This window comes from Anaerobiospirillum sp. NML120511 (genome assembly GCF_023050955.1).
GTDB lineage: Bacteria > Pseudomonadota > Gammaproteobacteria > Enterobacterales > Succinivibrionaceae > Anaerobiospirillum.
Genome location: NZ_JALKIK010000011.1, coordinates 57672 through 115342 on the forward strand (window position 1 = coordinate 57672; position 57671 = coordinate 115342).

27 protein-coding genes and 1 pseudogene (2 of these 28 cut by a window edge) are annotated in these 57671 nt (G+C 54.1%); 11 read left to right on the top strand and 17 right to left on the bottom strand.

What is annotated here, in order from left to right:
- From MXE39_RS04870 to MXE39_RS04885, 4 genes are all read left to right on the top strand, one after another.
- Window positions 1-1571, top strand: the final stretch of a protein-coding gene (locus tag MXE39_RS04870) for a hypothetical protein (RefSeq protein WP_246978332.1). The gene continues 2167 nt to the left of window position 1, outside the view; only the last 1571 of its 3738 coding nucleotides appear in the window; the start codon falls outside the window, past its left edge; its stop codon occupies window positions 1569-1571.
- An 806-nt stretch (window positions 1572-2377) separates the two neighbouring features.
- Window positions 2378-4132 carry a hypothetical protein gene (locus MXE39_RS04875; RefSeq protein ID WP_246978333.1) on the top strand — a complete coding sequence of 585 codons (1755 nt, stop codon included), beginning with the start codon at window positions 2378-2380 and terminating at the stop codon, window positions 4130-4132.
- Between the two features lie 325 nt (window positions 4133-4457).
- Window positions 4458-5207, top strand: a complete 750-nt coding sequence (locus tag MXE39_RS04880; protein ID WP_246978334.1) for an SMI1/KNR4 family protein — start codon at window positions 4458-4460, stop codon at window positions 5205-5207.
- 303 nt (window positions 5208-5510) lie between these two features.
- The gene (locus tag MXE39_RS04885; RefSeq protein WP_246978335.1) at window positions 5511-6083 is read left to right on the top strand and encodes a helix-turn-helix domain-containing protein; all 573 of its coding nucleotides are present in this window, start codon (window positions 5511-5513) and stop codon (window positions 6081-6083) included.
- Between the two features lie 420 nt (window positions 6084-6503).
- Here MXE39_RS04885 and MXE39_RS04890 read toward each other — a convergent pair whose 3' ends face one another.
- The 4 genes from MXE39_RS04890 to MXE39_RS04905 form a co-directional block, all read right to left on the bottom strand.
- Window positions 6504-12233 carry an ATP-dependent DNA helicase gene (locus tag MXE39_RS04890; protein ID WP_246978359.1) on the bottom strand — a complete coding sequence of 1910 codons (5730 nt, stop codon included), beginning with the start codon at window positions 12231-12233 and terminating at the stop codon, window positions 6504-6506.
- A gap of 267 nt (window positions 12234-12500) precedes the next feature.
- The gene (locus MXE39_RS04895; RefSeq protein ID WP_246978336.1) at window positions 12501-14018 is read right to left on the bottom strand and encodes a hypothetical protein; all 1518 of its coding nucleotides are present in this window, start codon (window positions 14016-14018) and stop codon (window positions 12501-12503) included.
- A gap of 113 nt (window positions 14019-14131) precedes the next feature.
- Window positions 14132-14686 carry an SUKH-3 domain-containing protein gene (locus MXE39_RS04900; protein ID WP_246978337.1) on the bottom strand — a complete coding sequence of 185 codons (555 nt, stop codon included), beginning with the start codon at window positions 14684-14686 and terminating at the stop codon, window positions 14132-14134.
- A gap of 185 nt (window positions 14687-14871) precedes the next feature.
- Complete coding sequence (locus MXE39_RS04905) at window positions 14872-20181, bottom strand: hypothetical protein (protein WP_246978338.1); 5310 nt, start codon at window positions 20179-20181, stop codon at window positions 14872-14874.
- Between the two features lie 1053 nt (window positions 20182-21234).
- Between MXE39_RS04905 and MXE39_RS04910 the strand changes: the two genes are divergently transcribed.
- Window positions 21235-21378: a hypothetical protein gene (locus tag MXE39_RS04910; protein WP_246978339.1), complete on the top strand. Its 144-nt coding sequence runs from the start codon at window positions 21235-21237 to the stop codon at window positions 21376-21378.
- Window positions 21379-21870: 492 nt separating this feature from the next.
- On the opposite strand, the gene rpsA is transcribed toward MXE39_RS04910, so the two are convergent.
- The 3 genes from rpsA to cmk all read right to left on the bottom strand — a co-directional run bounded on the left by rpsA (window position 21871) and on the right by cmk (window position 27325).
- On the bottom strand, window positions 21871-23544 hold the full coding sequence (rpsA, locus tag MXE39_RS04915; RefSeq protein ID WP_246978340.1) for a 30S ribosomal protein S1: 1674 nt from the start codon (window positions 23542-23544) through the stop codon (window positions 21871-21873).
- 582 nt (window positions 23545-24126) lie between these two features.
- Window positions 24127-25377 (bottom strand): hypothetical protein, encoded by a 1251-nt coding sequence (locus MXE39_RS04920; protein ID WP_247073826.1) that lies wholly within the window; start codon window positions 25375-25377, stop codon window positions 24127-24129.
- Between the two features lie 1270 nt (window positions 25378-26647).
- Entirely contained in the window at window positions 26648-27325 is a 678-nt protein-coding gene (gene cmk / locus MXE39_RS04925; RefSeq protein WP_246978342.1) for a (d)CMP kinase, read from the bottom strand.
- Window positions 27326-28607: 1282 nt separating this feature from the next.
- Between cmk and ribA the strand changes: the two genes are divergently transcribed.
- Window positions 28608-29174, top strand: a complete 567-nt coding sequence (gene ribA / locus MXE39_RS04930; protein WP_246978358.1) for a GTP cyclohydrolase II — start codon at window positions 28608-28610, stop codon at window positions 29172-29174.
- 300 nt (window positions 29175-29474) lie between these two features.
- Window positions 29475-29801, top strand: coding sequence for a TusE/DsrC/DsvC family sulfur relay protein (locus MXE39_RS04935; RefSeq protein WP_246978343.1), 327 nt, complete (start codon window positions 29475-29477; stop codon window positions 29799-29801).
- 458 nt (window positions 29802-30259) lie between these two features.
- Here the strand turns inward: MXE39_RS04935 and pgsA are convergent.
- Window positions 30260-30805 (bottom strand): annotated as a pseudogene (pgsA, locus tag MXE39_RS04940) (CDP-diacylglycerol--glycerol-3-phosphate 3-phosphatidyltransferase); the annotation flags it as partial.
- 795 nt (window positions 30806-31600) lie between these two features.
- Here pgsA and MXE39_RS04945 point away from each other — a divergent pair.
- On the top strand, window positions 31601-32860 hold the full coding sequence (locus MXE39_RS04945; protein ID WP_246978344.1) for a glycosyl hydrolase family 28-related protein: 1260 nt from the start codon (window positions 31601-31603) through the stop codon (window positions 32858-32860).
- A gap of 417 nt (window positions 32861-33277) precedes the next feature.
- Here the strand turns inward: MXE39_RS04945 and MXE39_RS04950 are convergent, their stop codons facing one another.
- The 4 genes from MXE39_RS04950 to MXE39_RS04965 all read right to left on the bottom strand — a co-directional run bounded on the left by MXE39_RS04950 (window position 33278) and on the right by MXE39_RS04965 (window position 40386).
- A complete protein-coding gene (locus tag MXE39_RS04950; protein WP_246978345.1) occupies window positions 33278-35578 on the bottom strand; it encodes a hypothetical protein in 2301 nt (766 codons plus the stop codon).
- 842 nt (window positions 35579-36420) lie between these two features.
- Window positions 36421-37044: an L-threonylcarbamoyladenylate synthase gene (locus MXE39_RS04955; protein WP_246978346.1), complete on the bottom strand. Its 624-nt coding sequence runs from the start codon at window positions 37042-37044 to the stop codon at window positions 36421-36423.
- A 419-nt stretch (window positions 37045-37463) separates the two neighbouring features.
- Window positions 37464-38111 carry a nitroreductase family protein gene (locus MXE39_RS04960; RefSeq protein WP_246978347.1) on the bottom strand — a complete coding sequence of 216 codons (648 nt, stop codon included), beginning with the start codon at window positions 38109-38111 and terminating at the stop codon, window positions 37464-37466.
- A gap of 1831 nt (window positions 38112-39942) precedes the next feature.
- Window positions 39943-40386, bottom strand: a complete 444-nt coding sequence (locus tag MXE39_RS04965) for a hypothetical protein (protein WP_246978348.1) — start codon at window positions 40384-40386, stop codon at window positions 39943-39945.
- A 73-nt stretch (window positions 40387-40459) separates the two neighbouring features.
- On the opposite strand from MXE39_RS04965, the gene MXE39_RS04970 reads away from it, so the two are divergent.
- Window positions 40460-40774, top strand: coding sequence for a hypothetical protein (locus MXE39_RS04970; RefSeq protein WP_246978349.1), 315 nt, complete (start codon window positions 40460-40462; stop codon window positions 40772-40774).
- 1433 nt (window positions 40775-42207) lie between these two features.
- On the opposite strand, the gene MXE39_RS04975 is transcribed toward MXE39_RS04970, so the two are convergent.
- Complete coding sequence (locus MXE39_RS04975; protein ID WP_246978350.1) at window positions 42208-43860, bottom strand: glycosyltransferase; 1653 nt, start codon at window positions 43858-43860, stop codon at window positions 42208-42210.
- Between the two features lie 556 nt (window positions 43861-44416).
- Window positions 44417-45778 (bottom strand): metallophosphoesterase, encoded by a 1362-nt coding sequence (locus MXE39_RS04980; RefSeq protein ID WP_246978351.1) that lies wholly within the window; start codon window positions 45776-45778, stop codon window positions 44417-44419.
- Window positions 45779-47617: 1839 nt separating this feature from the next.
- Between MXE39_RS04980 and MXE39_RS04985 the strand changes: the two genes are divergently transcribed.
- Window positions 47618-48022 carry a hypothetical protein gene (locus tag MXE39_RS04985; protein WP_246978352.1) on the top strand — a complete coding sequence of 135 codons (405 nt, stop codon included), beginning with the start codon at window positions 47618-47620 and terminating at the stop codon, window positions 48020-48022.
- 597 nt (window positions 48023-48619) lie between these two features.
- On the opposite strand, the gene MXE39_RS04990 is transcribed toward MXE39_RS04985, so the two are convergent.
- Window positions 48620-49021, bottom strand: a complete 402-nt coding sequence (locus tag MXE39_RS04990; RefSeq protein ID WP_246978353.1) for a hypothetical protein — start codon at window positions 49019-49021, stop codon at window positions 48620-48622.
- Window positions 49022-50080: 1059 nt separating this feature from the next.
- On the opposite strand from MXE39_RS04990, the gene MXE39_RS04995 reads away from it, so the two are divergent.
- Window positions 50081-51880, top strand: coding sequence for a hypothetical protein (locus MXE39_RS04995; protein ID WP_247073828.1), 1800 nt, complete (start codon window positions 50081-50083; stop codon window positions 51878-51880).
- A 363-nt stretch (window positions 51881-52243) separates the two neighbouring features.
- On the opposite strand, the gene MXE39_RS05000 is transcribed toward MXE39_RS04995, so the two are convergent.
- Window positions 52244-54505 (bottom strand): hypothetical protein, encoded by a 2262-nt coding sequence (locus MXE39_RS05000; protein ID WP_247073830.1) that lies wholly within the window; start codon window positions 54503-54505, stop codon window positions 52244-52246.
- A 956-nt stretch (window positions 54506-55461) separates the two neighbouring features.
- Window positions 55462-57671, bottom strand: partial view of a type ISP restriction/modification enzyme gene (locus MXE39_RS05005; RefSeq protein WP_246978356.1) — the 3' portion only. Its footprint extends 2023 nt past the window's final position; the window shows 2210 of its 4233 coding nt (coding positions 2024-4233); its start codon lies beyond the right edge, outside the window — the gene reads right to left on this strand; its stop codon occupies window positions 55462-55464.

Genomic DNA, 57671 nt, shown 5'->3' on the forward strand with positions numbered 1-57671 from the left:
TTGATAAAGACGAACTGTACAGTGAGATTGACCGCCTTACCTGTGCTGACCTTGAGCCATATTATGACGCCAGTTGCAGCGCCCACGACAATAATAGCCCTGATGCCAGTCATGACAGTAACTGCAGTGGTCAGGGTAATGCAGATAACAGCATTGACCTTGAGAGCCTGATTGCAACCATTGTGAACCTTAGCGGACCAGCACAGCCCCAGGTCCCCGCTGACTCTGATGCTCTCAAGACCAACAACAGCCAGAGCGCAGATCCCCTGCCCGCCGCAGCAGGCTCCACAAACCAAAGCACAGCCTCTCCCATGGCAAGTGAAGACAATGCTTATGCTGATGCCGTTACTGCTGAGACCTATGCTGCTGATGCTGTTACTGCTGAAACCTATGCTGCTGATGCTGATGCTGCCGTTACTGCTGAGACCGATGCTGATGATGATGTTACTGCGGATACTGATACTTCTTATGAGACTGACAAAAATACAGGCCTCCTTGCTGTTGACACTGAGCCAGCCCACGAGCCACCGTCCCAGTCCAGTCAGCAGCACGGGACTGATGACTGGCCAGCTGAGCAAAAGCCTGCTGAACACATGAGCTGTGCCGCAGACGGAGCCAATGGCACTGCCCCTGTCCATGAGCGCTCTACCGGAGGTGACACAGGCGTGCGTAAAGACGGCGGCACTGGCCCTGTCCATGAGCGCACTGTCGGAGCTGACATAAGCGCTCGTAAAGACGGAGGCGCGGGCCCTGTCCATGAGCGCTCTGCCGAAGCTGACATAAGCGCTCGTAAAGACGGAGGCGCGGGCACTGTCCATGAGCGCTCTGCCGAAGCTGACATAAGCGCTCGTAAAGACGGAGGCGCGGGCACTGTCCATGAGCGCTCCTGCAGGCCAGGTACCCTTGCCATGTGGGACCATCCTTATGGAAGGATTCAAACTGTGGTGGCTCAGGGTGCCGCAGGTCATGACTGGGCTTACGCCAATGAGCACAGCATGGAGCACGCAGCCGCATCCGAAAAACTGGAGAGAGGCAGTCCCTGTACATTTGTGACCGTCGATCAGCGCAGCTTCAGCTACCGCATTCATGGCTTTGAAACAGGTGTTATGGGACTGCCGATACCTCCTTTTAATGAACAGACGGTCAGAGAAATTCCCGCAGACTCTGCTGCTGCCAGCTGCCGGTCTGCTGTCTCAAAGAAAAAGTCTTATGAACCCCGCTTTAACCCTGACGGCACTCCTGTGGTCAAAAGAGGTCGCGGCCGCCCGCGCAAGCATCCACCCAGAACAGCCGATAGCCCAGGTGCAGCAAAGGCTCATGGTCAGGCCATGTCAGCCAGCCACGGATCTGCTGACAGTGAGGCTGCCCGCAGGGCAGCCCGGGAACACTTTGCCTTAAAGGACAGTACCCCTGACCCTCATGAGCAGCAGCTGGCCAGCCTGTATAAAAGTACTTTTACCAGCCTGCACGCTGCCGGACAGCAGGAGCTTGAGCTGCGTGACAGACTCTATCGTATGAAAACCATGCGCTCGCATGTACTGCGCCCCTTTGAACCAGACCTGAACGAATGAGACCCGATCTGACCGCCTGTCTGCAAATATCCTGTACCCACGTCTGAATCCATACCGGCTGTGGCATGCCTGTGCATGCTGCAGCTGCTGCTGCCATACCAGCTGCCGCTACGAGCACTTCAAGGGATCCGGCCTGTGGATTAGCCTGGGCCCCATGCTACACAGCATGGCTACTGCCGCATTGCCGTGCCCGTCCTCATGCTACGCAGCAGGCAACAGCCTGATTGTCGCTCCCTGTTCCATGCCCAACAGCAGGCCACAGCCATGTTGCCTGCTACCTGTCTCTTGCCCCATGACCTGGGGCATGGATCAGGCTGTGTATGGAGCGTTGCGCGCTTTTCCACTAAAATGCACAGATAATCACGCTTACAAGCATGTGTGCAGCAGCTGCCCGGCATTGAGCACAGCTCCATAATTCAGCCAGCAACACCTGCACACCGGCTTATGGCCATAGGCTGCGCCAGGCAGTCCCTGTCGAGTACCTGGAAAGGTCATGTGCCATGCTCCGGAATGTGCTTTGCCAGGTCATGTGCTTTGTCAGACCATGGACAGAGCGCCGCTATGAGCGTGGCCTGTTCATGGCCAGAGCCCGGCTGTGAGCCTGAGCATGGCCATGCAATGGTCAGTGTCGGCCATGGCCTGCTGCTGCCAGGTATTACCTGGTCATGCTCTGCCAGGACATGGACGGCAGGAGCGGCAGCGGACAGGCCGGAAGCAATGGTTAGTGCCGGTACGCCCAGCTTTGTGGCGGTACGGCCTGGTGCGGAGCCTGGTAATACTTGTGTTTTCAGATAAGGAAGTGCGTTATGGCAAGAACAGGTGCTAAAAACAGATCGTCGGGACGCTCGAGTGCTCCTGACAGTCTGCTTTCACAGACTGTGGAGCTCTCCAGTGAGCTGTACCACCGCCTTGTCTGTGAGATTATTCTCAATGAGCAGCATCGCGAGATCTGCCTGCCTCTGCTGCAAAGTCTGCTCAGTGAACACCGTGCTGTCTTCAGTGCTGATTACGGCAATTTCTTTCGCCTCATGTCCGGGGCTGCCCCTAGGGTGCTCTTTTACATGATGCAGATTCAGGAGTTCCGTGAGATTTACCTGTGCGATGACCAGCTGGCTCTGACCTACCATCTGTATGATCGCCTGATTAAGACTTCAGATCGCTACAACAATATGGTCCGCGAGTACCGCAATGTTCTCAATGACAGCAATGAATCGGTACAGGCCATGCGATCCCTGGTTAACCGCAATGAGCAGCGGCGCAATCAGGCTCCGGAGGATCGCCAGTTTGATGCCTTTGATGAGCTGGTTGAAAGTGATGCCCGCACCATAAGCGGCATTGGTGACCCCACAGAAGAAATCAATTACTTCAACACCAGAGAGCGTACCCGTATTGACGGACGCACCACTCAGGGCCGCGAACTGAAAAATGCTTTACAAAGCCAGATGGGTAACTTTGCCTGGGATGATCTGCCCAAACCGGTACGCCGCCGTAAAGGCAAAATGGCCTCAACTGATGACAAAGAGATCTTTGCCGGCGGTGCCATAGGTCGTCGCCTGAGCGCTCTTGCGGCCTCAAAGGCTGCCCCTGAGGTTATGCCGGCATTCAGCCATGAAAGCAATGAAGTGCTTTCAGCACGTATGCTGCTGGGCGCTAAGGGCCGCAGCGACGCCCCTGAAGTTGAGCTTGAAAGTAATGATGCTCCGTCGCCCGAGGCCACCGCAGCTGCAGCTGCCCTTTTTGGCCTTAAAACTGATCATGAGCGTGTGGTGCTTACGGCATCTGACTGCAGTGAGTATGTTCTGGGCGAGGTGGACAGCACTGCTCCTGACTATATTCAGGCTCTCAGTCCCTCAGGGGGCATTTATGCCTCTGCAGGCTTTAACAGCCATGCCTTTGCCATCATGGACATGCTAAGCCGCCGCCGCACCTTTGGCGCCCTTGAAAACCGCCGTGAAAACAAAAGCCTCGCCGGTCTTGAGGGCATGGACAATGATGAAAATCTGCCTCTGACCTTTAATGTGCGTGCCAGCATCAGCGCCATTGCTGATTACATGCAAAAGGAGCGCAACCGCTTCAGCTCCATCATGATGCGCTTTACCTCAAGCAATCGTAACCTCAGTGCCCTTTTTGGCCAGCATATTCAGATTATCACCGTTGATGCCACACAAATCAGCCCGGGTGGCATCACCCTTGAAGATCAAAGCGTGCCCTGCTTTATCATCAGAATGGGACGGGGACTTAATATCCGTCCTGACAGCATTGCCGACAGCGATGACAGTGTCCGTCCGTGGCTGACCAGCGCCCTCAACAACCGCTTTCTGGTCACCAGCGGCCTGCAGCTGCGCTCGGCGGCCCCTTCACTTGAGGGCAGCGAATTTGCCCATATGGTAAATGAGGCCTCCTCACGCAACGCCCCTTACAATCAGTGGAAGCTCTCCCTTGCTCATAACTGCATTTATGAGGGCGTCTATCAGGTAAAATTCAAAAGAGACAACCAGCTGCCCCTGACCTTCGACGATCAGAGCTCCGGCCCTTTTGACCTCGTATACATACGCCTGTAAGCCACAGCCCGGCCCGCCTGACGGCCGCACAGCGGCCAGGCTGCCTGGCTGTATGTCCGTCATGCACTGACTGCCTGTTCGCCTCGCTGTCATGCCAGGCCATGCCATGCCATGCCGTAGCCGCGCTGGCGATGATCTGGCCAGGCCAGGCCCTCACTGACCTCATGGCCCGAAAGGCTGACACTGGCGCAGCCATACAGGTGCTGCGCTGCCGGAGAGCACAAATGCGCCGCTGCAACAGCTTATATCGCGCGCATCAGCATTGCAGCGATTGCCTTTGCACCAGTGAACAGTGAGCTCTTACAACCTCAGAGGTAAACGGGAAGTGGAAAAAGATGAACTGACAGCACGACTTGCAGATCTGGCTCAGGGAAAGGACACTCCGGAGAGCTGGCAGCAGTGGTGGGATGAACATAAAGAACAGACAGCCTCACTGTTAAGCCCGGGAGAGTTTTTGCAGCTCAGACCGCGCCAGCACGGCTTTAAATGGGTACCACTAATTGCGAGCCAGAAGGTTGCAGTTGCCATACTGCAAAGTGCAGGTATAAGTGTTGAGGCAAGCCCTGTATACCATGAGCGCTATCTTGAGGAGCTGGATAATTTCTCCCGTGAGCAAAAACGTTTGCAAAAGGAAAAGCAAAGCACCTTCAAAACAAACTTTCCGCAGCTGTGTACCCGTTATCCACGCTTTTGCAGAGCTCTGGCAAAGGTGCTTGAGGTAACAGATGAAATACGAATGCCGGCGGCGCCTGAACTTATTACTGAGCAGGAGCATCTTCTTGAATTCACCTTTCCTGATGCAGTGCGTGAGTTCTTTACACTCACAGCCGGCATCAGACTGAGCAGCGGTATCACAGTAGATCTCAGCAGCACCTTTATTCTTGAGATGGATGCCCACAGGTACTGCGTGCTGGGCGAGTATTTTAAAGAGGCCGATGGCGATCTGCTGTTGCTCACTGCAGGCGAACAGACCATACTGTACTACGCTCATGAGCGCAACCAGGTCACAAAGCTGTGCAATGATATGAACGAGCTGCTGGAACTTAAGCTCTCAAGATATCTCAACAGCCAGTAAGAACCACACCTGCCCGGCCATGCCCGCATCAGCCCGGCAATGCCAACACCTGCCCGGCCATGCCCGCATCAGTCCGGTAATGCCCGCATCAAGCCTGTCTTGCTGCAGCAAGATGCGCCGCAGTGCCCGACACAGTACCAGTTACCACTGCAGAAATATGCCACGGGCAGTACAATTGCGCTCAGTGTCTGAATGACGCTTAAGCGCTTCTCTTTACAAAATATTTTACAACGACAAAAGATAAGGGCATATGACTGATGGCCTGACCACAATATGCCTCCCACTTTTTTAAGGTAGACCAGTATGCCACGTTATCTCGACAAAGATACCCGCGACAGGATCATAGAGCTGTTCAAAGAAGGAAAGAGTTTCAATGCTATTGGCAAAGAACTGGGCATAGCTGCCAGTACGGCCTCCAACATAGTAAAAAAAGAGCTTCCTATGGAGGAGCGCATGCCTGAGCTGCCTGCAACCTTTGACAGCGTTGAGCTGGCATACTCTGTCTGCACGGCCTGCAAATCAGCTGGATATGACTCACCGATAACTGCAATGATGTGCAACCAGTTCAATGTCGATGTTAAAAAGATCAGGGAGCTTGCCAACTGGTTTGCCAACAACTGCTCAGTTAATACTCACGAGACTGTCAATGAACTCAGGTCAGAGGTGGAAACCCGCGACCGGCTGATAGAGGGGCTCAGTGCTGACCGGGTAGAGAGTGAAGAGGCACTGGAGTACCTTGCACAGGCTCACCTCAAAAAGGAGCTTAAGAACACCACAAAGAAACTGCAAAAACGCCTTGAGCAGGAGAAGAACAAGGTTCGCTTCCTGGAAAAGGTTCATGAAATCATGAACGATCGCTCCGGCCAGCCAAAGTAAAAGAGCTCAAAGCCCCTGCACAACTCAAAGCCCTGAAAAGTCCGCACCCACAGCACAGTGCAGTGCACTGCACTGAACTGCACAATGCATCAGGCACTCTGTGCAGTGCCACGCTCCAGCTGCTCTGTGCCCGCCGTGCTGTACCTGAGGCACAAAGGCAAAAGCCCCGCAATGCGGGGCTTTGTCATTATGGGCAATCATGGTGATGACCGTACTTCCCTGTGGCCGTCCCCAGTCATGGCCCGACCCTGTAAGGCATCAAAGATGGTGACTGGCGGCTCTGGCTGCGGCCGGGCGTCCATGCCCGAGGCCATGGCCGTGGCGGAGGCTGGCCGTCCAGACCAGGGGCGTGGTGTTTAGCAGCCGTGGCGGTGGCGGTGGCTGGCAGCATGGAAAGCCGCCCGGGCGGCCGGGTGGGCGTCAGTTAAAAAAGCGCAGGGCTTCATCCACTGTGCTGACACGGGTCATCTCAGGCAGGGAATTGATAACTCTGCCTGCGTAGCCTGACTTTGCGGCACGTGGGTCGAGCAGTACCAGTACGCCCGTGTCGCTTTCATTACGGATCAGGCGGCCGGCGCCCTGACGCAGGGTAATAATGGTCTCAGGCACCTGGACATCGCTGAAGAAGTTACCTCCGGTGCGCAGCTCCATGCGGTAGCGGCGGGCCTGGAGCACAGGATCGGCTACCTGCTTGAATGGCAGCTTGTCGATAATAACCAGAGTAAGGGCATTGCCCGGTACGTCCACTCCTTCCCAGAAGGATGAGGTGCCGATAAGAATGGCATGGCCGTCCTCTCTGAACTGCTTCATTAATGTGCCTATATTGCCATCACCCTGTTTTAACACCTTGCGGCTGCGGCCATAGCGTGAGTTTACCCACTCCCAGGCTTCCTTGATGGCATAATTGCTGGTGGTCAGGATAAAGACACCGCCAGGTGAGGCTTTGATAAGCCTGTCAATCATTTCAAGGCCATCACTGATACGGTTTCTGGCATTGATGGCCGGGAAGTCAGCCGAGCGCAGAATGCAGGAATTGCTGGCATAGTCAAAAGGAGACTGCACAATCTTGCAGGCTACTTCATCAAGCCCCAGACCAATGTCGTAACAGAACTTGTTAAAGGTCTTTTCCACAGTAATGGTAGCTGAGGTAAAGATCACAGTGGTGCCCAGATCACGCAGTTTGCGCAGGGCAGCGCCCAGATAGGAACCAATCTCCACCGGACAGACCACGAGGGAGCGGCGGTCACCCTCACATTCAACCCAGCCGGCATTGTCCCAGGTAACAGCACCGCTCTTGTCGCGATCGGTGGTCATGAAGTCAGCAATGAACTGCTCCATTTCCTCACACTGCTCAATCAGCGGTTCGATCTCAGACTCATTGACTTCCTTGAATTTATCGAACTTGCTTCTGCACTCACGGGTCAATATGAGCATATCAATCATCAGGGCGCGGAAGTAAGGATCAATTTCCGGACGTCCCCTGGCATCAAAGATTACATCCTTAAGCTCATCTACGGCATTTTCATAGTCCATAGAGTCCTTGCTGCTGGTATGTAATCCTGTCATGCGATTCCAGTCAGCACGACGCTTTTCATAAAGAACACCCAGTTTTACAGCAAACTGCTTTTCAGTGCGTGTGCCCAGCTTGTCCATATTCAGGCTGTCATCAATGAGCTCCTCGCTCTGGGCATCAATACCCTCTCCTGCGGCACTGCCCCGGGCACGGGCCTCTTTGACCATTTTGACAAAGGCAGAATCCTCAGGCAGCACTGATAAGGTCAGAGGAGCACAGAGGTCAGCACCGAGCAGCTGGAAAGGAGATGGATAGAGGCGGTGATGGTATTTGATGCGGGTAACAGAGTTACGGCCCTCAGGCATGAGCATCAGGGCATTGTTAATGATATTGGACAGATAGGCAAGACGGGTCAGAGCTGTACCAAGATCACTTGATCCTATGGTAGTACTGGTATTTTCAAAGGCCTTATGAGCCTTTTCCACCAGGTTAATAATGCCCTCATGGGAAATGCTGCGACTGAAGAACTCACGGCCCACCTCTGCAAGAGTATGAGCCTCGTCAAAGACCAGTACATCAGGCAGAGGCAGACTTGAGCCCAGCTCACCAAAGCCGGCCGGATTTTGCAGAGCCGCAAAGAACAGCGAGTGGTTGATTACGGCCACATCGCGCTTGCGGGCCTCCTGACGGGCGGCAAAGGAAAAACAGTGTGATCCGTCAATATCAGGCAGGGATTTGATATCGATATTCTTAAGAGAAATCTTGCTCTCTTCATCATCTGAGCTGTTGCCATAAGCACTGTGCTCATAATGTGCAGCCTCAGAGAGCTGATTTAAAAATTCGCGGCGGTTGGAGGCATAAGGGCAGGTAGCGGACATCTCACGGCACTGACGGTAATCACAGGCCATGAAAGGACGGTCACGATCCTTAACCGCAAAGTTAATCTCACCAAACTTTGCATTACGAGGTGATCTGTCCATGGAGTCAGTGCATTCGTCCACATATGAGGAAATACGCTCATAATCACGGCTGTTAATATAGTTGCGGCCGTGGCCGTCAAGCAGATAGCGGCAGATGTAATTGCTCTGGCCCTTGAGACTGATGGCATGGAGATGATCCTTGCCCAGCATGTCAAAAAGGGCCGGGATATCCTTGGAAATGAGCTGATCCTGCAGGGCCTTGGTGCGGGTTGAAACCATGACCTTAAGACCGCCCAGAATTGGCGGCACCAGATAGGAGAAGGTCTTGCCCGTTCCTGTTCCGGCCTCAACTACCAGAAAGCCGTTGCGGCTTTGCATGCTGGTTACTGCGGTGGCAAAGTCAATCTGACCCTGGCGGGGATTGTAATTGTCTATATAGCTGGACAGCAGACCGCCTTCCTTGAAGAAGGCCATGACATTGATGGAAATGAGCTGGAAGCGGGTCAGAGGATCAAGACCTGACTTGTGCATGAGCTGACAGTAGGCTGAATAGACAGTGTCATCAGTAATCATGCCCAGATCTTTGATAATTTCTATGGAGCGGAAAGTACGCTGCTTTAAGACATCATTGCCTGCAGCCTCCATGCCCCTGGTAATATTGACCCCATCCACCTGCTTATCTCCTGTACTCATATCATTCATGCTCTCAAGGGCCTGCCGGACAGCATCCCTGATATAGCCCCGGCTCCGCCCGGCTCCGGCCTCAGCCGCAGCCATGGCGGGAGCCTGGGCTGTGGCAGGGGCCATAGCGTCAGCCATGCTTCCTGCCCCATCCTGATCTCCATGGTCATAACCGCCATCAAGGTCAGGATTGCCCGCGCCGTCAGCTGCGCTGCCCGGCGCCCTGGCAAACGGGTCGTCCAGAGCTTCAACATGGGCATCGGCCTCATCAAACCAGCCCATGGCGCTCTGAGCCCAGCCCGTGCCCCTGCGGGCACGCAGCCATGGCAGCCCCGCAGCCTCTGCCTCAGCGGCAGCGGCAGCTGCAGCTGCAGCTGCAGCATCAGCCGAAGCATCAGGCTCAGCTCCGGCGCCATAGCCGCCCGCCCCGCCACCAGCATCATCAGCGGCAGCTGCACCTGTGCCCCACTGATCCTGACAGTGACTGACAGCCACATTGGCCAGCTCAGACGCATTAGCCTGCTCAGCGGCATTGAAACTGTCACACAGCTGCGTGGCCGTCTGCATGACAGCAGCGCCTCTGTCATCTGAGGCTGCCCCAAAGGACATGGTCTGGCTGGACAATGTGTCCACAGCATTAAGGGCCTTAGCGCCCTCATCAACGCATGCCCTGTCAGGCACAAAGTTACATGGCTGCACCGTACCGACGTCGGGACCGGCATATGCACCGGAGTCGACGTCGACACTGGCGTCGGCACATACACCGTCATTGCCATAGGCACCGGCGTAGGCCTCATAAGCCCCCTGAGCCGCTCTGGCTGCTCCGGCCGGGCCGGCAGTGGCGGCTGCACCGTCAGCGCCTCCCATGCCTGCAGCCATATCAGGATGATTGAACGATGATGTGTCCGCGCCATTGTGGACCTGATCTCTGATGCCCGGAACCATGGCTGTATCAGGCCGGGCCCCATAGTATACCTGTTCTGCAGCCCCGGCGCCCGCATCAAAGGCATCAGCCCCGGCGCCCGCCCCTGCAGCTATACTCTGAGCGGCAATACCAAAAGTACGGGCGGTCACAGTACTGGCATAGCCATCAAGATAAAGCGCTCCGCCCTGATCCTGGCCGTCAGACTGGCCGTCAGACTGGCCTCCCACAGCATGCGCGCCTGCCTCAGGAAAGGCAGACGGCCCCTGAGCTGGCTCAAGATACTGGCCACCTCCCTGAAGATGGGCATATGAAGGAAAGGACGAAGATGACGCAGCTTGCGCAGGTGAAAGCAAAGAAGTGTGCGCAGCTGCCCTGCCCGGCACAGCCGAATGTACGTGCTCCTGAGACTGGGTCTGGGGCTGAGCCTGATACTCAAGCCGCGCCTGAGTATGATACTCAAGCCCCGCCTGATCCTGATACTGACCACTGCCATGAAGCTGAGCATATGATGGGGCTGACGATGGTGGCACAGCTGTCGAAGCCCAGGCTGGCTGGGCAGCTGGCCTGACCGGCACAGCAAACTGTCCCTGAGCCGGGTCTACTGCAGGGACCTGAGAGGACATGCCATTTTGAGCGGCAGCCAGCCGGGCCGCCAGGGCCTGAGCAGTTTGAACCTGAGCAGCCTGAGTATCCGGCTCCCCTGCCATGCTTTTGAACATGGCAGCTCCGGCCTCATTACCGAAGTTGCCGGCAGCTGCGCCATAGTGGGTACAGGCTGCAGCTGCAGCAGCTGCAGCGGCTGCCGCAGCCCCATGCCCCGTCATGGCTGACTGAGCAGCATGGTCGGCAGGTCCTTGCTGCATGCCTGCAGCACTCTGACCAGGAGCATAGTAATTGATCTGTCCGTCGGTCATGCTCAAGCCAGCGATCTGCTGATCTTGCAGATCAGGCAGCGGCAGACCTGCCATGACTGGATAATCGCTGTCAGTATCACTGACTGTAATGGCCGGCTCAGGGGCACTTAATGCCCCGGCATGACCAGGCGCCACAGCACCGGCCCCACCAGCCCTACGGGCTGCGGAGGATGCAGCCGCAGCCGCGTCAGCTGCGCTTAATGCCCCGGCATGACCAGGCGCCACAGCACCGGCCCCACCAGCCCTACGGGCGACGGCGGCTGCAGCCGTCGCAGCATCAGCTGCGCCAGCATTAGCACCACTGCCAGCACTGTGCCGCTCAGGTATGGTGTTTATCCAGGAGTTATGGTGCTGGCTCTGATTTAAGAACTCATCCATGCTCATGGAGCGGGGCGGCTGCGAGGATGGCATGGAAAGCCTCATGGCCTCACGGTTGTGGTTCCGGCTGACACGATATGCACCGGCAGCATCAGCAGCTGCCGCCATGACAGCCACCTGCTCAGCCTGAGCTGCCAGTGCCGCACGGTCCATACCCTCAGACTCATCACTAATAAGACAGCCCTGACCTGGCATCACTGATGGAGCGGCACTGCCCCATGGGTTTGCTCCACCGCCGGCACTGGCCGCGCCTGCGGCAGCTGCTGCGGCAGCGGCCGCTGCAGTTGCCATGCCCGGAACTCCACTGTGAGTATGTGCCCCCTGCATGCCAGGTTGCAGACTGTTATCAGGGGCCCATGGCTGAGCACCCGGATCAGCCTGCGGAGGCTGGATCGACTGTGGCGGCACCATGGCGTGCCGGCCAGATGCACAGCCATAGTGCCCGTGACTGTGCCCGGCCTGCTGATCCATTATCTGCCCGGACTCAAACACCTGCCTGCCTTGCTGCTCCTGCATCTGAAAGTCTGTCAGGGCCTGAGGCTTCTGGTTCGGCAGCTGGCAGAGCTGCTGATCTGCTGCATACAGGCCCTGAGGGGCGGCCGGGGCAGGAGCAGCTGCGGCGGCCGGAACTGAAGCGGCAGCAGATGCAGCTGCAGCACCAGGTCTGTAAAGGCTGCCAGCGCCGTCACCTGCGGTGGAAGCAAAGCCATAGCCCAGGGGATTTTCCCTGAAAATATCATTCATGCGGGAGTCAAAAGATGCCTGGTCAAAGTCCTTAAGACTGGCGGCTGTCTTTCTGTTTCTGTTTTCCTGGACCATGATGACTCTCTGTTGCTTGTCCGGGCCATGCTCCACCTGTTACAGCGGGCAACCTGAGAAAAATCTCACAAGGTACAATAACTGAGGCGCGCCCCAGTGGCAATATCAATTTGTTCAATCCCTGAGCGCACTCTCACGTCCTGCCCCACAGCGCTCTTCCAGCGCCATCAAAAGGCAGCCCGGCTATCCGGGCAAGGCCTTTGGCCCTACTGAGGCCGAGGCTGAGGCCTGTTCGGGGCCGGGGCCATGTAAGGGGGACGGGGACGGTTAAAAGTCGCGCAGCTGCTCAAAGTGCTCAAGCAGGGCATCGCGGTCAAAGCCGCCCTGAGCCATGCTGTTGAGTATTTCCTTAAGAGCCATATAGACCTCTTCGCGCTGTTCAGTTTCAATAAAATCCATTCTGTTGAAAGTTTCAGTATAGGCGCTGACAGCTGCAAGGGCCTTATCAGTAAGCTCCCTGATTTGCTCGTGCTCATCATCTGCGCCCCGGGCAGCTGCAGCACTGGCGGCAAGTTTGATGAGCTCTGACCTGGTTTTGCGGTACTGCCGGGCCGCTTTTTGGGCTGCTCTGGCCGGGATATGCTCGCAGCCGTCCCAGCTGCGCAGAGGATTATCAAGGTTCTGCGCCAGCCACTCCTCCTTACGTGGCTGAGTGATTTTCAGGTCGACATCGCTGCGTCCTTTCCACAGCTTTTTGACCTCACGGGCCGCCTCGGCGGGCAGACTGGTCATCCACAGCCAGTTAAGCTCAGTGCAGCTGTCAGGACGGGGCACATCATCAGCTTCAAAACCAAAGAGATCATAAGTGGAAAATCTCTGCAGAGCTTTTAACCTGTGCAGACTGTCCATGCCGCGCAGGCGCCCCGGGGCGCCCCACAGTCTGAGTTCTTTAAGTTCAGGATAGACCTCAGGCAGGGCCGCAATATCAAAATCATCAATATGGCTGCCATGCAGGCTCTGCAGCGCCAACAGCTCAGGATGAGGGCGGCAGCGCGCAATAAAGCTCAGCTGCAGCCTGGCACCACTGTCGTGAGCATGAACAGTACAGTGGTCTTCCTCTTTTTGCTGGAACTGCAGCTCCTCAGTACGCTCGCCTGTCCACAGCTGCTCAAGTCCGTTCATGTCCAGCATCAGGCTGGTAATAGCCGTACCACGCAGATCAAGAGTTCTCTGGCCATGATTTATCAGCGTAAGTTGAGTGATAAAAGGATTGCTCTGCAAAAACTCAATCAGATCAGGGTGCCAGCGGTGACACTCAAGTGAGTACACACAGGGCAGAGCCCTGAGCTCCAGAGCCGAGTCAAATGACTCAACCTCATCGTTGACGCGCCTGGTGGCAGCCTGGACCTGGCGGCCATTGAGCTCAATAACACCTGTATCTGACATGGCTGCCTTAAAGGACTTACGCTGCTCATCAGGTATCTGACGCCATAAATGCTGACGACAGGCATAGTAACCCCGGTCCCAGAAGCCGTAACTCTTGCAGCGCTCATGCTCCAGAGGCTTTACCTGACCGACCAGAATATAATCGCCCGGTACCTGCACAGGAACATTGAGCAGACAGAGCTCCCCTTTCCAGTAATAAAAGTCATAGTAAAGCGCCTGCAGCTTATCAATCTGCCCTGGCTCAAGGCCCCTGTCCCCCACCCAGTCATAAGTCAGAACCACAGCCTGATCATCAGAACTCAGGTGGTCAGCCGGCACTACGGCCGTAATCTGACAGGCCGTCCAGACACCATACTTTTCGTTATAGACAGTATAAACATCACCGGCTCTTGCCAGCATAAACATCTCCTTACAGCCTGATGGTAAGCCCGCTGCACTGGCCGCCGCCCCGCCCGCTGCGCGGTCAGCCCGGCCTGCGCAGCGCTTACGGCACAGTCGCGCCTGACAGGCACTTATGACCTGGCGTCGAATGCCCTGAGGCTTTTCATGGCTGCCGAGTCAAATTTGCAGGTACGCAGCTCACGCTCAATCAAATCAAAGACAGAATCAAAAATCTCTGTCTCATCCTGATACTCCCAGCGTGCCAGCAGTTTGCCGTGCTCGCTTATCCATACCTCAGCCGGATAGTAATAGCCTATATGGCCTACAGGCTGGCATGGCATACCGGCACAGGACTCGATTATCCTGAGGTCCTCACCTGCCATACTGGCAAACATTTCATCCTGAAAACTGTCCTTTATGGAGTCGACCATATAAGGAAAGAGTGCAAACCAGAAATCGGCCGCATGAGTGGTCTTCCTGACCTCAAGGTACCATTGCGGGCACAGCCCAAAGTATCGACGATAGAATCTGGCTGTGCTCTTCATCATGGGCATGCCCCGCCGGGCGTAATACTGCTCAGCAGCAGAAATATCAACCCTGCGGTCCTCGTGCCAGCCGGCATATTTCATCAGGGTCTGCACTTTATCCTTAAGCTCACCTGTAATGGGGATACGTTCCTTAATCATCTGCCACCTCCATGTCGGCAGGCTCTTTCATGATGGTGATCATGTCGCCACGCAAATATCGCAGCAGCCGCACAGCTGCCCGCAGCGCACAGCAGCACGGCTGCGCGCAGCGTGCGGCGTCCTGAGCGGCGCTGCACAGGCAGGACCGCGCCGGTATGCTGTTGCTTCAGCCGGCGCCCGAAGTATTAGCCTGCCAGAAAGCTCCTTACTTCAGCAAAACAGCCGGTGACAGTCCAGTCCTGCCTGAGGGCAGCGCTTATCTGCTGGCCCATGGCACCATTGTGAATGGCCGGATCTGCAATAATCAGAGCTGTATGCTCATGACCTGAGCGCATCAGGCTGTTAAGCGCACAATGCACAGCACGGCGGGCAAAAGGCAGAGCCACCTGCTGCTCCCACAGACCTGACTGCCTGAGGTTTAGATGATGATAAAGGGCATCATAGTAAGGATCAGAGAGATCAGGTAGAGCAAGCCCGGCCATAAGCACCAGAGATGGCGCCCATTTATGACCGTCATGCCAGCAGGTGCCGACACCTGCCTTATGCAGCAGCTGGCGCAGCGAGCTGTCACTGATGAGCACAGCATTGCTGTCGTCCTTAAGGCGCTGTGCAATTTCAGCATAAGGCGCCTCACTCTGGACAATGACGGATCTGGAGCCCTTAAAGAGCTCATTGAACCAGGCAGCACAGCGTTTCATATGAAGCGGGTCATTAAGCACCACCTCAATGCCACCGGCACTGGACTCAAAAAGCTCACGCAAACGCCCCAGCTCCCCGGCAAGCACCTCCCAGCTCAGATAAGCCTGACTGCCCCCACCAGGTCCCTCAGCCACAACAGCTCCAGCCTCGGAGCCAGCCCATGCACCGGCACCAGACGCAGCCCGCTCCTGTGCAGCTGCCGGTACTGCGCCCTCAGACGCTGCACCGGCACCATACGCTGTAGCGGCATCAGCGGCATCAGGGGCTGAACCCTGGCAGTCTGACAGATATACCATAGCGCGCTGGCGCAGCTCCATGCTGTCGCTGAGCATGACCAGCTCGATATTGTCAGGGGCAAGGCCCAAATCTTTCAGAGCCTCATGGGTCTCCTCAGGGGAGCTCAGGCTGTCAGTTTTGAGCACCACTGAGGTACCGGCTGAGGTTATGGCCTCAAAAAGTCCGTTGAGCTCGTTGCTGATATCAAAAGGAGTCAGAGCAAGCACGGCCGTGCTGCCACGCGGTGTTACCGTGGCTGCAGCGTTCCACACAGCCTCTCCTTTGACATTGAAGTCAGCGTTCATGATGTCGGCAATGGTGGTCAGAGCTTCAGGCAGACCATCGCTGACAGCCCTGACGGCCTTTAAGGCATCACTCAGGGCCGTAGCAAGCTCAAGGCGCTCAATGTCATGAGTGCCCTGAAGGCCGGTAATATGCCTCTCAAGATGCTCAAGAATGCGCATACCCTCGCGTAAATTGCGGTACAAATCACTCATCAGGGCTCTGAAAATCGGATCGACCAGAGCCTGGCCCTGCTCATTGCACATCACATCTGCCATGGCATCGTAACGGGCAATTTCAGGACGGCCCTCATACAGGCTCACACCCAGCTGCTGACAGTGCTGTGCCAGGGTCTGCTGATAATGAGCGCTCAGGTTCTCAAACCAGATGTTTCTCTGGCCATAGGAAGTAAAGCCTGGCACCTTGAGCCTTAGCTCAGGACTGGCTGCGCGCATCTTTTCGACCATGAGCCTGAACTGGCTGTCAGGCGGCAGTATGCCCAGAGAGTACTCGCTGAGCAGCTCATGGCCCATGAGCTGGTATGGTGACTGCCACAGACGGTGCTGGTACTTGAAAGCATGCAGCGGCCATGGCCCTGCCCCCATGACACGGGCAAAGGTTCTTATGAGCCAGACACAGTGATTGGCTGTCTTAAAGCAGTTTTCAATACGCTGATACTGAGTTGTATCTGCAATGAGCTGCTCGACCTGAGGTGCCTTGCGGGCCTTTTTCAGGGCAGTAAGAATTTTCGGTACCAGGCGGGCCAGCTCTCCAAAATGATTGGATTTTATTTCCTGACGCAGTGATTTTCTGATGCTCTCGATAATGATGTCAGCCTCTTCAATGAGCAGCACATCAGGCAGTGGCAGCTCACCATCAGGATGGCCCGGAGGGCTGGCCTGTCTGCAGGCATCAAAGAACATATAGTGACTGACACCCACGGCATCAGCCTGCTTTGCAAAATCACGGGCAGCATAGACAAAGCAGCCGCTGAGATCGCATACCTTTCCAGAGACACGCATGAGCTGATGCCATCTGCTCTCATACTCACGGCTGCCGACACCATACTGCTTTTCAAATTCACCAAGGGCATACCTTACCTGCTCTACAGTACTGGCGGCAGCCTCACTGCGGGCAGCACGATACTGGCAGTGGCAGCTGCGACACTCTGTGATGTAAGAGGTGGACCAGTCAGCAATGCGATCATTGAGCTCACAGTTGTACTCACCAAAACCGCCATCGCGCAGATCGCCGTCACGACTGCCGGCCTCGGCGGCAAATCTCCTGATCTCGTGATACAGGTGCAGTAAGGCAGGTGCCATTTTGAAAGCTGAAGGCAGGGAGCCTTTGACAAACTTTGGATACCTGGTATCAATCATGTGACGGCACAGATATCTTGAGTGAGTCTGCAGACTGATAGTTTTCCATTGGTTAAGACCGCAGCGGCCCAGCACAAAAGGCAGGAACTGTCTGACAATCATGTTCTGCAGCTCGACTGAGGCCGATGCAATCATGACATTTCTGCCGGCCAGCATCACAGGCAGCATCAGCTCCAGGTCATCACTGCCTGTATATGCCCCCTGCACCAGCACCACTGCGCCCCTGCGCTCATAAGCAAGTGCAGCCATTTTCTGAGCCAGCTCATACTGCTGCTCAGAGCAGCTGTAGCCCTCAATACAGCGACTGAGCAGGCCCTCAGGGGCAAAGACAGCATGCACCCAGGCACGAATCAGCTCAGCCTCCGAAAAAGGGGCAAGTCCCTTGCTGCGCATATGCTCGCAATAGGCACCATAGCTGTACTCAGACCACTGCCCGGCCACAGCAAGGCAGGCCACAGTCTCAGCCACGCGCCTGCCCACCTCATCGTCCCCACCAGCCACAGCCTCCAGTGACCCACTGTCTGTCAAAGCGGAATCTGCAACAGCGGTCGGTACGGCGGCTTCACCTTCTGCAGCGTCATCTGCAACACTCACAGCATCGGATTCGCCCGAGGCTGCGTCTGCCTCACATGAGGCAGCTTCCACCAGTCCTGAATCTGGCAAAACGGAGTCTGCAACAGCGGACGGTTCAACGGCATCACCTTCGGCTGCAGTGTCTGCAACACTCACCGCATCAGATTCGCCCGAGGCTGCGCCTGCCTCACATGAGGCAGCCTCTACCAGGCTCGAGTCAGGATTAGTGGAGTATGCAACAGCGGACGGTGCGGCGGCTTCGCATGCGACGGCGGTATCTGCAGTGCTCATGGAACAGGCGTTGCCAGAGGAGTCACCACCTTCGACAGCAGCAGCTTCCACCAGGCTCGAGTCAGGCTGAGTGGAGTCTGCAACAGCGGACGGTGCGGCTGCTTCACCTTCTGCAGCGTCATCTGCAACACTCACAGCATCAGATTCGCCCGAGGCCGCGCCAGCCTCACATGAAGCAGCTTCTACCAGGATCGAGTCAGGCTGAGTGTAGTCTGCAACAGTGGACGGTGCGACTGCTTCGCATGCGGCGGCGGTGTCTGCAACAATCACAGCATCAGATTCGCCCGAGGCTGCGCCTGCATCGCCTGCGGCAGCTTCTACCAGGCTCGATTCAGGCTGAGCTGAGTCTGAAACAGCGGACGGTTCAACGGCATCACTTTCGGCTGCAGTGTCTGCAACAATCACAGCATCAGATTCTCCCGAGGCTGCGCCTGCATCACATGAGGCAGCGTCTACCAGGCTCGAGTCAGGCTGAGTGTAGTCTGCAACAGTCGACGGTGCGGTGGCTTCACCACCGGCAGCAGCGTCACTCTTACTACAAGCTTCATCTGTTACCAGCGCATCGGGATGTACTACCTGTACATCAGCAGCATTGTCAGCCTCACTGGCTTCCTCCATGGCGACTGAGACAGGCTGTGCGATTCTATCTGCACAGGACTGTACAGCTGTATCAGCTGCACCGGACACATCCGCTTCTTTCGATACAATAGAATCGCCAGAAGCATAAGCTGTCTCGTCTGCAGCTGCCTCGACGGCGACTGATTCTGGCTTTGTGGCATCAGCTGCAATAGCCTCTGCCTGTGTATCAGCTATGGCGGAGCTGCCACTGGAAGACGCCAGGTCCCTCACTGCGATTTCTGTCAGAACCTGGGCAAACAGGAGCTCATGCAGGGCACGGCGCTCATCATCGTTAAGAACACATGGTCCCTGCAGATAGGATTTAACATGTGGAACCTGCACCTGGCTGTTACGCAGAATTTCAATGCGCTGCTGAGTTGTCGTGGTCAGAGGCTGCAGTATGCGCTTGACCTCATCGCGGCTTAAAACAGTTCCGCTTTCGGCAGCTTCTTCCTCTCCAGCCCATGCCTGATCCTCAACGGCGCCCTGAGCATAGCCATAACCCCCGTTCTGACCTGCAAGAGCGTCGGCATGAGCCTGTGTGGCTATGACAGCAGGCCCAGCTGCAGCCGGTGCCTGACTATGACCCCAGGCAGGAACTGCAGTCTGCAGTTGGGGCTGAGGTTGTTGATAAGGCCTTGCCTGTGGTGGCATCTGCTGTGGAGGCTGCTGACCAAAGTTGCCCTGTCCGTAGCCCTGTCCATTGGAAGCGGCTCTGTCAGGGGCATTACGTGCCCACTGAGGCTGATACTGTCCCTGAGGATACTGTCCCTGTGTATTACGGCTCAGACTGTCTGGTCCCTGAGCGAACTGAGACTGGTACTGAGCTGCGCCCTGTTGCCCCTGTGAGTACGGCATCTGAGGCTGTCGTGGTGGCTGCTGCCATCCGCCCTGAGGCTGACCCTGATTGAACTGAGGCTGTTGCTGCGGGCTGTTAAAGCCCGGCCCCTGCCCGTGAGTATTGCCATAAGGCTGTGAACAGGCTGCCGGTGGCTGACCATACTGGCCAGACTGCTGAGCTGCCGGTGGCTGACCGTACGGCCCTGGCTGCCGGGCATACTGAGGCTGTCCTGCATTTAACTGAGGCTGCTGAGGACGGCTAAAACCCTGTCTGTTGCTCTGCGCATTGCCGTAAGGATGAGCATAGCCGCCCTGTGGCTGGGTGTACTGATCATATTGAGGGCCAGACTGTGGCTGGGCATACTGCGGCTGCACGGCCTGGTTCTGGCCCGGTCCCTGGCCCTGCCAGACCTGATACTCCCATGGCATACGGGCGGCCGGTGTCTGGGACTGGGCCGATGGAGCACTGCCCTGCCTTCCAGGCTGGTCAAAATTTGCGCTGTTATTGCTGTGATCTTCAGACTGATATGAGGTCATGGCTGGGCCCTATTTGTGTGGCTTGATGGTGCTCTGAATTGCAGAGCGCAGTCTCCGGCAGCTGCAGCTGACAGCCAGCCCCCGGGATGAACATAAAATAACTGAGGCAGGTCCTTTATGACAGACCTGATTTGTCAATGTGTGAGCCAGGTAGCCCCTGTCAGAAATAACAGTGGCAAGGCCACACGGCTACGCCTGGCAGCTCAGTTGAGCTTCTTTTGGCGATCAGCAGCAACTGCCAGGCTCTATGAGGCTTACAGGCCAGACAATGGCCGGTTCATGCGTCAAAAAAATCTAAGCCCATTTGTACTATAAAATTTGTCAAAACGACAGTTGAATCGTAATTTTCCGCCTTCCCCGGCCTCCCTTTAAGGCGCACCCTGTTTGAGCTGATAACAACAGTTAACCATTATGACATATGCTGTGCGGCACACCACAGCTGTGAGCGCGCCCCGGGTCAGCACCTGTCAGTACTGAAAATCAGTACTTTGCACTGTACAGCCAGAAAAAATCACACACCAGCTTCCTTCCGCAAAATCAAAAAACTCTCCCCCTTACCCAAAAGTATAACGGCCAACACCCAGGGCTACGCTATAAAGAACACTCTATAAAACCTTTTACAGTGAGAATATCATAACCATCATAATGATATTCACAGGCACATCCATCAGCCAAAAGCGCAATGCAGCTGTATGGTCAGTCAACACTCGTACCCCATATAATAGTCTGAAAAATATTTTGTAGAGTATGTCATACAGAAAGCATATCCATCTGCACATAACTGCAGTTGAGCTACATGACCTGCTATAAGACGCTCAGTCTCGATCTTATCAGCCAAAAGCATGAGCCTGTGCATGAGCTCGTGCTGCAAGAAAACGATTGCACAGGGGACTGGTTAGGGGGCTGCCATGATGCTCGACTTGCTGTCAGTACAGCATGTATATGGGGCGTTGCGTATGCACTATCAGTCGTAAGTAAGATATTACTGACTTTAGGAAGTGCAGGATTTTATAGAGCACGATGCAGGCAGAGTTAGCTCAGAGAAGCATCAGCATGAGCAATCAGAGCAATGCACCCAATCAGCATACGCTGCTGCTGCAGGCCGACAAACAGGCTGGCAGGCAGGCATGCGGCTTCTCCACCGTTACCAACAGGCCGGTCTACCAGCCACCAACGCTGCTCAGCTTAGGCATGTAGACCAGCTGAACAAAATTAGTGGCGAGGATAGACAGAGTCAATAAGTGTGAGCTAAAGGATGAGTGATTGAATGAGTGACTTACTGACTGACTGACTGACTACGTAAGTGTTTGAGTGAGTTTATGAATTTGTGCCTGATGGAGTTGGCAGGAAGTCTATGAAGATATGATTTATAAATCGCTATGGAGAGTAAAAAGTGGCGAGGGATAAAGACAGGAGGACGGATCTGGGCTGTTGTTCATTAACGCTTTATAAAATAATTTATCAGTAACTTTTTTTGAGTATGGATGGCCGGGCCTTTTAGTGTAGGGGATATTTGTTAAAGGCTGGTTTTTGGGGAAATTTGGGCCGTTGCGGCCCTGTGAAAATATTGTAGAGGGAAAGGGGCAAAATAAAACCCGGACAGGGTTATCCCCATCCGGGTTTTGGAAACGGTTAAGTTTCGCAGTTTAACAGGCGGTCAGAAAAACTGACTGACTGCTAACAGTGAGCTTATTCACCACGAGCGGCGGCAAAAGCGGCAGCCATAGCGTTAGGAGCGGCTTCCTGCTGCTGCTTGTCGTTCAGGGTGTCTAAAGCTTCCTTCTCCTCGGCCTCATCCTTGGCACGGATGGAGAGGCTTAACTGACGGGTCTTGCGGTCGAGGGTCATGAACTTGGCCTCAACGGAGTCGCCTACCTTTAATACGGTGGAGGCGTCTTCGACGCGGTCACGGGAGATATCGGCAACACGGATGTAGCCGGTTACGCCCTCAGCCAGACGTACGGTAGCGCCACGGGCGTCAACCTCTTCAACGGTACCGGTGACGAGGGAACCCTTGTGGTGCTGAGCCAGGTAGTCAGCAAACGGATCTTCAGCGATCTGCTTTAAGCCCAGGGAGATACGCTCACGATCAGGATCTACCTGGAGAACAATAGCGGTGATCTCGTCGCCCTTCTTGAAGTCGCGAACAGCTTCTTCACCGGACTGCTGCCAGGAGATGTCAGATAAGTGAACGAGGCCGTCAATGCCGCCGTCCAGACCGATGAAGATACCGAAGTCAGTGATGGACTTGATCTTACCGGTTACACGGTCACCCTTGGAGTGAGCCTCAGCGAACTCCATCCATGGGTTTGGCTTGCACTGCTTTAAGCCCAGAGAAATACGACGACGCTCCTCGTCGATCTCGAGAACCTTAACGGTTACGTTGTCACCAACGGAAACAACCTTGGATGGGTGAATGTTCTTGTTGGTCCAATCCATCTCGGATACGTGAACCAGACCCTCAACACCTTCCTGGATCTCTACGAAGCAGCCGTAGTCGGTTAAGTTGGTAACCTTACCCTCGAGGTTGGAACCAACTGGGAAGCGGCCTGCGATGTTGGCCCATGGGTCTTCGCCTAACTGCTTGAGACCTAAGGAAACACGCTGACGCTCGCGGTCAAACTTAAGAACCTTAACCTCAATCTCATCACCGACATTAACGATCTCGGATGGGTGCTTAACACGCTTCCAGGCCATATCGGTAATGTGTAATAAGCCGTCAACGCCACCGAGGTCAACGAATGCACCGTAGTCGGTCAGGTTCTTAACGATACCCTTAACCTCCTGGCCTTCCTGCAGGTTGGCTAATACATTCTCACGCTCGGAAGAGTTCTCAGACTCAATAACAGCACGACGAGAAACAACTACGTTGTTGCGCTTCTGGTCAAGCTTGATAACCTTGAACTGAAGCTCCTTGCCCTCTAAGTGAGCAGTCTCACGTACTGGACGAACATCAACTAAAGAGCCTGGTAAGAAAGCACGGATACCGCCTAACTGTACGGTGAAGCCGCCCTTTACCTTACCGTCGATCAGACCGGTAACAGCTTCGCTGTTCTTGTAGGCCTCATCGAGCTTGTTCCAGGCTTCATTGCGCTTGGCCTTCTCACGGGACAGGATGGTCTCGCCGTCGCCGGATTCGATGGACTCAAGAACAACTGGAACGGTATCGCCAACAGCAACCTCAATCTCGCCCTGGGCGTTCTTGAACTGCTCAACTGGAATGTTAGACTCGGACTTTAAACCGGCGTCTAAAACTACGAAGTCGGCGTTGATGGCAACAACGTGAGCGTTGATGGTATTACCTGGACGGGATTCGTTCTGGCTAAAAGACTCTTCGAGGAGTTCGGCAAAACTAATAGACATTAAGGATTGATTCCACAGGCACCCTAAAGCTTCTTGCTTCAAGGAGGTAGTTAAAATTTAGTATCATCCATGACACTGTAAACAAGTGATCGCGGATTATAACAATGATCAAGTATCCGATCAAGGTTTTCACCACCCTGTACAGGGCCATTAGATGCAAATTATTTCCATATAGGAGTAAGCTCAAATAAAGGCCATAAATAAGCCCGAGCCTGGCCGGTATCTTACCTGCTAATTGCCCCACTTACACCATGCCCTCTCAAAAGTACCGTTTATTCCCCATAACAGACCACAAAACGTCATAAACATGCCCTTTTTCAGGGCATCACTCACTCCTTCCCTACCAGCGCACTGGATCATACCTGCCAGGCCGCACAGCCATGGTCCCGAAGGAAGCCTTCAGCCAGCCAGAGCATGCCCTGAACTGCGGCCTTTGCCAGTCTCCCCGATCACAGCTTATAGCATTATTTACCATCAGCTAAAGCACAGGGCAGAGCCCGTTGAGGCTCTGCCCTGTGCTGTACTGCTCTTTGGTTGACTGACGGCCGCTATCTGCTCGCACGGCACTGCCAGTAATACTCGTCAGAAAGGCAGTTCTGAGCTCCTGTTTCCTCTTGTTAAGGGTGGTTGCATGTCAAGGAGCTTAATGAGTTGCTGGTGCTCGTCTGCAAGGACCTTGCTGTCAGGATATGAGCCAATCTTCAGCAGTCTCTTGAGCTGCCTGAATCCAACATAGCGGGGAATTACTCCCAGTCCGACCGCATCCAGCACAGTCTGAGCGCCGCTGCTAATCTGCCTCTTGCCCTGCTCATAACCACTTGAAATCTCTTCGCCGTGATCTGCGGTTTCCAGCATGGATAAGGGCTCGCCAGTCCCCGAATTTCCCGCCACCGGCGCATAATCGCCTGAGCGACTCATGACATTAAAGAAGTTTATTTCGCTATTGCTTACCGATGCAGGTATCACCCGGGCATCTGCCAGTGCCTGACATATGCCAGATAAAGACATACGGTGGCCTTTCTGAAGCAACTGTTTCTGGACAATACGAAGCATCATCAGGGCAAGCACGCTCAGGCAGCAGTGAGCTTCGATTCTCTGGATAAGCTTTTCGTCTGGAGAATCCGGGAACAATGACACTGTCATGAGCTTAAAGCTGTCCTTAAGACCGGCAAGCCTGTAGCAGGAATCAAGCACTTCGGTATCACTGAGCGGCTGGTGTTTGCTTCTGACTGAGTGGCCTAATACTAAAGCCGCATAGCCCGCAACTTTCTCTTTGGCTTTAATCCGCTCGTCATTTAGCCCCTTTGCCGCGACTGCACTTTGCTTGAGCGCATTGAGCAAGGCAAGATCCCTGGCCCTTCTTTGAGGGCAGAATGTATAAACAATCCTGCATGGAACTTCAGCCGCACCAGCCAGCTCACTGCCATATTGCCGGCATGGTTCAGCAGCAGACCTGACTTTCATAACGTAGTCACAAACCTTGAATCTGGGGGCATTTTCCTGAATCCTGCTGTCATTGGATTCCAGGACAAAGGTGCCGTCATCACCAGGAATGAAGTTTTTGTAACCTGACAGATCCAGCATTTGCCTGCGGTCTTCGTCACTTTGCTTGGACAGATGGAACGGCACCACAAATCCCATATCGTTGTGGCGGGCCATGCGTACCACTTGAGCTTCGTTGCTGAGGCTCTCTGCAATCAGGCAGTAATTGCTGATACCGTATTGATCTTTGAGCGCCTGAACCGCCTCTGGCAGCAGGTCCAGGTCGTTCGGAGTTCCCAGCGAAATGCGGCAATCAAGGGGAAAGCCCTCCTCGTCAGCTGCAATAGCCACTGAAATAACAGGCAGTCCCTCACAGCTGTCCGGGCCGCAATCAGCATAAGCATCAGCAAGGAAGGCGCCATGGCTCATCATTTCCCGGTCACTGCTGTCGTGCAGGCTGCAGCCAAACAGTGCGTTGCCATGAGTGGCTGCCTCCAACCAGATGTTAAAACAGCTGATAAAGGCTGTTTTGACTGGTTTTTCCCGGGGCTTTGCATGTGTTTTAACTGCATATTTGAGCAGCTGACTGCCGTGCTCATAAAGGAAATCCTGTGCATGGTCAAAACCGCTCTGACTGACAGAGCTCCATGGGCAGTAGATAAAGTCACTTATGATGTTGCTTGCCTGCAAGTAGGACTGTGGTCTGACAATTTTGACTGACGCCAGGTAGAACAGCAGATCATTGAGGCTCAACGCTTCTATTTCGGTATAAGCCTGCTGAAGATAACTGATCTTGTACTTCAGTCCCAGTTCCATCTCCCATACTGGCTTCAGCGCAAGATGGCCGTAGTGAAGCTCGAAAGCCCCGTTTAACCTGGGGGTATCGTCACACTCCAGGCCATCATCATCAACCTTAGCAACATCAGCCGCCTCTACCGCTGCCTCTGCTGCCATGGTCAGCCGTGCATTCAGACAGTCACGTTCCAGTTCAGCAGTGAGCTGCTTGCGAGCTCGTTCGTCCTCGAATGCTCTTCTTACCTCCTCAGGTAAGTTCTCGTACCTGCCATAGCTCTTCACCACCCTTTTGACGCACTTGCCTGTTTCAGGATCATGAACCGACTCCATCATAAGCAGGTACTTCCTGCCACGATTGGTCTTCAACCTCAGGTACATAAGTTCCCCCAAATATCCATACCTAATGATAGAGCCCAATTCTATCATGCTGCCCCCTGAATCCCCCAGAAGCATAAAAATTATTTGCAGACAAAATAAAAGCCAACTCCTATACATATAAGGGTTGGCTAAGAGAATCTGGCAATATGGCTGCTAAACACAGGTCAGTCTACCACTGCCTGCCCCTGCACCCCACACAAGCACAAAAGAACACCTGTACTGACAAACGCAAGTCACCTGGTGATGCGCTGCAGCATGCAGCCCCCTGCCATAAAACCTGACATCATTCTTCTGAGCTCAAAAAAAGCACAGGGCAGAGCCTGTTGAGGCTCTGCCCTGTGCTGTGCTGTGCTTTGCTTTGCCCCTTGCCTGCCTTGCGGCTGTCCCGCATCGTTTGTGTGGGAGCCCAGGGAGGTCAGGACAATAATGCTTAATAACCAGGTGAGGCTCAGGCCTGCTGCTTTGACCTGATGTAGTCCATGGCAGCGTTGAATACCTCTTCAATGCTCATGTTGGTGGAGTCGAGTACCAGAGCATCTTCAGCTGCCTTAAGCGGGGCTACTGGACGGTTGCGGTCGCGCTCATCACGCTCGGTGATTTCCTTGAGGATAAGATCGTAATCGGCTTCCTTACCAGCCTGCTCAAGCTGCAGCTTGCGGCGCTGAGCACGGACCTCAGGGGAGGCATCGAGGAAGATCTTGACCTGAGCATCAGGGAAGACAACAGTGCCCATATCACGGCCGTCAGCAACAAGACCTGGCTCCTTGCGGAAGTCGCGCTGGCGCTGCAGCAGGGCCTGACGTACCAGTGGGTGTGGGGCTACCTTGCTGGCATTGAGACCGCACTCTTCGGTACGGATAGCACGGGAGACATCCTCATCGCCCAGGAATACGTGCACACCATCGTCCTGAACCTCAAAGCTTAATGAGAGTACCTGAGCTTCCTGAACCAGAGACTCCTCATCAAACATGGCCAGACCGGCCTTGCGGGCAGCATAGGCTAATACGCGGTAAATAGCGCCAGAATCGAGCAGATCATAGCCTAAAGTTTTAGCAAGACGACGGGTGAGCTCACCCTTGCCAGCACCGCCTGGACCGTCTACAGCAACAACAAATGCCTTTTCCAAAGTTAACTTCCTTTAGCGCCCTGTTCAGTGCCGGCAACGTAAACATTGCACCGGCTCAGGCGTATCTTGCAGTACCAGGCAGACCTCAGATGCTCACAGACATAAATGGACGGGTATTTAAACCCATGCCCCAAATGCCCGCCTCAAGCAGGTCAGGACCTTGCCTGTCCGTCCCGGAGAACAGATCAGGTACTGATATAAATCCATAAACAAAGATTCTCAGGCGGCAGCCGCCCTCCTGAGATGCTCCTCAGCTCCATGGCAAACAGCCTCAACTGAAAAAGCTTGTCAATTTTAGCAACATTCACCATGCATGGCAAAAATGCAGACCACGTATTCCCGGCGGTAAATGGCCATTTAACGCCCTTTGCCCGCCACCGTAAAATCTCCGAGGCCAAAGCTGATCGCCTGGCACCTGGCGCCACCCGGCCATACCGCGCGTACCGCCCATAATCGTGCATCGGACCGTACCTGCACTGCCCATCCCGGCAACAAGCATGTCACCTGACCATCTTCGGAACGCCCGGCATCGCCGGATCCTGCCAGCAGTTACCCTGGATTGCATCCCGGCAGCAGCCAGGTATGCATTTATATATACATGTAAGCATGCCTGCTGCCTGGTGACAGCCTGACCTGTATGACAGTATGAGTGGCCAGAATTTGTGCCGGGCTTGCGCTGAGCTTGTCGTACCAGCAGCACTGGTACTGTTATTGAGCATCACTCCCGACGTGCATCTGGTTTACAGGATATTGATACCTGGCTCTGCCCTGCAGGCCATGAAGTCAGTCCTGCCGGGAGGGCAAATCATGGTACTGACTGGTGGGCTGATAAGGGAATTGCCAGGTTGCCCCACTGGGCGCAGATACGTCACTGGGCGCGTGCACTGGCCAGTCCTGATTATGGCGGCATGCCATGACAGGCAGGCTTTTCCGATGGATGGTCACAGCTCTGAAGCCTGGACATGGAGGGTCCTTTTGCCATGATATGGGGCCTGCCAGGCTGTCAACCAAAAGTCCTGGCCGGGCACTCAAACAGTGCTGTTTAAGGAGGGGCTATTGCTGCGCAAGCGTGATTCTGACGGGCTTGCTCATGATAAAAATAGGTAATAACTGTCATGTACTAATGTCCCTCATGTATAATACCAGCTCATTATCAGAACGGTCTTTGGACCGTCCAGGGATTCAGTAAGATACGCCTGGTCGTATCTCTTGCTGAAAGCTATTAACAATTCAGGTATTAGTCGTGGCAGAAAGTGAAATCTTTGAGCAGGGCCCAAGCGCCATGCTTCCAAGTCGTTTCGGTATGTTTAAAATCAAAGTGTTCAAGGACCACCAGTTACGTGAGCACGCAATTATCTATACAGGCGATCTGACCACCGATGAACCGGTTCTGGCCCGCATTCACTCTGAGTGCCTGACCGGCGATACTCTGGGCTCACTGCGCTGTGACTGCGGCTTCCAGCTCGAGGCTGCTCTGCGCAAGATTTCTGAAACTGGTCGCGGTGCTCTGCTGTACATGCGCCAGGAAGGCCGTGGCATTGGCCTGTTCAACAAGATTGCCGCCTACCGTCTTCAGGACAATGGTCTTGATACTGTAGAGGCCAATCTCCAGCTGGGCTTCCCGGCCGATGGTCGCACCTATGGCATCTGCGCTGACATGATGCGTGCCATGGGCTTTGAGCGCATTATCCTCATGACCAACAATCCGGCCAAGATCGATGACATCAGCAAGCACGGTATTGAGGTTGTAGCCCGCGAGCCGCTTGAGTACGGCGAGAACAAGTACAACGAAGACTATCTGCACGTTAAGAAAGAAAAGATGGGCCACCTGCTCCATCATCAGGACTGATAATCTCGTCAGTTACTGACCACAACGGACCCAGGCCCTGTGCCTGGGTCTGTTATTTTCAGCCCCGCAAAGCTCGCTGCCCGCCTGACTTTCGACTCATCCCGGTAAAGCAGGCTGGAGACTGCAGCAGGCTGTACGCCATTCTGAGCAGTCTCCGCCGCCATAGAGGTGATGCAGCAAGCTGTCAGGTACTGATGCCCGGTCGCTGCCGCCATGGAGTTGTCGGCAAGGACCTCTGAGCACAGCATCAGCTGACTTCAGGGACTGCTCATTTAAAACAGGAGTGAGGAAATGCCTTACATGGAATTTGAAGGTCGCCAGATAGAGGTTGATGACGAGGGATACCTGCTGCATCCTGAGGACTACAGCGAAGCTCTGCGCGACTTCATGGCCGCCAAATCAGGACTCAGTCTGACAGCCGAGCACATTGTCATTATCGACACAGTGCGCTCCTACTATCAGCAGTATGCCTCTACCCCACCTGTTCGCGGTCTTATCAAGCTACTGCAAAAAGAGGGGCATGAGGAGCTGGCCAACTCACGCAAGCTGGCCGTACTCTTTCCTGACGGAGCGGCCAAGTGTGCCGCCCTTCTGGCAGGCCTCCCCAAGCCAGCCCGCTGCATTTAGCCCCACGGCCGCCACTGACCACGGCAGTTCCTGTCCATGCCCGCACCTTGCCACGGCCGATCCTTACTACGGCCTGCCCTTACTGCAAACCTGTACTAACCCCCGACGCCAGCACAGCAAGACGCCAGCTGTGCCAGAGCGCGAGTTATGGCATGCATGCATGCATGCCGGGATGACCTTGCGGCCATACCGGGCTGAGTGCCTTGCAGCTGCCGTTCAGGCTGTCTTTACTGGACCAAAAGCAAAAAAAGGAACCCTGTGGGTTCCTTTTTTGCTGTGGCCTTATGACAAAAGCTTTGTTATCAGGCCTTTTCTGCGCCTTCATTTGCTGAGCCTGAATCTGCAGGGGCGCTGTCGGCAGCCGGGGCTGGTGCTGGAGCAGCGGGTGCGGCTGGAGCCTTTGCGACCGGGGCAGGAACTGATGCCTGACTTTCCTCGGACATGTGGCTCAGACCGACCTTGAGATAGACTATCATGGACCAGATAGTAAGTACGGTAGCAACGCCCAGCAGGCCGATAGCGGCGTAAATCATTGGATCGTTGTGGCGCCAGATCAACAGAGAAATTGCAGCCATCTGAATGGCGGTCTTCCACTTGCCTACCCAGTTCACAGCTACCTGAGCGCGCTGACCGATTTCAGCCATCCACTCACGCAGGGCGGACACTACAATCTCACGGGCAATAATAACCATTGCAGGAATGGAGACCAGCAGATTCATGTGAGGGAAAAAATCGCCTACATGAACGCTGTAGTATTCGACAATCAGTACCAGAGCGGTACATACCATGATCTTGTCTGCCACAGGATCAAGGAAAGCACCAAATTTAGTGGTCTGCTTGAGCTTGCGGGCCAGATAGCCGTCAAGCATGTCAGTCAGGGCAGCAATGACGAAAACTAAAGCTGCAATCATGTTGCTCTTGGTAGATGGGAAATAGAATAATCCCACGAACACTGGTATGAGCAAGACTCTTAATATGGTCAGCAGATTTGGCAGATTAAACATCAAAATCGATCCTGAGAAGTGGTTCAGCTTAAGTAAAACGCAGCAGCCCATTTGGCCGCCCCTAATTATAGGCTAAGTTTTGAGAAAACTTTGCGATCCAGGGACTAAATTTCACTTTCTCAGCCCTACTTCCCGTCACAATGCCATTTTGCTGAAAACAGGCTGTAAAAATACCTATCACCCAATCAGTAACACCGGCCACCCGAGCATCAGCCTCCCCCCTATACCAGAATGTCAATCTGTAGCACCCAGGTGTTCGCCCCTGCCCCTCTGAACCATGCCACTCCCTGCCACTATTTACGCTGTCCCGTAACTGATATTGATCCAGCTGTTCCGTACAGCTGATGCATACTGCCGTGCCTGTCAGTGCGGCTGATAGCCATGCCAGGCCGGCCTACCAGTTATGACTGCTGACTGCGTATGTTGCTGCCTGAGCAAATGCATAGAAGAGGTTTGGGATCTCAATACCTGTTGCTGGTGACAGTGCTGGTGGATGGGCTGTTTACTGGGCAGCCACGGGTATGTCGCGGTTAAACTGCTGCATCGTTGAGCCTGAAAGGTGTTACAACTCACAGCAGCTGCTGTTGCTTAATGTTATGCTGATGCTCTACAGAGAATAAATTATTACGCTGCCTGACAATCAAACAGTGCCTCTATTGTATGGTGCTGGACTTTGCAGGCAGACGAGACAGAGAGAACACCGGATCCTTATGTCTGCACTGCCTGGCATGACCTGGCGGTGGCAATGACATGCCTCCGGCATGATTATTACAGACTTATAAGGCAGGGAAAATTATGGAAAAGTGCCCTTCAAAGACCGACGGATCACAGCTGCCAGGCCCACCGGGTCTGACCGTCGACAGTAACCATATCAGTACCGAGCTTACCTGCATTGAGTATCACCGCACCGCTCATGCTCCACGCATTCCCGTATCACGCTCCTTTAATGTCAGGGACTTTGGTGCCGTAGGTGACGGCATTCACGACGATACCGATGCCATTCAGGACGCCATACTTGAGGCGCGCACCTTTGCTCATACAGTTGAGGGGCTTATCAACGCCGCCCTCTACCAGGAGCGACTTGCCCAGCTGATAAGCGAAGCTGCCAGCTCCGCAACTCCATCCCCTGAGGCACACGGCCCTGAGCATGACCATAGCCCTCATGACCATTGTCACAACCATAGCCATGGTCATGGTCATGGAGACGGCCAATGCCCTCGTGGCCACGGACATGGACCTCATGGTCATGCCCCGCACGAGCCTGGACATGGACCACATGGCCATGGGCAGGGCTGCCATGGCTCTCATATGCTTCATCATGGCGGGCACTGCCCTGCCGGTCACGGCAAGAGCTCACAATATCCGGCCGCCCATCCTCAGATTGCCTGTGAGGTGATTATTCCTGCTGGTATCTACCGTGTTTCGGCCGTCAAGCTGACCTCACGCATCCGTCTGGTTCTGGAAAAGGATGCTGTGCTCACTGCCAGCACCTGTCCTGAGGATTATCCGTCCATCACAACCAATATTGGCGGAGAGCAGATCCAGGCAGCGCCGGGCCTTATCAGCGTGCTGGGCTCCCAGAATGTCGAGATTTGCGGCGAAGGTGCCATCAATGGATCAGGTGCAGCACTGCTGCATGCAAAATCAGGTCAGGTACGAGTACGCAACGTGCTGATCCAGGACTCCCGGAAAGTGTCCATAAACGGCATTACCATGGTCAATTCGGCCTTTTGCAATATCCATGTGCTCAACAGCGAGAAAATCAGCCTGAGCAATATGCTCTTCCAGTGGAACTGCGGTCCGTGCACCAAGGGCATTGTGGTGGAACAGAGCAGCAAGGTAGCCATTGGCCACTGCACCTTCATCAACTCAGGTGTCGATAACGACATGTCCATGGGCGTAGCCGTACTGACAGGCCCATCAGCCTCAGGGGTGCCGCTGCACCGCGTATTTGTCTCCCGCTGCAGTTTCTACAACGGTGCCGGCATCTGCTCAGGACCGGACCTGCTGCACGCAACCCGACCATCCCAGGCCGGAGCCTGCTTCCCACACTGACAGGACAGGCAACTGCGGCTATGGCCACGCACGGATAGCCCGCTTCCGGGCTGTCAGACTGATAATTCCTGGCAGAGCCGGGTACTTACCTGACAGTCAACCGCATCCTATGTTACCCGGCAAGACCGGGCATACAGGGACAAGCTGAATATGGCGGGATTGAGATAATCTGCCAGGAGGTTCCCCTCATAGGGGAAATACCGGCCGCAAGGGACACGTGCTGCAAGCCATTAACGATAAAGGGCAACCCAAGGGTTGCCCTTTATCATTTGTGCAGACTGCGTCTGTACCCATTATCAGGCTCAAGCCCCGGGCCATGGCCAACGCTCTGGCTCTGGGCCAGGGCCAGGGCCGGGACCATGATGCCGCTCATCTGGCTGTACTTCAGGCATGATGGTCTGCCCTGGTGGCCTGTGCTTACTGCTCTGGCGGGACCGGGATGCCCAGAGCCAGCAGCAGGTCGGAGGCCTCGTCCGGCACATTAAACCTTGCGCGTCCCTGATCATCGTAAGTCAGGGTAATGGTATCGAGGGTGCGGCGCAGAGCGTCCATGGACTGGCAGCTGTTTTCAACTGGCAGGCGGCTGGTGCGGGCACGGTAGCCTGACATGACCAGCTCATTGCGCAGCCCCTGAGCCATGAATGAAAGCATGATTTTCAGGTCATCGCCCTGAGACATGGACATGGCTCTTGAGACCTCGACAGCCAGCAGATAGCGGTGCAGTACCTTGTTGGCTGAGGCATTATTGTCATTGGTTACCAGCACCATATAGCCCTGATAGCGCAGATAATCCTTTACAGCATCCTGATTGACGGTAAAGGCCGGGCCCTGTCCTTTGAAATAAGGAGCCTCATTGTAGGAGGTCAGAGTTTTAAGCAGCTCTTTGTCTTCATGGCTCAGGCTCTTGCCGCTCTTGATGAGGTTGGAGCAGTCCTGGAAGAAATCAGTAAGACGCAGATAGCGGTTCATGCGCACTACAGGGTCAAAGAAGACATGGTAGCTGATGCGGCCGTCGCGCAACAGCAGAGTTCTGTCGTTGTAAAAAGCGCGGTCGACATTGCCCATGTGCTCCTGGTAGCTCACATAGTGATACTTCTGATTGAAGAGATCCTGGCGGTTGCACATATAGCGTATGCCCTCACGCTCGGCACGCTCAATAATGTGCTCAGACAGGGAACCAGAAGCCAGCTTCAGGGAGCAGATAAAGGTACGCTCCTCCATGAACATACGTCTTAAGGTAGCCGCAATGCCCTTGCCATCGTCATGAATGACGCCAATGGCATTGCGGCCGTCCAGGCCGGTGTCCTCAAGCGAGGCGGAAAAGCGGCTGTAATCAACATCACGCTGGGAGGTGTTGTCACGCACAGACAGCAGCTGCAGCACATTAACAGGAGGCCGCTCAAAATACACCGGCAGTCCCGGCCAGCCGCTGTTAATGGCTATGTACAGGCCCTCAGTGTAATAGACATCCTCAAGGTCAGAATGACTGTCCTCACGTGCTGCCTCGCGTACATCGACAGGCACCATGGCCCTGGTCAGCACCAGGCGGTCATTGCGCTCTGAGGTCGCCAGGTGCGGAAACATTTCCATGAAGGCATGGGAGAACACAGGGCTCAAAATAAAGCTTCGGAGCTCCTCAAGTTCAGGCTGGCCATCAGGACAAGGCAGCTGCATCAGCCCTGGCTCAAGCCACGGCAGATGTACCCTGGCCCTGCCAGCACCTGCCCTTGCGCATGCGTCTTCATGGGCACCTGCCCTTGCACAACAGCCTGCACGGACACCTGCGCATCCTGCCCCACCGAGCTCATCAGGCATATTGGCGGGATCGGCTTCATACTGTACCTGAGTGCTGCTCTTACTCATTTCGCAACTGTCTTCAGCTCCGGGCAGGTACTTCTGTCCATGTCCATGTTCATGCACATGCCCGTCGCCATTGCCAGCCACATAGTCAGTGGCTGTCTCGTAAGAGCAGTCAGATTCACTGTCCATGTCAGGTGCGCAGATGTGGTCAGATGGCTGGGAGAAAGGTTTGCTGTGGGCTACAGCCTCAGGGCGCAAGGCAAGGGCAAAGACATAGTTGAGCGCACCATGGACCATACGACGGTGCAGGTCATCACTCCAGCTCTCAATATGCCCCCTGGCCATACGGTCCACACCACTCAGATGCATGGCTGTGTTCAGGCAATGGTAGATATTGTTTTTGGCAGCCAGAAAGGCAAGAGCCCAGGTAAGACCGGCCGGTACCGGCTGTCCTGAGCAGGCTGCACGAATAATGTCCGGGCCCTCGCCACCGGCGCACGCTGCGGCGCTCATAGCGCTGCCAGCGGCGCTGGCTGCAGCAGCGCTGACGCCAGCGGGGGATGCCCGGTCATGGCTGGCGGCCGGATGGCTCAGATTAAAGCAGGCAAGGGTATCGATGGCAGTCTGTCGGAGGGCATAGGGAAGCTCAGGGCGCTCATCACCAGGGCCAATGGCTCTGACGGCGCCGCTGCCGGCAGCAAACGGGGCACCACTGTCAGAGCGGCTGGCGGCTTTTCGACCTGACCTGGCGGACTGTACAGGCGCAGCTTGAGCAGCAGGTGCGGCAGAGCCGTCAGCCTGGCCATTGCCACCGACGCTCATGAGAGTTGCAGCAGGATCATCTTGCGGAGAAAAACGGCTGTCAGCAGCGCCTGATGGCCTGCTGTCCTTAAGTTCCTTATGCTCTTTTACCGCCATGTGTAATTCCCGGATTGTTCAATCGTAGACAAGTTAAAAGCATGTACAGACAAACTGTGTGTAATTATTAACGGCCTAACCTGCCTGTGCTTCATTGCCAATGCCTGTATTTAAGGCATCGGCACACACCAAACCTTAAAAATGCAAATCACTGCGCGCCATGGCAGCAGCACCATTGCAATGCAAGATACAGTATTAATGAGCTATTAGCGCAGGCTTACTGTCTGACATTTCGCCATTTCATTGCCCTCATGACCACCATCCCGCCTGTCGTTATCCATATAAATACATGATTACATATATGCGGCATATCATCATGCCTGCAGGCCGTTGCAGCCGCTTGCCAGCGGCCACAGCCACGGCACAAACATGCGCAGTCCCTGCGCAGGCCATACGCAGACCTGCTCAGCGCCTTGCCCGGCACTGCCTTGCTTACAACGGCAGGCTGACCGAACAGCATGAGCTCCATGGAATCAGCCCACATAAGGACTGAGCGGGACCTGTCATGGCATGGCCTGGTGATGGCATGGCCTTGTCTTGGTCTGGTATGCCCTGACATGGCCGATCCGGCCTGACGCTGTAGGGCGTGGAGAAATTGACCGGTCTGAAAAACAGACGGCCGACATCACTGACCGTCGTAAGTGACAGGTAACGAGTGATGTCGGCCGGTATAGCTGCGCGCATGCCCCAGGGGGTGGCTGCGCGCATGAGATTCATGGGGGCTGCCGCCAGGGAAGCCTGCTGCAGTGGGCAGCCCGCAGGATGCAGCCAGAGGCCTGATGCATTTTGCACTATGCAATATGCAGGGTGCAGGTCAGGCTGCGGCTATGGACGCCCTGCTGCTATTCAAAAGGTGAAGGATCGCCAATGCCTACGCGGCGGATCTCAGGTACACCATCCTCAAAGCGGATTACTGTTGTGGACTGAGGGTTGAGCACACCTCCGTCGATAATGACATCGACAATAGTGCCAATCTTGTCATTGATTTCGACAGGATCGGACTCGGCCATATCCTCACCAGGCATGATGAGCGAGCAGCTCATCAGCGGCTCATTGAGCTCATCAAGCAGAGCTTCAAGAATGCGGCACTGAGGAACACGCAGGCCAATGGTGCGGCGCTTTTCATTCATTACACGGCGAGGCACATCCTTGGTGGCCGGCAGAATGAAAGTGTAGGCTCCTGGAGTATTGTTCTTGAGCAGGCGGAAAACACTGTTATCTACTTTTGCATAAGTAGACAGCTCGGAAAGATCGCGGCAGATCAGGGTGAAATTGTGGTTCTTGCTGATCTGACGAATTCTGGCAATGCGCTCCATGGCATCCTTCTGGCCCATCAGACAGCACAGGGCGTAGGAGGAGTCGGTTGGTATGACGGCTACACCGCCGTTGCGCAGAATGTTGCAGGCGTTTTTAATAAAACGTGGCTGGGGATTATCCGGATGGATGGAAAGAAAATCAGCACTCATGATAGATCCTTAACATATCGCTCAGCGCCAGACTGAAACAGTGCTGAACTCAGACACCGGCAGATACCGGACAGGGAAAAATGGCCTCAAAAAGGCAAAGGCCACAACCGCAGCTGCGGTCGTGGCCCATTATACCAGTATAAATCAGTGCACTTAGTGAGCACGATCAGCAAAAATGAATGGCATCCCCAGACAACATCAGCCCCGACCCATGGGCCATTTGCAGCCCCTGGCCCCCATTTGCCACCACCATATGTTAACTGCTCCAATGCCCATCCCGGGCTCTGACGCTGCGGGAGCGTACAGAGCCCAGACTGGAGCGGCCCCAGCATCGCTGGAAGCCCGGCGGTGCGTGGCGGCCCGGTGGAGCCGGGCTGATTGTATGCTTTTTGGCTCGTGGCCTTTAGTCGTGGCCTTTATTAATTAAGGCGGGTGACCAGCTGCTCGAGGCTCAGACGGGACTTAGGACGCTTGTCGACGGTATTTGAGTCCTCAGCTGAGCGGTAGCCCAGCAGTACGATAACAGCGGTCTGCTCCTTGCGATCTGCAAGCTGCATAATCTCATCGCACTTTTCGTAATCAATGCCCTCAAGAGCTGTTGAGTCTACGCCATAGGCGGCAGCGGCATAGACCATGGTGCCAAAGGCAATATAGGCCTGCTTGCAGGTCCATGCGTTGTAATCGCCCTTTTCCACGTGCAGATTGCTGAAGAAATGACGGGACTTGTCCTGAGCGGCAACCAGCTCGGCATCAGGCAGACGGCCATCCCTTATTTCAGCTTCCAGAACGGCCTTTAAATGATCCTCATCAAGCTCACTCTTGCAGGTGATTACAACAGCATGGGAAGCGCCATCATAGCGCTGCATGTTAAAGTCTTTGATGGCTGGACGCAGATTGTCCTTAGACTCACCGGTGAGCACATAAAAGTGGTATGGCTGGCTGTTTACAGAAGTTGGAGTGAGGCGGGTACACTCTAAAATACGGGTGACAGTATCCTCATCAACTTTGCGGCTGGAATCATAATACTTGGTGGTATAGCGCTGCTCTAAAAGCTCTTTAAAATCCATGGTCTATGAACTCCTGAAAATAATGGCCGGGCACTCAACAGTGCCGCCTCCCCGTCAAGCATAGCACAGCTGCAATTTGCCGTCCCCTGGCAGCCATTATGGAGCATGGGTCCGCCACCACGCACGCAGCTGCTGCCTTGCAGCTGCTGCGCATCGCGCCGCACCCGGAGGCTGGATTGGGGCGGGCAAGGCCGTGCCGGTCAAGGCAGATTCAGTCTGGAGGGTGGGGGGCAGAATTTGAGCGCACTGTTCTGCTGCTGTGCAAAATGGGGCTGAGCGGACTTTGGGCGCAGTAAGAGCGTATGCTTCGTAAAAGAATCTGGAAAGCACAATGCCGAAGACGGTGTGTTGTGCTGTGGAGAGGTGCTGGCAGGCAGCTGTGAGGCGGTGCTGGCTGGCAGTTGTGAGGCAGTGCTGGCAGGCAGGTGTAAGCCGGTGTGACTGGCAGATGTGGGGCGGTGTGGGAGCAGCTGTGGGGCAGGCATGCGTAATGGGGCCGCAGCCATGCTGACCGGGCACCAAAGGATAAAGAGCCTTATCAGGATATCTCTGTTATAAAAACAGCCTGGCAAGGATCTCTACCATAGCAAAGATATGAGCGTATCAAGATAGCGCGCTTTTGCCCGCAGGCAAAAGCAGCGCCTTGTTGGATGCAGCCGTATTCTTGCTGCGCAGACGTTAATCTGCGCAGTAAGAGCATTTGCGGCGATACATAGTTTGTTTAGACAAACAGTCAGTGTACCGGAGTACACCGCAGGCGTACTCAATGCAGGGTCAATGAGCAGGACCAGAACTGTCTGAAAAAACTGGTCTTGATACTAAGTCAGAAAAAAGCTTTAAGACGATGACAGCTTCAACGGGCAAGTCAGAGCCGGGCCGCATAGACGGATCAATGCTGACCATGCAGCTTAAGCTGCGCGACAATGACAGGGACGTAAGGCATGGGCCCCAAAGGCTCAATACCCGTATGCTGCGGACACACCTGCTTTGCAAAGCATTTTATGCAGTGCAAACACACCTCAAATCAGCTGTGACAGCTGAACAGGTATTGTCAGATCAGTCTACTCCATAACCTCTGACAGGTGGATCTCTGCCATGGCAGCAGTTGCTGTCGATGAAAAGAGCTCTCTTATCTCTGTCAGGGACTGCGGACGCAGTTATCCCGAAAATTAAAGCCGGCATTTACTGCATGCCTGTCCATAAGACAGCTGTCCTTGCAGGCAGGCACATGAAAATCATGACGCACAGCCCGAACGGATCTGTCCTTGTTCAGGAATATAGTAAAAAACCTGCAAGGTGACCTGCAGTCAGACCTGACACCATACAGAGGGCACAGAGCATGGGCAGCGTACCTCGCATCTGCACAGGCAGAATACTACAGGGTAACACCGCTTGCTCAAAGCCGTCCGCGCAATCACTGCAGCTGCCATACGCGCACTAATGCACGGGCACACTGAGGATCACTGGCGTGGGCCATGACCTTATAAGCCACAAAACAGTTTACTGTCTTGAACAGTTTTCTGTCCTTGGTAAGTTGAAGAACCAAACTATGATCACTTGTTAGCATCAATGCCAAACAAGAGAGGCAAGCCGTAAATGAGCTGATATGCAGCAACCATCTGCCACCTGATACAGGCGCACGGGCACCTGCAGGCAAAGAGCAGGACAGACCTCGGGCCATAAGCCACGGGACAGCACCTGACACAGTGCCATAGGGGCAGTACGTACAGACAAAGCCTGTACGGGGCATATCAGGGCCTGAGGCCATAATATGCAAAGCTGAACATTATGCCTTAAGGGGCATTATGAACAGCAGTTACTGTTTATCAAGCTATACGGCGTAGATAGCATTAGCAAAGCGCTGCGACAGCATGAGGCCGTCAGATAAACCGTTGAGAGCTTTGAAATTATCTGGAGTTACCGGATTGGCATTCTTCAGAATAGCCCAGTCAGCGGATAAAGGCTGTTGATCTAATACTGCAAATTCTCTTATCTGCGCATTTTCAGAGTTGATAAGCTCCTCGAAAGTAACCGCTTCACCCGTTACGGTGGTTGGTGCAGCGCGGGACATATTAATACCGTCGCTGGCACTTACCTCTTCGGCACGGGCCAGGATGTTTTCCAGAGAGGAAGAGAAGGACGGACCAGAAGGCTGGTTTACGCCCAGTACACCACTGGCTGGTGAATTGGCTAAACTATCAAGCTTATTACTCTTATCCCACCAATTTTCCCTGATATCGGAAGGAGCAATTGAATGAACAATTGAGCTTGACATAGTTGTCTCCTTATTAACAGGCCTTAAAAGGGAATAAGCCTGTCATAAGCTGTTTTGCACAGTACATGCCATTATGGACATCTTACCTTTGCCCATGATTCATTTCCGGGCAACCACCCGGCAAAAGCCCATATCCACGCTGCTTTCAAGGCAAAAATGCCCCCGCTTCCACCCCACAACAGCCATTGATTCCTCAAAACTGCAGACCAGCCTTGCCGCCTGCAGCGGCAAGCTTTTGCCGCCCCCGCAAAAACACGGCAACAATTTGCCTCATCCTGATAAACAGGCCCTGCAAGAGCGATCCATATCCTGTCTGCAACCTGGCAATGCCCAGCCCTGCCTGGCAGCCACCTGCACACTTTCCAAAACCACATATGCAGGGCACTAAACCAGAGCACCTTGCAAGAACCCCCGGCCAGAGTGCTCAGCCAACGACCTCAGTCAGCGCCCTACCACGGACAATAGCCCAACCTCTTCAGGCACAACAGCCCCAAAACTATCTGCGCTGCTATTTCCCCTTCCCCGCGCGCTGACCGCAAGGAATAAGTTGCGCTTAAGCAGCCTTTTGCCCTAGTCCTGCTGCCCATGCCTGTTTCCCCTGCCTGCTGCCCTGCTGGTTGTCTCCGCCTGAGGCCCATGCCAGCTGCGTTGCCTGTTGCCCCTGCGCATGCCACATAAACCTGCCATGCATCACTGCGGGCAATCTCAGTTACCCCTCAAGATCAACCATCATCATTAATCTTGAGCTTGCAGACGGCACAACCTGAGCGTACTGTTGCAGGCCTGCCTGCCAGCGCAGCTGACAGTGCCTTATCCTTGCCTGCAGCAAGGATGGTGCTGCACTGCACTGCGCTGCACTGGCTCCATTATTAAGCCTGCCTGCATACTGTGTATGTATGGCTCACTGCATAACCACATCAGATAAGAGACCGCCTGCTTTGATGCAGGGCCGTAACTGTGCCGCAGAGAGCTTATGAGGGCGTCATATGCTCCTCCATATGAACTCCATGCCTGTACTAATATCTGCGCACAATAAACTATATAAAATATATTACAGAGTATTATCATTAGTGTAATATGTCGCATAATATTACAGAGCTGGCTGCCTCGACACTAAGTATGGCTCTCTAAACCAACCATGACCCTGCCGCAGCAAGCCCTGATGCTCTGCATTAACAGCTGCTTACACTTTTCCAGCTACCACGCCAGTTCAATTACTTGCAGCCAGTTATCCTTGTAACCTCATCAGATAACTGCATGCTGTTAGTTTGAAACTCATGCCGGGACGCAACTCAATCCTGGTCATGGGTCACTTCATTAATGCTCTGTTATATGTTTTGGTTTTTAACTGCAACTTGCCACGTATGAGCTCAATAAGTGCATGTTCAGTCCTTTCCTGTTCCCGTTCTCCTTTCCACGATTTCCTTTCCCTTTCCCGCCCCTTTACCTTGCTCTATCCATGCCCTTTGCCTGTCTTGCCCCTTTCTCTTGCGTTCAAACAGGCTGCTACTCCTGTCACTGACAGATATGCAGACCACGGGTCATAACCTCATTCCATCTTTAAGTGTGAGTTCATGGCCTCAAATCATGCCATGCACTATTTGTTTAATGTCAGGTAATACCGTGACGCATTGAGCGCTGGGCCCCACCGGCGGCGCAGCTGCGATTTTGCTGAACTGCTGGTGCGCGCAGGCTTTTGCAAGGCGCCCAAAAAAAAACCAGGCCCCGTCATGGCGTGCATGGCGGGGCCCGGTTGATGTTCCTCAGGACTGCGGCTGCAGCTGCACTGGCAGCTGCTGCTGGTGCTGCAGGAGGATGCTGCTATTCAGACTTGCTCTCGGTCTTCCTGGCAGCTGGCTTTTTGGCAGCAGTCTTCTTTGCTGCAGTACCTGTGGTCTTTTTGGCAGTAGTTTTGGCTGCTGCAGTCCTGGTGCTGCTGCGAGTTGAGGACTTTGCAGAGCTCTTTGTTGAAGTGCTGCGGCTGCGTGAGGCTGGCTTTTTGGCCGGTGCCTTTTCAGCGGTCTGAGCAGCTTCATCAGCTGCATCAATAGCCTCGTCCTTAGTGTCAGGGGCTGGGGCAGCGGCTGGGGCCGGGTCGCTTTCATTGGCGGCAGCCGGAGCGTTGGCAGCGGCTTCCTTAACTGAAGATGGCTTTGGAGCCTCAGCAGCCGGCTCGGACTGGTCACCGTCAATGACCATGCCCTGACCTACATAGTAAGCCTTGCGCTTGCGCATGGTGGCATCAGAGAAGAAACAGGACTTCTCAAGAGGCTTCTTTTGAGCACGGCCCTGCTCAAGCAGTGGCTGAAGGTAAACCATGAGATTGTCTACGCTGGCATCAAGAGAGTTGGCAGCGGCAGCCTTCTGGCAGCGCTCAGTCCAGTCCTCCTGGAGCATATTCTCAAGGGCTTCAACCCATGGAGCAACTTCCTCTTCAGTTGGAACGCAGGAGTAGTCCCTCTGGGTGCACTCAGGGGCGTCAAGCAGAACACCGCCCTCACGTACGGCCTCAGGCAGACCGCCGCTCTTTGAGGCGATAACAGGAATGTTGTTGAAGTTGGCTTCGGTAGCTACGCAGCCCCAGGCCTCGTGCCATACTGAAGGGGCCAGCAGAACGCGGGTAGCCTTGTAAACGAGGCGTACGTCATCAGTATGCTCGGCCACATCAACATTGGTGAGCATGGTCTGACCAGGCTGGAAGTATGGAGTGCCGTCGGCATTGTGCAGGCCGGAGAGAATACGGTTGTAATCACCTACGCTCTTGACGGCCAGGAAGCGAATCTCAGGGTGCTTGCGGGCAAAGACCTCGGAAATCTTTACGAAAATTGCCAGGCCCTTTTCAGGGGTAGGATTGATAAAGGTTACGTACTTGGCAGTCTCAGGGGTACGGTCCAGAGCCACTACCTTGTTAACATCGATAAACTGACCGGTGGCCTTGATGTCGATATCATCAGACTCACGGTACATGGCAGCAGTAGCCTGAGACGGGGTAAAGACCAGATCACAGTCAGCAAAGCCAAAGGAGCGGTGCAGGCCGTTACACAGAGCATAAACTACAGGAATGCCACGGGTATGGGCCTCATGACGCAGGTAGGCCGAGAAAATGTCACCTGAGTAGCCCATGAGCACGTCTGGCTGGAACTTCTCAAGGAACTGAACAAAGAGATCGAAGATCTTGCCCTGATCAGCGCCGGTAACATCGTTGCAGATACGGCCCTGAGTCTTGACAATTACGTACTCGACATTGTTGTCGGTGAACTGCAGATAAGGGGATTTTGGATCGTGGTTGACCTGAGCACCAATACGGTTGAAGATTTCCAGTCCACGAGGATCGTCAGCAACCAGGGCATTCAGCACCTTTACCTGGATGCCACGGGCAGCCAGAGCCTCCAGCAAAATCTTATTGTGGATGGCAGCACCGTTGCTGTTGTCATGTAAGGCGGGCATTGAATACCACAGAATCTTATAGGACATAGGTTCCTCGCTGAAGGGAAAACTTTAAGAGCGAACTCTTAAAATCCAGTATTTTGGTTAAAGATTATTCCTGCCTTGCAGTTGTGGTCACCGCAGGCTCCTCAATGCGTCCTGTAGAACAAAAACCAGGACAGCAGGCCATACCTGATTCACAGTCTTCAGGTCGGGCTCTGACAGTAAAATATCTATTTTACCTTTTTTTGCACTCAAGTAAAAATCACTGCTCAGCCCCGCCACTGCATGCATCATACCATGCCCTGCCAGACCGCTATCAGGTGCAGCTCAGGCACGCCTGCCCAGGCCACGTCCCGCTTCCTGGCCTGGGCACCGCTCTCAGGAGCAGCTCAGGCACGCATGAACCCGGCCACGTCCTGCTCCCTGGCCCGGGCACAGGGCTCAGGGTGCATGCTGCAGAAGCAAAAAAGCACCTGTTACAGGTGCTTTTGTATGCCTTTGTGTGCTCTTGCCTGGGACACGTGCCCGGTATAGTCTCCAGCTCAGGCCATGTCCCTGAGGCCGCCTGCGGCCTCAGGAGCATAAGCGGAGGCCGGGCTTATCAGAGTGCTCTTTTGAGGGTAAAACGGGTGATTTCAGCCGGGACCAGTATGCGGCAGGAAAAGCCTGACCAGATGCCGGTGCCATTGCTCACATACAGATGAGTTCGGCTGTCGAGCTTGTACATGCCGGAAACATAACCGGCATTGTAACGGGCAATCAACGGCTTCAGGAAGAACATGGTGCCGCCATGGGTATGGCCGGTCAGTACCAGATCAGCGTTGAGATCTTCATTTTGTGCAATCTTTGGCTGATGGGCCAGCAGCACGGTCGCATGAGCACGGTTGCTGATGAAGTGGTCTCTGTCATATGACGGACTGTCATGAGCGGTACCGGCACTGTTGGAGATGTTGATAAAGCTGATAGCGCCGCTCTTTGTCTCTGCAGCCTTGTCTTCAACTGTAATCTGGCCACTGCTGTTGGCGTCGATAGTCTCTACATGACGGCTGATTTCCAGAGGGCGGGCTGTCGGGGCATCAATGGCAGTGGAGCTGCCAGTGGTGTACTCAATGATATTGGCATAGGCCTTTTCAATATCAGGCTGCTCGGCTCCTGTCTGTACACCGCGCGGGTCAGGAACACCGGCCACACGCAGATTGACATTGCCCGCACGCAGCAGCACGGACTCATTGTTGAGGAACTTAATGCCCAGCTTTTCCCAGGTCTTAACCCAGGAGTTGGCGCCTGAATAGTACTCGTGATTGCCTGTTACAGCCAGTACGCCATGACGGGCCCTGAGGGCGGCAAAAGGAGTGAACTCGTCCTTGAGGCGCCCTACGGCACCATCGACCAGATCACCTGTGATTACAACCAGATCAGGGTCTAGGGAATTGGTGCGCTCCACCACGCCGCTTAAAAAGTCCTTCCTGAGCACAGGGCCGATATGCAGATCGGTAAGCTGGACAATCTGATAGCCATCAAGCTCAGCAGGCAGACCTGAGATATAAACGGTCTCTTCTTTGACCTGAGGAACATTAAACTGTGAAAGGGTACCTAAAAAGCCCACTGACAGGCTGATAATGGCAATTACCAGGCTGATACGGCCATGACGCAGCGTACCGCCCTTGATGTACTGCAGGCTTATGGCAATCCAGCGAAAGAGCAGCACAATATCCTTGGCAATGGCCAGCAGCACGCCAATCATCAGAGATGCATACAAAGACTCATGGATCACAATGGAGCCAGGTCTCATCTGAGGCTCAAGAATACCGCCTGTGTAGCTGTAGATAAGATACTTAAGACCGCAGAAAGCCACTGCAGCGCCCAGCAGCAGGCGTAAAGGCCAGCGGATTTTGATCGGCAGGACCAGCGACACCAGGGCATAGGCTATGAAAACAAAGGATGAAATATGCAGGGCATACATGGCGGGTGTAAATCCTCAGCAGGCAAAATATCACTTGAGCATCACTGCAGCTCTCAGGCTCCGGGCACAGCTGCCCTGCCAGGTCTGGTTGTGCCAGGCACAGTCCCTCCCGGCATGGGGCTTATGTCAGCCCCGGCAGGCGCGCTGGCATAACAGCCGCCTGATGGGCGGTTCCTGACAGACCGGCATGCAGAACAGCAGGCTCATGCTGACGGACCTGAGCAGCGCCGGAGCGGGCAGGTCTGAGCTGGCCGGGGCGGGCTGGCCTGGGAACAGGACGGCCGGCTTATGCTGACAGGCCGGAGCGGGGTGGAGCAGGCTGGCCTGAATACAGTGAAGCTTACCCATGCAATTATATGCCCAAAGCCCCGGACGTCCATGGCTAAGCCCAATACTAATTTGCAGCCCATGCTCAGTGCCGCCCCCTGCAGCAAGTCCCATAACTTTCCGTAACTGCACACTACTGCACCATAAAGCCCTTAAGTTTACAGCCCTGATTTATGGAAAGTATGGCCTTGCTCACTGCTGCCTCTTTATGAAGAGCTATGCTGGACGCTGACCTTTGCTGCAGCCCGGCTCAGAGCATCACTGCATGCCCGCACTTGCCCAGGACTGTCTTGAGCTGCTGGCCTTACGCTCATCTTGCTGAGCGCAGCTGCAGCAGCTGAGGCACCGGCTGCAGTACCAGCGGTGACTGCGGCTGCGGCCGCCGCTGTGGCCGCCGCTGCGGCTGCGGAACCTGCAGAGTTCCTGGCCCTGACGGGCTGGCCTGCAAGCGTAATAGTTAACGGTAAGGGCCGGTAACAGCCGCTTACCAGGGTGACTGCCAGGGAAGCTGCCTGGCCATTTACCGATGCGGAGGCTGTGCATTGAAGGACAGGCTGTGGCTTGCAGGTGACCTGCTGCAGCTGCTCTTGCTGCATAAATTGAGCAGCTGGTAGCGGGAATTTACCTGGTAATGTCCAGTGAATACTGTTAACTGCAGGGATTTCGAAATCATTGCCTTTTGATCAATACACATACTTAAAAATGTAGCATTGTATGTATCAATAATGATATTTTGCATCACTTCTAAGTCAGACCTGCACATACTGTGCTCTAATAGGCGCACAGCTATGATTATCAGTATCAAGGAGCAGCATCTGCAGACCGGAAATATGGCATTTTTTCAGTACCTGCTCCGGTAACAGATGCCACTGTCTGCCCTCTGCAAGGCAAGCACACAGCTTTGCTCTGTCCCCGGCAGACTGCATAATCTGTTTTTCTCCCGGCAACGCTCAACACCTCAACTCATGTATCTGACTGCCTCAAAGGGCGTACAGAACATGATCTGCAGGTTGCCGTCCTGCCGGCATATCAGTGACCACATTATCAGCCCCTCGGCCCAGGTGCAGTCTACAGGCACTGTCCGTTGCGGCAAGTCCCAGTGTAAAAGCGCAGCCACCTGACAGAACAAATACTGTCTTATCAATAAGAGCGGCGCAGCCATGCCGTCAGCATGGTGAGGGCATCAGGTACTGCTGATATCAGATATTGATCCCTGGAGTATGAGTTGGTGCCCGGCTCACTGTGAGCACGAGGCTCAGGATGACAGTTCTTTTGCGCCCCGTAAGGTCTTACCCTGGTGCCCTGCCGTCAGGTATTCCCATCAGGTCTTACCCTGGTGCCCTGCCGTCAGGTATTTCCATCAGGTCAGATCCTGCTGCGTGGCCATGCAGTCATAAAGTAAAGAAAAAACCCATAGTCCATGATCACAGGCCCCTGTCTTATTGAGGCCTCCCCTGCTGATTGATCACCGCTGGATATTTCTTTGTCTTTGCCTGATTGAGGATTAATACTGTGCTCAAATCCATTCGTACCGCCCTTACTGCTCTGGCAGTTCTGACCCTTTCTGTTTTCCTGACCGCCTGTGGCAATGACCCTCAGAGCCGTCTTACCAGCTTCCTTGAGGCCTTACAGAAGCATAGTCTGAATGACATGATGGAATACGTGGACACCAGCACCATGACCCGCGACCAGGTAAATCTGGTCATGCATCAGTTTGAGGCCACTATCCGCCAGATGCGCGATAACAACCGTGGCATTGCCCCGGACAGCGACCTGGAAATGCAGACTGTTGCCTCAACCTCCAACACTGCCTCCGTACGCGTAACCTACCGTCTGATTAGTGGCGGCACCGAGGTTAAGACCTACTCCATGCGCCTTGTCAACGACGACTGGTACGTAGTGCCAATGGGCTATTAATAAACGGCCAGATAAACCCTGCACCTTTATTACTGACAGGGGCAAGACCAGAAGACCGGGGGCTGCATTTGCAGCCCTCTGTCATTTTCACCATTCACAGCGCCCGCCCCGCCCCCAATTCCATCCGCCTGCGGCCCTTGCAGCTGCATAAGTCCCCATTCCCGGCCTGCATCAAATACGCTGCAGGCACCGGCAAACCAGCCCCTTCCTGCACATCCGTCCTTCCTGTCCGGCAGCTCATGCTTTGCCCAACAGACAGGTTCAATATGCTGGCCGCCTGCCAACCTGCCCGCCTGCCTGCCATGGCCATGTCCCCTGATCCACTGTGAGAGTGCAGGCCTCTGTCAGGCTCTGGCCACCAGCATGTTCGCGACCTTGCTCTGACCACCAGCCCCTTTTCGCGACCCTGCCCTGTCTGAGAGCCCCTTTGCCCGGCGAACAGATCCAGGATACTTACAGCCGGGGCGCCTCAGCCAGGTCTCCTCAGCTGGAGGCCTCAGCAGCGCCGTATATGCTGGCGGCCGCTGCGGTGCTGCTCATGATGGGCAGATTGCGGGCAAAAGAAAGGGCAGCCTGAGCTGCCCGGGAAATGTCTAATCACAACGCACTGCGCTTATGCTGGTGCATAAGCATGGCCTTATCAAGAACTCTCTCGAACTCTTCAAGGCTCGCTACCTTATCGACGATATTAAACAGAGGAAATACCGGATCCATGGTCTTGATGGACATCAGCTTCTCGCCAATACCTGTCGGTACGGCGCAAAAACGCACATTGAGAGTATTGCTGATGTAATTTACGGCATCAGCAAGCGCGGTACTGGTGGTGTCAGCACGGGCCCCCATTTCATCAGCCTTGCGCTGCAGCTCATCGGCACGTCTGTCAATATCATCAGCACGGAGACGGAACTCCCTTGCCTGAGCCCTGAGCTTTCCGGCCTCTGCCAGAAGCTCATCACGAATTCTTGCATAGCGATCTGAAGACTTTTCCTTAGTAGTCATAACACTACACCCCTTTGTTTTGATTGCGAGCAAATACTCCTGACACTCATCTGACCTTAACCCTAAAAAGGTCGTGATGATAATCTGAATCATATTCCTGTCCAGGCAAAGCAACAAGCTGCACAGATCCCATTTTTCAGCCATTGCTGTCTCATCACTGTAAAAATCCGTGCAGCCCACCTGTGCCTTTCCCTTGTAAATCAGCTTTTACTGACCCGCTGCAAAAACCGCTACCTCTCGGATTCTGCCCCGTTTACCACGCTCAGGACCACATAAATAGCCCCTCCCATGACCTCAGAGCAAAGAATTTCCCACTGCCTGACATAATTTACGCATGTACACTGCCTTGCCCTAAAAAACGCCCCTGAGCACAGTCATTCCTGAGGACAGCCCCATACCTGGTAGATCTGCCCTTAATCACCTTGATCCGTAAGTGCAGTGCCGCTCACAGGACATATTCCAAAGCCCCAGCATGCGCCGGCTACTTACCCATACCATGTGACCGACTGGTTGTCCATGCCTGCAGCCCCTGCGGGCCGTCAGCTGGCTGCCATTGCTGGACGCGCCTGGCAGCTCATGCGGGCCGTCAGCTGGCTGCCGTTGCTGGACGCGCCTGGCAGCTCATGCGGGCCGTCAGCTGGCTGCCGTTGCTGTCTGCGCCTGTCAGCTCATGCGGGCCGTCAGCTGGCTGCCGTTGCTGTCTGCGCCTGTCAGCTCATGCATGCGCTCAGCTGGACGCACCAGGCAGCACCTGACATATGTCAGAGGGCTGCCTGGTCGCAGGCTGCTACTGTCAGTCGGCCGCCTGTTCTTTGCATGTGCCCTCTGGTCATTTCCCTGACCGCATCACTTCACATTCTGGATAACATTGCCTGTACGCAGGCAGTTTTCAGACTAAAATCGAATTTGTTTTAACTGCGGGCACTTTTCCTGCAGATAAGCTTATGCTGACAGCTTAAGTGCCGGAAAATCAGCATCATTTGCGGCCCCGCTCAGGACTGTCCTGGCTCCGTATTATCAAAACTGTACTTTTTTACTCTGCAGAAGGCGACCCCAGCTATGGCTATGAGTCCTTATTATGTCCAGTATCTGTTAACACAGGGCGATCTGTTCAGCCGCATTCTCAGCTTCAATGCTGACTTTTCGGCCCGTCAGTCATCACTGCGTGCGGCTAAGGGAAATGATGACATCAAAGACAGCCTTTACCATGTTCATCCGGAGCTGGCCCGTTTTCATGAGAAGAACAATATCTCTTACTACTTTGAAAACAGTGTCGACCGCCTCTGCCTTATCCGTCAGGAAGAGCTTGAAACCCTGCTTGTCTATCTTGGCGCCTGTATCAGCTCCAGCCAGCTGGCCAGCCTGACCCGTCAGGAGGACAAGGATACAGTCTATGAGAGCATAGGCCGTGATACTTATGAGTTTGCCCTTGATTATGGCTATCTCATCAAGAATCTGGACTTTATGATTAACATTGACGGCATTAAGCAGGACTGCATCTACCTTGGTCTGTGTGCCGTCAAATGTCTGCGCCCGCTGTTCTCCCGCCAGGACCTTGCCGAGTACTTCATAGACTTTCTGATTACCTACGCCCGCTCCCACGATCTCGACCCCAACATCATTACCTCCAAGACCCACGTACTGAGCGTTGTGTACAATACCGCTGCCCTGCATCAGGTACCATCAGCCGAGGTCATGAACAACCCGGTACAGTACACCCCTGTAGACAATCATCCCCGCCTTGCCAAAGGTCTTAGCGACCTCATCGAGCAGGCCCAGATTGACGAACTTGCTGCGGTAGCCGCTGCCACTGCTCCGGCAGTTGAGGCTGCCAGGGCCGCCCAGGCCGCCTCAGCCCAGGCAGCTGACAATTCCGTCTCAGCATCAGGCAGCGCTGCAGCTCAGTCAGAGGCTGCCCAGCCAGCCGCTCAGGCTGATGCCGGCAATGAAGCAGCCACAGGCACCGGACAGGAGGCACCAGCCGCCCCTGAGGGCGCAGCAGCCACTGCCGACGCTGCCGCCTCCGCTCCGGCACAGGCCGCCCAGTCAACTGACAGTGCCACAAGTGATCAGCCGGCCAACTCTGCACAGCCTGCCCAGCAAACCAGTGGCCAGACTGACGCTAAAGACGCACCGGCACAGGAAGTCCAGCCAGAGAACAAGGCCGCTCAGAGCACCGCACCAGCCAATGCACCAGAAGCCGCAGCTGCCCCTGCTGCGCAAGACGCTGAGGGCGAGTCCATGAACAAGGATGCGCAGGACCCTGCTGCCGCTCCTGCAGATGCCGCTCCAGCTGACAGTGCACCTGCCGACGGCGCAGCTGCTCAGCCTGAAGACAAGGCAGCTGCAGATGGAGCCACTGCAACTGACGGACAGAACGCAGCTGACAACAGTGCCGCCCCTGCCCAGGGCGAAAATGCAGCCTCAGCTGAAGCTGCCAGCACGCAGTCTCAGACAGCCGCTCCTGCAGCTGACAGTGCCGCACCACCAGCTGCACCAGCCGCATCAGGCAGTGCTGCTGCTCAGGCTCCTGCAGACAGCTATATTGAGACAGTCCCTGACAAATATGATGATGTGCCTGAAGGTGTAGGCTCCCCTCTGCCACCAACTTATGAAAGCGCCGCCCTGTACGGTGGTCTTAACTCCAAGGACAAGCGCATGTTCCGCGCCGCCTCTCACAAGCAGAGAACAGCCCTCCTTGAGCTTGAGCAGGCAGATACCCAGGAAAAGGAAATTCAGACCCTCGAACAAGAGCAACTCATCACCCTCGAGTTCAACGAGCATCAGGTCTACAAGCTGACCCACCTTATCCTGTGCAGCCAGATCAGCGACAACTGGTACGAGTACCTGCAGGAATAAGCAGGCTTCACAGCTGACAGATAAAGCGAGGCCCGTCATATCACTATGACGGGCCTCTTGCATATCCGTACTGTAAAACACAGGGCAATTCAGCTCTAGCAGCCCAGCCCTGTGTCAGGACCTGCCTTTGTGCAGCTCAGACCTGAGCAGCCGGGCTCAAGCAGAGCACAAATGCCCCCTGAGCCCGGGCCATGGAAGTACCAGGAACCATTGCCGTAACTGCCAGTGTCAGTCTGTAGCTCCCTGGGCCAGGTACAGGTCATAAGCTGGTACAGGTAGCTTTTCAACTCGCTTTTGCTTCCTGCGCCATGCGCAAAGCTCCGGCAAGTTATCCAGCGTCCTCTTTATAAAACCAGTGATAAACTAATCCTCTGTCTTAACAGTCTTTCTGGACCTGGTGCCCGTTGTCTTTGCTGTTCTGGCCGCAGCCTTTGGCTTTACAGCATCCTTATTGTCCTTGCCCTCAGCTCCGTCGGACTCAAGCTCTGCGGCGGACTCAGGCTTTACAGTCTTTCTGGTCCTGGTGCCCGATGCTGGTGCTTTTCTGGCCTGAGCCTCTGGCTTGACGGCATCCTTGTTGTCTTTGCCCTCAGAACCATCGGACTCAAGCTCTGCGGCGGCCTCTGTTTTGGCAGTCTTTCTGGCCCTGGTGCCCGATGCTGGTGCTCTTTTGGCCGGAGCCTTTGGCTTGACGGCATCCTTGTTGTCCTTGCCCTCAGCTCCATCGGACTCAAGCTCTGAGGCGGCCTCAGGTTTAACAGTCTTGCTGGTCCTTGAGCTGGGTGCTGGTGCTTTTAGGGCCGGAGCCTTTGGCTTGACGGCATCCTTGTTGTCCTTGCCCTCAGTAACGTCAGACTCAAGCTCTGCGGCGGCCTCTGTTTTGGCTGTCTTTCTGGTCCTGGAGCTCGATGCTGGTGCTTTTCGGGCCTGAGCCTTTGGCTTTACGGCATCCTTGTTGTCCTTGCCCTCAGCTCCGTCGGACTCAAGCTCTGAGGCAGCATCAGGCTTAACAGTCTTTCTGGTCCTGGAGCTCGATGCTGGTGCTTTTATGCTCTGAGCCTTTGGCTTGACGGCACCATTATCGTCAGAACTGTACAACTTAATATGCCTGTGGTCTGCCAGGATTGCCATCAACGCACCAACTTTTTCAATCATCTCGTCTGTTACCTTCATACGCTTAAGGTAAAGCAGTACATTTTTTGACGGAGCAGGATAAATAACAGGCTTTTCACCATTTCTGCCGGGAAGAATCCTGTGTACCATCAGCATTTTGATCAAAGGCCATACCGGACAGTCAGTTAATCCTGAGGTGTTTGCAATCATGTCGCGAAAAAAATGTGTAATCAGAAGGCAAAACACTCTGGCATTGACGGTAGCCGCATCATTACCTGCACTCAGACGGCTTAGAAGGTTTTGTACCCCATGACCGAAGAGTGCCTCACTGAAAATCTTATAATGACAGGATCTGAAGTAATCATCTTCAGGATCGTCGCAATCGCAATCGGACGAGACTACAGCGCTGTAGCAATGCTCCATTAGCTGCTTTCTTAGAAATTGAGTATCAGCTTCGACATTAACCATACGTCCATTACGACAGACAGGATTTATGTAGTCGGCCAGATCAGGGTTAACAGCAGGATTTTGTATGCCACATTTAATTGCTGACAATAAATTATCCAACTCATCGTTGACCGCATCTATGGTATCGGCAATATCCTGAGCAGCACTGTCAAAGTTGAAGAACAGGGTGGCAGAAAGCTCATCCATCTCATCATACAGTCTGCAAGGCTCGGTAAAAGCAGAAAGATCTTCGTCAAAATCCATGGAACCGCTGCACTCTGCAGGATCGACAGCGTAGTTTGCCATGAGCTTTCTGGTGATTTCATGGTCACTGGTAAGAAGCTTCACCCAGTGTATGGAATGCTGATCCAGGATGCTTATCAGCCCCTTGCTGTTAATACCAGGGCCAATACTGGCTCCCTCCACTTTCAGTTTTGACCTGTTAAGAAAGCTTATTAATGACTCAACTGCCTCTTCGTCTGTGGTGTCGCCGGTTTTTACTGACCAGTAAAAGGGCAAAAGTGTCTGTGACTGCACAGCCACGATAATGTAGTCTGAATACCTGTCTGCCTCTGAGCTGGACTTGCTGCCTCCGCCACCGCAAGAGCCATCTTTTACAGGGGAGCTGAAATCGCTGACGTCCCCCGTACCTGGCAGGAATAAAATCCACATTTTGCTATTTTTAGTAAGCCTCCTGGTGGTAGCTGCCCACAGCTTTTTAAACTCTTCAAACTGATCATCACCAGTTGAAGTTAAGAGCTGCGAAAACCAGGCAGCATCATGATGGCTTTTTAGAAAAACAGCACTGAGCTTTGAATAATTGGCAAGCAGCTCAGGATCATCCCCCATCTGACTCAGGCCGAACATGGCAATATCAAAGAAAGCGTCGGCTTTTTCCTTACCGAATGCTTCCCTTGCACAGGCCATCAGGCCTGAGTTATTGGCTATTTTCATCAGCACCGCAAAAAGACCTGCTGATAAAGCACAGTTACCCAGGTTCTCAAAGCCATAATGCTCAACCCACAGGTCTGGATGACGGATACGGAAGTTGTCATTAGGATACATCTTGCAATCTGGCAGCATCTCACCAATTACATAGTTCCCGTAACAGTATGGAGCCCTTTCGCCCTGTTGAACAGACACCTCTTTTGTGATGCAGTTACCAAACGCAAAGTCAGGTATATCAATGGGATGCAGTTTGCGGCCGGTTTTACTCATAAATTCCCTCCAGGCACTTATTTCAGGGCAGTGAAACATCCCTGCAGTAATCAACTTGATGAGACTTTTAAAGATATCGGTTAAAGTCGGCTTAAATATGCCATGTTTATCCGATTTTAAGCCAGACTCGGGTCATTTGGAACAACAAAATCCTGAAACATTGTCAGACAGCCCCATGACCAGAGAATACCGTTGTGGTTGATACCGGCAGCAAGAGCCCAGGGCGCTGCCCTGTGCGCGAACGTCTCAGCTACAGGATGACAGCCAATGGTACCCCAGGTCCACGAAAGGGCAAAATCTCAGGCTACATAATCGATAACGCCTGAGCTGCCAAAGAAGACCTGACTGTCACTGTCTCTGTCGACGGCTTATGGAACCTGCCTGCAGGCGTACGATCCCTGGACATTCTGCTAAAGCTGGTCCTTGCCACCGCCCCAAAAATACTCCCCTGTCGCCACCAAAACCTGCACATCAAGGCGCCGCAAAACAACATCGCCAGAGGATCAATCTGTAATGAGCTTGCCGGCGTTAAGGCGGACCTGCACTGGAAATCAGGGGCATAAAACACAGAACTAAAACTTAATACATAATGATTTATAAAGTATTAGCAACTGCTTTCAATAACATGCGAACACTCTATGTATCGTTATGTAAAGTATTTGCCTGCATTGAAGCATAATAAATTGAGGCCCGTCATATCGCTATGACGGGCCTCGTTATTTACGGCAACTAAATGTTTTAGGACGTATTAATTGCGTTCTTAATCAGCATAGGGCTTTAACACTGAATGCTTTAATCTGTTGTTACTGATCAAGTTTATGAATGGTCAGCTTTGGCAGAGCCCTGACTGTCTTTACTGTCTCCAGAGAGACAGTGATTACACGCAGAATGAGCTTGAGAATGTACTGCTCATCGCCTACTGAAGCCGCATAGTCGTTGAAGTCGTTAATGATACCGCTGTCCTTGTCAACCTTGACGCAGCAGCGGTCCAATACCCAGTCAAGGGCAGACTTCTTGTTTACCACATACTCCTGAACCTCCAGCGGAATTTTGCTGATTGTAATGGAGTCGTTGTAGACAATCATGCTGCGGTCCTTGCCCTCATCACCAGTCTTACCTTTTACCTTGCCATAGGCCATCTTGTTGACCCTGAAGTCCCCACTGCCAATACCAGTAAGCTCACAGCCTTTATATGGCTCAACTGACTCGTAGTTGACGTGCAGATCAGCAAGCTTACGGCCTGCCTGCTCAAAGGCAGAGAAATCCTCCCATGTAGCCACACGCGGAATACGTGGCAGCTCCTTAATGAGGTTATTGGCATAGGTGGTACGGTAGTCCTCACTGTGCAGCAGGCCGTATATATAGTAGAAAACGGCATCAGCATCAATCTCAGAGGCGTGCTCAGGATATGCAGCCCTAAAATGCTCAATAGCCTCATCATTGATGCCATCAGTACGAATATAACCATGCTCATCAGCATCACGACCTGCAATCTCGCCTATGAGACCGCCCTCAGGTGCCCTGGTGTAGACATAGCGTGGAAGGCACTGGCCCTTCTCGACCATATCCAGACAAGGTATCTGATCAACCATCAAACAGCTGAACTCCCTGGCTCCTACACCAGCAACGCTGATTGCAAGGTTCTCTGCGCCATTGTATGGGAATAATTTTGGCTGAGAAGACTCTCGGTGTATCCACAACTTGTCCCAATATACGAACTGCTTAAAGAATGGGCGATAGACAGCTAACTTGATATTATCCTCAGAGTATGGGCTGCTCGTGACCTTTTGTTCCAGTTTGCTTTCCAAGCTGGAGCTCCACTTGATTTGTTTTGCATCAAAAATTTGGACAAAGTTTTCAGCATCTTTGCTAAAACTATCAACCTGACTGTTATAGAAGTTGATACACGTTTCAAAGTTTGACTCAAGTTGCTCTTTTCCTGATTGAAAAGACCAAGCGTCGCGGTTTGTGTTGACGCCAAGGCTAATGGTTCTAAAAACACTCAGACCATTTGTGTTCTTGCCATCAACAGTAATAAACTTGCCAAAATCATCCCGCCTCTGATTAAACCAGTCGTTGTGCTCATCCGGAACAATCTCTGAAAGTTCAGCATTAACTACTGACTTAGTGGAGGCCAGCTGCAGCAGCTTTTCCTCACGGGACATGTAGTCATCAACACAGGCAAAGTGAATGCGACCACTCTCCTGTGATGCAGGGTTCTTAACAAGAATGGTTATGGCGATAGGTGCACGGCTGCCGGCGCCGAAAATCTTTCCACCTTCCTTTCTTGACTGCTCGCCAGAGGTACGCTGATTGCCTTTAAGATGGTAAATGTAAATGGAGCTGAATTCCTGCTGCAGGCACTTGCGCATGCCGTTGGCTGCTGATGCATCCATCCATCCGGCATTGGTTACAAAAGCCACAATGCCCTGATCCCCTATGCGGTCGGAGGCCCAGCGGAATGCCTTAATGTAGCTGTCATACATGCTCTTGGAGCTTGAGACTTTACCGCATTCTTTTACGTATGTCTCCTGAATGCGGGTATCTACACCTTGCTTTCCAAGGTAACGCTCATTCTGATTGTCGTCATTGGCGCTGGTCTGACCAATAGAGTAAGGAGGGTTGCCGATGATGACGCGGATTGGCAGTTCGTCTACCTGCTGGCGGCGGGCAGTGTTCTGGGCAATGGTGTTAGCAAGTAGCGGGTTGACCTGCGCGTCGTGCAGGGCAAAGGTGTCGGTCAGGACGGTGATGTTGTTTGGCTGGTACGGCATGCCGTCCACCAGATCGTGGAAGACCGACTCCATGTTGATGGAGGCTACATAGTAGGCCAGCGGCATGAGCTCAAAGGCATGCAGGTCATGGTAATACTTGTTGGCCAGGGCATTACGCGGAATAATGTCTTCAGACTGCATCAGACGGGTGATAAAGGTGCCGGTGCCGGTGAAAGGATCCAGGACATGCACGCCGTCGTTGGCCAAGGTCTGATTGAACTCCTTTTTGAGGATGTCAT

Coding starts and splice junctions, on each gene's coding strand:
- MXE39_RS04905 (WP_246978338.1), bottom strand. CDS start 20,181: ATGACCTCATATCAGTCTGAAGATCACAGCAATAACAGCGCAAATTTT.
- MXE39_RS04910 (WP_246978339.1), top strand. CDS start 21,235: ATGAGCAATCAGAGCAATGCACCCAATCAGCATACGCTGCTGCTGCAG.
- MXE39_RS04965 (WP_246978348.1), bottom strand. CDS start 40,386: ATGTCAAGCTCAATTGTTCATTCAATTGCTCCTTCCGATATCAGGGAA.
- MXE39_RS04885 (WP_246978335.1), top strand. CDS start 5,511: ATGCCACGTTATCTCGACAAAGATACCCGCGACAGGATCATAGAGCTG.
- MXE39_RS04935 (WP_246978343.1), top strand. CDS start 29,475: ATGGAATTTGAAGGTCGCCAGATAGAGGTTGATGACGAGGGATACCTG.
- MXE39_RS04970 (WP_246978349.1), top strand. CDS start 40,460: ATGGACATCTTACCTTTGCCCATGATTCATTTCCGGGCAACCACCCGG.
- MXE39_RS04980 (WP_246978351.1), bottom strand. CDS start 45,778: ATGTATGCCCTGCATATTTCATCCTTTGTTTTCATAGCCTATGCCCTG.
- MXE39_RS04945 (WP_246978344.1), top strand. CDS start 31,601: ATGGAAAAGTGCCCTTCAAAGACCGACGGATCACAGCTGCCAGGCCCA.
- MXE39_RS04975 (WP_246978350.1), bottom strand. CDS start 43,860: ATGTCCTATAAGATTCTGTGGTATTCAATGCCCGCCTTACATGACAAC.
- MXE39_RS05000 (WP_247073830.1), bottom strand. CDS start 54,505: ATGTATCCTAATGACAACTTCCGTATCCGTCATCCAGACCTGTGGGTT.
- MXE39_RS04995 (WP_247073828.1), top strand. CDS start 50,081: ATGGCTATGAGTCCTTATTATGTCCAGTATCTGTTAACACAGGGCGAT.
- MXE39_RS04950 (WP_246978345.1), bottom strand. CDS start 35,578: ATGGCGGTAAAAGAGCATAAGGAACTTAAGGACAGCAGGCCATCAGGC.
- MXE39_RS04955 (WP_246978346.1), bottom strand. CDS start 37,044: ATGAGTGCTGATTTTCTTTCCATCCATCCGGATAATCCCCAGCCACGT.
- rpsA (WP_246978340.1), bottom strand. CDS start 23,544: ATGTCTATTAGTTTTGCCGAACTCCTCGAAGAGTCTTTTAGCCAGAAC.
- MXE39_RS04890 (WP_246978359.1), bottom strand. CDS start 12,233: ATGGTCCAGGAAAACAGAAACAGAAAGACAGCCGCCAGTCTTAAGGAC.
- MXE39_RS04895 (WP_246978336.1), bottom strand. CDS start 14,018: ATGCTGGCAAGAGCCGGTGATGTTTATACTGTCTATAACGAAAAGTAT.
- MXE39_RS04875 (WP_246978333.1), top strand. CDS start 2,378: ATGGCAAGAACAGGTGCTAAAAACAGATCGTCGGGACGCTCGAGTGCT.
- MXE39_RS04960 (WP_246978347.1), bottom strand. CDS start 38,111: ATGGATTTTAAAGAGCTTTTAGAGCAGCGCTATACCACCAAGTATTAT.
- MXE39_RS04900 (WP_246978337.1), bottom strand. CDS start 14,686: ATGATTAAGGAACGTATCCCCATTACAGGTGAGCTTAAGGATAAAGTG.
- ribA (WP_246978358.1), top strand. CDS start 28,608: ATGCTTCCAAGTCGTTTCGGTATGTTTAAAATCAAAGTGTTCAAGGAC.
- MXE39_RS04990 (WP_246978353.1), bottom strand. CDS start 49,021: ATGACTACTAAGGAAAAGTCTTCAGATCGCTATGCAAGAATTCGTGAT.